This is a genomic window from Bacillus testis (genome assembly GCF_001243895.1).
GTDB lineage: Bacteria > Bacillota > Bacilli > Bacillales > DSM-1321 > Bacillus_AD > Bacillus_AD testis.
In genome coordinates this window covers 1,108,933-1,166,603 of sequence record NZ_LN851186.1, presented here as the reverse complement: position 1 = coordinate 1,166,603, position 57,671 = coordinate 1,108,933, and the positions used below count along the sequence as shown (strand labels likewise).

Here is a 57,671-nt window from a genome sequence, read left to right as displayed (position 1 = left end):
TTCCGGTTGGCGAGGACCAAAAGCAGCACTTGGAATTAACGCGCGACCTGGCACAACGCTTCAATAAAAAATACAACGATATCTTCACGATCCCTGAAGTTCGTATACCTAGAGTGGGGGCCCGAATTATGAGCCTTCAAGATCCGACTAGAAAAATGAGTAAATCTGATCCAAATCCAAAAGGGTTAATTGCTTTACTTGATGAACCGAAGGTGTTGACGAAGAAGATCAAAAGCGCGGTCACAGATTCTGAAGGAATCGTTAAATTTGATCCTGCTAACAAACCTGGAATCAGCAACCTGCTATCCATTTACAGCATTCTTACAGGAATTTCCATCGGGGATCTGGAGAAGAAATACGAGGGCAGAGGTTATGGCGACTTCAAAGGCGAAATGGCTGAAGCAGTTGTAGCTGCCTTACAGCCTCTACAAGAACGCTTCTATGCACTTGTAGACTCACAGGAACTGGATGATATCCTTGACGCTGGGGCTGCCAAAGCGAATGCGGTAGCCAATAAAATGGTGCGCAAAATGGAAAATGCAATGGGACTGGGACGCAAACAAAGAAAAGCGTAAGGACTAGACCATCCAAACGTACAAAAGCCTAAACATCAAAAATGCCATGAAAGGATATGACCTTCATGGCATTTTTTAATAAAGTGAAACGAATGATTGAATTCTTAGTGGCGCTTGATCTACCACTTGCATGTCTTCGGCTTCGTTCTCGTTTGGCAAACGGAGTAGCCCCAGTTAGAATTTGGTATATCTTTAAAGCATAGAGGGCCTGTCTCCCACTTCGATTTCCCAAAGTTTTTCAAAGAAAGGCTGGCCTTTCACCAGACGCTCACATAACGTTTCATGCTTACTGCTCCAACCATCCTTAGCAGCCAGAAATAATTCTGTCCATGCTTCATCAAAATGCAACTGCTGTATGTAACTGTATTTGTCCGGCGACCACTCTGTATACCAGTAGCGGATTTCTGCCGTATTTTTAGATGCGTTCAACTGGTCTAATGCCATAAATAATAATTGCTTCATTTGTCGTTCTTTCCTTGTCAATCCAAACATCATTTCCGGTTCAGGAGAAAGGATATGGTAGCCTTTCTTGCTATGTCCCTTTCCATCGAATGGAAATTCGTTTTCAGGTGCGTTCTCGATCATTTCATAGACAAGTTGTTCCTGCCTAGGAATCAAGCGGCTTTTTCTCATCGGCACTTGATAGCCCATTGTATCAATGGCAAGAATTCCATTGCCGTCAGAAGCAACAAAACAATAGTCCAGTTGAATTCGTTCATGATTTTTCCGGCAAAAAGCTTTTTGATAAATCTCTTCCAACAGTCCTTGCGGCAGCTCACTGAGATCATTCTCCATATAGTGAAAGAGAGCGGAAGATACTCGTAGCAATGGAACCTGGTCGAGCAACTCGATACCATCTTCTTTTCTCCATTCATGAAAGTGGCAGATGTTATAACCATTCTCTTCACCTTCAAACCAATTCACCCATACATCATGCAGATATAACATTTTTCATCCCTCATTTACTGGAAACTATTTGTCCATAAGTATAGTCACCATTCACTGAATTTATTCGCCAGCAGAAAGATTCTTATCGGACCTTCCTGCCGGCTCTAGGCTATTCCGAACGTTTTTCATTTTCGGCTGCCTTTGGAAGTCTCTATTTTTTCAGTAAAATGCTTAATGAACACTTCAGAGGGGAACGAAAGTGTGTCTGCAATAGCTAGCTGTTGATCTTGCGCATAGGTCTGTACCATATAATAACCCATGCTATAGCCAATCATATAAGGATGCCTGTTGTTGCCCAGCAAATACTGATCATGCCTTTTATCTTTTCTTTCTATAGAAATAGCCTCTTTAAAATGATTTTTCCAATATGCCTTCAAGTACGCTTCCGTATAGCGCTTTGTCCAAGGAGCGAGATAAGCCTCCCCCACAAGATTAGAAACAGCATACTCGGCGCATCCTTCCAGGACTGAGGAATCACCCAGGCTGTAATCCTGAACCGCTTTTTTTTGCCGTTGAAGCCTGCAGACATGGTGGTATTCATGGACAAATAAAGCTTCCAATTCCTTTGGCGGCAAATTGGGCGATAAAAATAATAACAGCTTATCGGGAAAGGCCAAACCTGATTTATGATGCCCCGGTGAAAAGAACCCATTGCGTTTATGTGGAAGGATGAACACGGGAATATCGGGCCCTCCCCATTTCTTCCTGTACGAAATGAATAACTTTTCCACTGCCTCCCATGCATTCTCCTTTCCAAGGGCTTTTGCGTCCTTCAAAGCAGCCTCTCCGCGATGATACATTCCATGGGACTGAAAATAGCGCAATAATTCTTTCGGACTTTCTTTCCCTTTGAAATGCGGCTTTAATTGCCTGGCCACTTCAACCGGGTCCTCCGCATGGTCAATTAGCATAGGATAGGTCTCTTCCACCCCCATTTCTCCGCCTCCCTTTCCGTAAACTGTATATTAATATATATATATTCCGAACACGCTTGGAATAGAGCAGTTATTATCTGCAAAACAGAAAAGCAAAAAAAGATAACTCATTACGAGCTATCTTTTTTTGCTGAGATCTATTATTCATATTTTTTGAATGCCAAAGTAGCATTGTGGCCGCCGAATCCAAGTGAATTGGAAATGGCTGCTTTCATCTCTTTTTTACGTGCTGTATTTGGGACATAGTCCAGATCGCATTCAGGATCTGGTGTTTCCAAATTGATTGTTGGCGGCATGATTCCCTCTTTCAGTGCCAATACTGTAAAAATGGCTTCAACGCCTCCGGCAGCCCCCAGTAAATGTCCGGTCATTGACTTAGTAGAGCTGACAGCCAATTTATAGGCATGGTCTCCAAAGACTTGCTTGATGGCAGCTGTTTCATATTTATCATTATAGTCCGTACTAGTACCGTGTGCATTGATGTAATCGATGTCTTCAGGAGATAGGCCTCCATCATCGATTGCCATTTTCATGGCGCGGGCGCCGCCTTCGCCATTCGGTGCAGGTGCGGTTATATGATGTGCATCGCCCGTTGAGCCATATCCCACTACCTCCGCATAAATCTTAGCGCCGCGGGCAAGGGCATGCTCCAATTCTTCCAGAACAACAATACCGGCACCTTCGCCGATTATGAAACCATCACGATTGGCATCGAATGGGCGGCTTGCTGTTTGAGGGTCTTCATTAGTGGACAAAGCTTTATTTGCGCAGAAGCCAGCAACCGACATTTTCGTAATCGGCGCTTCTGCCCCGCCGCTGATCATCGCAACCGCATCTCCGCGTTGAATGACCTTGAACGCATCCCCGATTGAATTCGTTCCGGTAGCACAGGCTGTTACCGTACATGAGTTGACACCCTTAGCGCCCAAGTAGATTGATACTTGGCCCGCTGCCATATCCGGAATCATCATCGGCACGAAGAACGGGCTTACACGGCGGTACCCTCTTTCCAAAAAAGTTTCGTACTGATTTTCAAATGTTTCCATGCCGCCAATACCGGAGCCGATCCATACACCAATGTGGTTTGCATTCTCTTCATTAATTTCCAGTTTGGCATCTTCAACGGCCATTTTAGCCGCCGCGATGGCATAATGTGTAAAACGATCCATCTTCCGGGCATCCTTCTTGTCTATAAACTCCTCAACAGAGAAGTCCTTTACTTCAGCCGCAACTTTAGCCGGGAAGTCATCTTTATTCAACCTTGTCAATGGGCCAATTCCGCTTTTACCCGCCAAAATATGTTCCCATGTTATAGCTGCATCATTACCAAGAGGTGTCACAGCACCTATTCCGGTCACTACTACTCGCCGTTTCATCCAGTGTCATCTCCTTACATCTATTAGGTATATTAATTGCTATCGTTTCATTTGTATTATATCTATCTTTAAACAGAACCCTTCTATTGTATCAAAAAATAGTTCAATGTATGTAACTTATGATTGAAAAGACTTAAACTCCCCAACGTAGGGCAATGCCTCCCCAAGTCAGCCCTCCGCCGAATCCTACCATTACAATCACATCATTATCTTTAATCTTTCCAGCCTCTAATTCCTCTGCCAAAGCAATCGGAATGGATGCTGCAGAATTATTTCCATACTTGCGGATCGTATGGGACATTTTCTCTGGCGGCAGCTCCAAACGCTGTCTGGCAGCTTCCATAATACGCAAGTTTGCCTGATGTGGTATCAGGTAGTCAACATCCGTTTTATCCAATCCTGCCTTTTCCAATACCCGAATGCAAGTATCTCCCATTTGGCGGACCGCAAACTTGAATACCTCGCGTCCATTCATGACAAGCGTACCATTCTCCATGTCTTTATAAAGATGCTTGCCTCCTGAACCATCCGCTCCCAATTCAAATGCCAGCAAGCCTTTGCCATCCGAAACAGGCCCCATCAAGACAGCCCCGGCTCCGTCCCCAAACAGCACTGCCGTATTGCGATCTTCCCAGTTTGTAATTTTGCTGAGCTTCTCAACTCCGACTATCAAGATATGCTTATATGCTTTATTATTGATGAATTGTTGAGCAGTAGCCAATCCATACATAAACCCTGCGCATGCAGCAGAAATGTCCATGGCAGCAGCTTTAGTCGCTCCAAGGCGCTCTTGCAACATGCACGATACAGTCGGGAATGACTGATCCGGTGTGACAGTGGCAACCAAAATTAGGTCGATTTCCTCCGGCTTCACACCCGATTGCTCAATTGCCGCAACAGATGCATGGTATGCCATATCAGATGTGTCTATATCGTCCCCAGCCAATCTTCTCTCTTCAATCCCTGTTCTTGTTCTAATCCACTCATCGGATGTATCCATTATTTTTTCAAGATCTACATTTGTAACGATTCTTTCAGGCAAATATTTGCCTACACCAAGGATTCCTGCATTCATTTAAAACAGCCCCTTTTCTTCACTTCTATTCTTTAATATAAACATATTATTATCAATTATTATGACTTGGTACTAATTTTACCTTAAACAGTAACCTACTTGCAAGAACCATTTTTCCTATACGAAAAGAAAAAAGACCAGAGTTGATTGCCTCCCTGGTCAAGTCATCTTTCTTTGTGCATCTTTTCTGCCCAATTCGTAGGCCTCATTCATGACCTTGGTGAACAAATCCATGAATGCCGGCAGCATGCTCATTGAAAGCTCTATGCCTTCAGTCTTCATACGGGACTTAGCTTCCGGGAAATTTCTGATGGCAATTTGGAAAAACTGGTTTTGTAACGATTGATTCACATCATTACCCCTTTTCCGGCATTTATCCCATTCTAACTGGCGCTAAGACTCCCACTTCAACACGGGAGTGAAGACAAAGAAGTGTAAGTGGGTGATCAAACGCCAGTAAGAATCCGATTGGTTCAACTAATAATCGGTAGGGGATGAATGAAAACCCCCACCGATTAACGTTTCACTTTATCAGTATACAGGTTATGCCATTTGTATGTTGATAAACATATGCTGTTTTGCTCCTATTCAGAACAGTAAGCATTTGGAAAGTGATCACCGCGATTTCACTCGCCAAGAGTACGATTTTGATTAGTTGAAGAGATTTTTCATTTTATCCAATGTGTGGAAGTGGCGATCAAGAAGAGTTAGTCCATCGGCTAAAGAGGTTTGCCGGGGAAGAATATAAATATCCTTGTCTGTTTCACTGCAAAGGCTTGTTTCAGAGGTACCAACAGGATCGCTGGCTTTCAAGAAAATATTTTTTTCATGTTTCAAATAAAGCTTATCCCAACAAGAAAACAGATCCTCTATAAATATGCTGTCCGTTACTGCCTCTTGTGTAATTGCCGTTTTCCGAAGATCGGTTAATAAAGGAGAATCCTGCGGCATCCAAGGCCCATATATAGAGTCTATATAGAAGCACTGCAGAGGAAGCCCTAAGAGATTTTCTTGCAGTTCGGGTGCGTTTGCATGCAGGAACGCCATAAACCGGACATCATCCAGATTCGATAACGGGTGCAGGCAATTTGACAATGCGGTGGCTATTTCATCCCAACGATCAAGTGGATAATCAATAAGTGGAATGAAGACATCAGCAGATCTAATTTCGGAAAATTCCACTTTTTCAAATGGGATGTAATCAAAGTTAGCATTCCTTCCGAGATACATTTCTTTTTCTTCTGCATCTTCCGCATCTAAACCGGGCCATCCCACTCCAATCACCGTCTGGCCCCTTTCTAGGAAAAAGCTGGCCAATTGGTAACCAAAAAAATGCAGCGCACCGAAGACAATCGAGGTTGTCATATCCTATGCCCTCCTATCCGCTCAAAGCTTTTTTAACAGTATATGCACAGAAAAGCATTAAAGGACATTTTCAAATTCCTTATAAAAACGGATGGCTTCACCAGCGATTTTATATCTCTTCTCGGGCAGTAGATAAGAAATGGCAATTGTTTCTCTATTATGGCTTTGTATCTTTTTATACCATTCCATCTTTTCATTTTGGTCATGATCCAGAACATGGATAATCTTAAGGGGAAGCCCGACGCATAATGAAGGCTCCTTTTCCTTATTCAGTGTGGCCTGTATAACAGATTCGTCTGATTTCAAGGTATTTTGCATGGATTTTATAAAAGGCTGGAAATACACTTTTTTATGTTTTTCGTTTTCCAAGCATTGGGAGGCCGATAAACACGGTGTGAGGAATACAGCAGACCTAATATGCCCAGGCAGTTCTTCCATTAATTTTAATGCTACCAGCGCCCCTTTCCCTTCGGCGAACAGATGGATATTTGTGTTTAATATTTCTGTTTTCATAATCATATGGTAAATTGTCTTAGCCAAATGCACGGCTTGATCATCGCCCCAATGTTCTCCGTACAAATTAGAAGAAAAGCAAGTATACCCGCTATCCAAAAACTGATCAAGGATCTGTGCACGGCCAGGATGTTGGAGCCAAAAACTATCTTGATGGTCAACGTAGTGGTGGTGGTCACCGATAATGAAAATAGAAAAGCCGCTTGGTTTTTTCGGATAGTAGATGATATTCCACTGATCGTCATATTCAAAGCTACGCAGCATCTTATGCCCAGTCCTTTCTAATATTTTTATACGTGCAAAGATAATTGAAAATCCACTCTCAATTGGTTATCAGGTCTATTTCTCTGTTAGCCCCAAGAAAGCAGAATACGGACTCTATTCTTTTTTCCTCTCTGCTTCAATTCAAACCTGCTTAACCGATTAAATAAAATGTATGCACAATCAGAAACGAAGCACATTTGATAGAGAGTAGCAAATCGATTTATACATAATATACCATATTTTCCAAAATGGTATATAACAAGCTTGTTTTGCATATAAGATATGCTGTTTCTTCCTCAATCGTTCAAGTTTCTTTTACATTCACCGGCAAATGAAGAATACACATAACAAGAAGGCTTATACTAATGTATCATATGCTTGTTTGAAAATATGTCAGAAAAATGAATACATGACTAAAAAGATTGCGCTAATTTAGGAGCAATTATAAAAAGACATACTTTACAAGCGAAAAATATGGTAATATATTAAGGATTGACGAACATAAGAGGTGATAAAAATGCGCTATATCGTAACCTTCTTTTGGGTGTTCCTTTTAATGCAAATGGTAACTTATGTAGTTAGTTCCATGCTGGGTGTTTCTTTCAGTTTCGAAACGGCATCTTATTTATCGATTCCCGTGACGATCCTTGTTTGCATCGTGCCAGCGCTCATCGGTGACGAGCCAGTTGAAAGCGGACAACATTAATACAGATTACAAAGTGGCTTAATTAGAATTTTGTCGCTGAAAGAGTTAAAAAAAGAGACAGCTTTTGCTGCCTCTTTTTTTTCAGCATATCACTCCATCAGGAGACGGTAACCACCAGCTCGTTATTTTCTACGTCCACTATAGCTGTTTTGTTTTCTGTTACACCACCTGCAATTAGTTGGCGGGCAAGTGCTGTTTCTACGTGTTTCTGTATATACCTTTTTAATGGGCGGGCACCAAATACCGGGTCGTACGCCGCATTTGCGATAAATGTCTTGGCTTGGTCTGTGATAGAGATCGTTATAGCACGCTGGGACAATCGTTGTTGAAGATCCTGGATAAGAATTTCAACAATTTTGGCTACCTGCTCAATACCTAACGGTTTGAATAGGATAATATCATCAATACGGTTCAGGAATTCCGGGCGGAAATGGCCCTTTAATTCATTCATGACAAGCTGGCGGGCCTCGTCAGTGATTTCATTATCTACTGTTCCCTCTATTAAATAAGTCGACCCGATATTCGAAGTCATAATAATGACTGTATTTTTGAAGTCAACCATCCGGCCATGGGAGTCTGTGATACGTCCATCATCCAAAATCTGAAGCAATAGATTGAATACATCACGGTGCGCTTTCTCCACTTCATCTAATAAGATGACAGAGTATGGCTGTCTTCGCACTGCTTCCGTTAATTGGCCCCCTTCTTCAAAACCGACATATCCGGGAGGAGCGCCGATCAAGCGGGAAGTAGAATGCTTCTCCATATATTCGGACATATCGATCCGGATCATGTGATCTTCACTGTCGAATAAGGCTTCGGCAAGCGCTTTGACCAACTCTGTTTTCCCAACGCCTGTAGGCCCCATGAAGATAAAAGAACCAATAGGCTTATTCGGATCCTTAATTCCTGCGCGTGCACGGATCACGGCATCCGATACCAACTGTACCGCTTCATCTTGTCCTACAACGCGTTCATGCAATACATCTTCAAGCCGCAATAGTTTTTCTCGCTCTCCTTCCACCAATCGTGATACAGGAACACCTGTCCATCTCGAAACAATGGAAGAGATTTCTTCTTCAGTCACTTCTTCGCGCAACAGCATATTTTCATTTCCGCCTTGATTCACTTGATTTTCAAGCTCTTTCAACTCTTTTTCCATTTGCGGAATTTTTCCATGGCGAAGCTCGGCCGCTTTATTCAAATCATACTCGTTTTCGGCCTCTTCAAGCTCCCGTTTCATTTTTTCCAATGTCTCGCGCTTTTCTTGGATACGCTCTAAGCCTGACTTCTCAAGCTGCCATTGTGAGCGCATCTTATTCGCTTCATCTTTCAGATTGGCCAGTTCTTCCTGCAATGCTTCCAGCCGTTTTCGGCTAGGTTCGTCCTGTTCTTTTTTCAGGGCAGCTTCTTCGATTTCCAACTGCATCACCTTACGGGTCAACTCATCCAATTCTGAAGGCATGGAGTCGATTTCCGTCCGGATCATCGCGCAAGCTTCATCCACTAAATCAATGGCCTTGTCGGGCAGAAAACGGTCAGTGATATAACGATTGGACAAAGTGGCAGCAGCCACAAGTGCACGGTCATGAATACGCACGCCATGATAGACTTCAAATCGTTCCTTTAAACCGCGCAGGATGGAAATGGTATCTTCCACGTCCGGCTCTTTAACCAGCACTTGTTGAAAGCGTCTTTCTAAAGCAGGATCTTTCTCGATATATTGGCGGTATTCATCCAGCGTAGTGGCGCCAATACAATGCAGTTCACCGCGGGCAAGCATCGGTTTCAGCATATTTCCGGCATCAAGTGCGCCGTCCGTTCTGCCGGCTCCGACAATCGTATGAAGCTCATCAATGAACAACAGGATTTTCCCATCGCTTTTTTTGATTTCGTTCAGGACAGCCTTTAAGCGTTCCTCAAATTCTCCCCGGAATTTCGCTCCGGCTACAAGGGCGCTCATATCCAAAGCAAAAACCGTTTTGTCTTTCAGCCCCTCAGGAACATCTTTTCTGACAATCCGCTGGGCCAGTCCCTCAACGATCGCAGTTTTACCGACTCCAGGTTCTCCGATTAGGACAGGATTATTCTTTGTTTTACGGGATAGGATGCGGATGACATTGCGGATTTCTGAATCCCTTCCGATAACAGGATCCACTTTGCCGTTTCTAACCTCTTCGACCAAATCACGGCCGTATTTTTTTAATGCTTCATACGTGTTTTCCGGGTTTGAACTTGTCACTTTTTGGTTCCCCCTTATCGAATTGATAGTAGCTTCCATTTCTTTTATGGAAATGGGAAACTTCTTTTTTAATAATTTCATTTCTTCTGCCGGGCTGGAGAAAAAAGCAAGCAATAAATGCTCAATTGATAAATATTCGTCCCCAAATTCGCTTACTTTTTCCCATGCATCATTTAGGGCATTCTGCAGTCCCTGGGACATATATAGCTGGATATTGCCGTTTGCAGCAGATACTGTCGGCTGCCGGGCGATATGTTCATTTATGGCTTTGGCAAAGTCTTCTTTATTGATATTCTGATCCTCTAACACACGCTGTAGCATATAATCGTCCTGCTCCAGCATGACAGATAGGAAATGGACTATTTTTAATTCCTGCTGCTGTTGTTTCTGCGCCAGATTTTGTGCACCAATCATTGCCTCCTGCACACGTTCAGTCATTTTATTTACATCCAAAAGTATCTCCTCCTGTCATTCCTTGAAAGGATATTTATTGTCTACAGATTCTTAATGCCGGTTATCATTTCCCTCTTCTCACATCTGTTGAACGGGCGTCTAAGCACCTTTTAGAACAGGGTTCTCTAAAAAAGTTTGACCTTTATTGACCTTAATTTCATTATACAATGTATTGCCTGTATGTAAAGAGCAGCGCACTATAAAAAATGAATATTGCGCCAATATTTTGCGGGGATTATACCCAAGCACTCCTCTCTCAAAGAGCGCTGGGCATAGAAAACATTCATGGTTTACGTTGATACGTCCAATTTCTATTTTCGTTGGTGTTTTCGGGGAAATGGTCACCAGCCTGAAGGTGAATTTTTTTTGGATTCTTCACCATACTGCCTGTTTCGCCGACCTCCACATAATAGCCATTGTTCGGTGCTTTTTGTCCGTGCTTAAAGTGCCGGGTTTGTCCCATATAATTTTCACTCCCTTCCATTAGGGTTAAAAATTATTATTCCCCAAACATAAAAAAACATGGCCGTATAACTTTTTCTTAATTTTTACCTCCTTATAAAATTCATAAACCATCTTTACTTTATATATTAGAATAGTGTTAAATAAAAAGACATAACAGTAGGATTCACAGGAGGACCCGTTTTGGAACAATTTATTGAAATTCTGAAATACCTATTTTTAGGGATTGTTCAAGGATTCACAGAACCAATCCCTGTCTCGTCCAGCGGTCATTTAGTCTTAATCCAGCATTTTTTCGGAATAGAGATTAAAGGAATGAGCTTTGAACTATTGGTTAATTCAGCGTCGCTAATCGCTGTTTTGCTTATTTACCGAAACGATATCGTGCGCCTGATCAATAATGGTATCCAATATGTAACCAAAAAAGAGGAAAGCGCAAAAGCTGATTTTCGTTTTATTATCTACCTGATTATTGCCACGATCCCTGCAGGCGTTGTCGGCGTATTATTCGACGATTATATCGCTGCGTATTTCAAAGGAATACGCACATTGGCAATTGCCCTTCTAGTTACCGCCCTGGCCCTTTGGCTTATTAGAAACCTGAAAGGGCGCAAAAATGATGGGGATCTTACACTTAAAGATGCCGTCATTATTGGCCTATCCCAGGTAATTGCATTAATTCCCGGCATCTCCCGCTCAGGTGCAACCATCGTCGCTGCCATGGCATTAGGGATGAAACAGGAAACGGCCCTGCGTTTTTCATTTCTTTTATTCATCCCCATCTCATTAGGGGGCATGATTCTGTCATTTAGCGACATTCTGGCCGATCCGCAAATCGGTTCACTTGCGATTCCGTACACTCTTGCCTTTTTAGGCTCGCTGGTCGCATCCTATTTCTCGTTGAAATGGTTCATGAATATTATGGCAAAGGGAAATCTCATCTATTTTTCCATCTATTGCTTTATCGTCGGCGTAGCAGTACTTATTTTTGCCTAAGCCGGCATAACGAAAGAAGCACGTATCCCAACTAAGGAAACGTGCTTCTTTTTAATCAGCCAGCAAATCGACCAATATTGCTTTTTGTGCATGCAGGCGATTGCCCGCCTGATGGAAAACGACCGAGTGCTCGCCATCAATCACCGCTGCACTGACTTCCTCTCCCCTGTGCGCAGGAAGACAATGCATGAACAAATAATCCTGCTTGGCATAGGAAGCCAGCTTTTCATTTACCTGAAAACCAATAAAATCCTGCAACCGCTGCTGGTTTTCATGTTCCTGGCCCATGCTCGTCCAGACGTCGCTATAGATAATATCAGCCTCTTCCACCGCCTCAAGAGGATCATTGGTCAAGATAAACTGGCCGCCTGCCTGCTCTGCCATTTCACTGACCCGCCGGGAAATGAGGGGATCAGGTTCATATCCTTTAGGGGTGGCGACAGCCATCTTCATTCCCACTTTCACACAGGCTTCCATTAAAGAATGCGCGACATTGTTGCCGTCCCCTATATAAGCCACCTTCAAGCCCGGCAGTGTTCCTCTCAACTCTTTGATCGTCAATAGGTCAGCCAGAGCCTGGCATGGATGAAAGCTGTCTGTTAGTCCATTAATGACTGGAATGCTCGCATTGTCGGCCAGCTCTTGGATTTTATCGTGGCCAAATGTCCGAATCATCATTCCATCGACATATTCCGATAATACATGCGCACTGTCAGAGATGGTCTCACCCCGGCCAAGCTGTAAATCCTGGCTGCTTAAAAACAATGCATGGCCTCCCAATTGCAGCATCCCAATTTCAAACGAAACGCGTGTACGGGTAGAGGATTTTTCAAAAATCATCGCTAAAGTTTTGTTTTTCAATGGTGCATACTCTTCGCCGCAGCTATGTTTCCTTTTGATAAACTCCGCCAATGCCAGCAGGCTCAGAATCTGTTCACCGCTCACATCCGTCAAAGTCAGAAAATCTTTAGTGCCAAGAATTCGATCTGTTTCTTTTTTGGTTAATGCACTCATATATTCACTACACCTTCCCTTAATTGTTCATGCCATTCCCCCAATGAGACAACGGGAAGAGCATCGCTATGTGCAGCTCCTTCTATATATGCAGCAAATGTTTCAAGGCTGGTAAAGATCATCAATCTGTATTTTGCCGCCTTTAATCGGGCAACCTTCTCATCCTCTTCTAGAGAAAGGATGATTTTCCCTTTCCGCGAACGGAGCCATTCCTCCAAATCCGGAAATGATGCTTGGTTGAGGCCGGCAGCTTCCATACGCACCCGAAAGCTTTCATCCAAATTAACCGACGGTGAAACAAATACCTCCTCCCCATGAGAAGCAACATTTTTTTCAAGGAAAGTAAAGGCCTTAGCCAGCGCTTCCTCTTTAGTCGTTCCGATGGCGATTCCTTCTCCTGTCGATTTCATTTCCGGCCCTAGCTTACTGTCCAGCCCGCTCAATGCGAAAGTCGAAAATACAGGATATTTCACCACATAATAAGGCAGCTCTACAGAAGAATACGGTTTGGCTATCAAATCATCCAGTTTGTATTTCCCAAGCAATAATTTTGTCGCAATTTGTACCATAGGGACATTGCTCACTTTTGAAATAATAGGGATTGTCCGGCTTGCCCGCGGGTTTACTTCGAGAACGTATACCTGGTCTTCCTCAATGACATACTGGATATTCATTAATCCCGAATAATGCAGAGCTTTTACGATTTTCTCCGCATATTCAGCTATTGTCGTTTGAATGGCAGGCGAGAGATTCTGCGCCGGCAAATACGCCATGCTGTCGCCTGAATGGATGCCTGCTCTTTCGATATGCTCGGCAATGAGTGGAATAAAGGAAGCATCCCCGTCAGCCACCAAATCCACTTCCGCTTCGGTACCGGCTATATATGAATCAATTAGAATAGGATAGTTGCTGTTGATGACCCCTGCTTTCAAGCTTTCGAGATCCCCATATATTTTCATTCCGGCTCCGCCGATCACATAGGAAGGGCGCACCAATACCGGAAAGTGCAGTTCTTGTGCATAGTGCAGCAATTCGGCTTTATCGCGGGCAATATACCCTGGAACATGGGGAATATCAAGCGAATCCAGCAAAGAATAGAACCGATCCCGGTCTTCCAATTGGTCGACGACATCAAAGGAAGTGCCCAATAATCGGATTCCTGATTGTTCAAGCTGTCCCGCAAGATTAATGGCTGTTTGCCCTCCGAATTGAACAATAACATCGGTAATATTTTCAGCATCTATCACATTTAGAACGTACTCGAGAGTCAATGGCTCAAAATACAATTTATCGGCAGTGGCAAAATCCGTGCTGACTGTTTCCGGATTATTGTTGATCATAATGCTTTCAATGCCTTCTTCTTGCAACGCCAGTACGCTGTGGACGGAGCAATAGTCAAATTCTATCCCTTGGCCGATTCGGATCGGACCGCTTCCCAGGATTAGGACCTTTTGCTTCGCACTTGGAGATTGTTCATTTTCTCCGCTGTATGAGCTATAAAAATAGCTCGTCTTCGATTCAAACTCGGCTCCGCATGTATCGACCATTTTATAAGAAGCAGTTATCCCCCACTGTTTTCTTTTCTCCCTGATCTCGCTTTGAGCCACATTCCATGCATACGCTAAAAATTGGTCGCCAAATCCCAATTCTTTATACAAGGCCAGTTCATCAGGCCGTACTGATTGAAATGACTGAGCTTCAATTTGTTTTTCTACGGCAACCAGCTGGGCGAAGATATGCAGGAAGAAGTAGTCAATTTGTGTTTCCTGATGAATCGAATCGATTCCCTCCCCGCGGCGAAGCAATTCTAGAATAACGAAAAACCGTTCATCATCCTTTTTGCGTATTTCATTATAAAGGTTTTGCACAGATAGATCTTGTAGCTTCGGAAGTTTCAATCCGACCAATTTCTTTTCCAATGAAGCTGCCGCTTTTTGGATTGCACTTTCCAAGTTTCTGTCAATCGCCATCACTTCACCGGTGGCTTTCATTTGGGTACCCAATTTGCGATCTGCTTCTCCGAATTTGTCAAACGGCCAACGTGGGAACTTCACTACCACATAATCAAGAGCAGGCTCAAAACTGCAATAGGTGCTTTTGGTCACAGGATTAACCAATTCAGACAGAAGATAGCCGACAGAAAGCTTAGCCGCAATTCTGGCGATCGGGTATCCTGTCGCCTTGGAAGCCAAAGCAGAAGACCTGCTCACACGTGGATTCACTTCAATGAGAAAATACTGTTTACTTTTCGGATCAAGCGCAAATTGAATATTGCAACCCCCGATAATCCCCAGGGCAGAAATGATTTTTATGCTGGCACTGCGAAGCATTTGGTATTCTTCATCCGTCAACGTTTGCGACGGTGCTACGACAATTGAATCGCCCGTGTGGATACCAACCGGATCGATGTTTTCCATATTGCAGACAGTTATGCATGTTCCTGATGCATCACGCATTACTTCATATTCGATTTCTTTAAAACCGGCAATACTTCTTTCTACGAGGCATTGAGTAATTGGGCTCTCTTGCAGCCCTCCCCGCACCAATTCCTTATATTGTTTTTCATCAGAGGCAATGCCGCCCCCTGTCCCACCCAATGTATAAGCAGGGCGTATAATAATGGGGAAGCCAATTTCATCGGCAAATTCCATCGCTTCTTCAAGTGAGTGAATGATCTTGCTATCCGGGACCGGTTCATTGATTTGGAGCATCAATTCCCGAAACAGCTCACGGTCCTCCCCTTTCTTTATAGAATCGATCGGTGTTCCCAGTAGTTTTACCTTGTATTGCTCCAATACACCAGCTTCATCCAGTTCATAAGCCAGATTCAGTCCGGTCTGGCCGCCAAGAGTTGCCAATAAGCCGTCCGGCCGTTCCTTCTCGATGATCTTGGTAACAACTTCTTTCGTTAATGGTTCAAAGTAAACGACATCCGCATTTTTTTCATCTGTCATAATGGTTGCAGGGTTATTATTGATCAAGATGACTTTATACCCTTCTTCTTTCAGCGCTAGGCATGCCTGCGTACCGCCGTAATCAAACTCCGCAGCCTGGCCAATGACGATAGGCCCCGATCCGATAACAAGTATGGTTTGTAGTGAATTGTCTTTAGGCATATGCTTTTTCTCTCCCGCTGTTACGTTTCAATGAAACGATAAATTCGTTGAATATAGACGCACTTTCCGCTGGTCCAGGATTTGCTTCCGGATGGAACTGGACTGATATGACAGGCAGATCTTCATGCTCCAGCCCCTCGACAGAACCATCATTTACCTGAATAAAACGAGGCAATAGGCCAGTCGTAACCAGGCTTTCCTCATCAACTACATAGCTGTGGTTCTGCGAAGACATAAAGACGGATCCGCTTTTTTTATCCAATACGGGCTGATTGGCACCTCGATGTCCAAACAACATTTTCTTTGTTTTTCCTCCAAATGCCAAAGCAATCAATTGATGTCCCAGACAAATTCCCAGCGTTGGATAAGCGGTTATAGCCGCTTTGATATTCTCAATCCATGGCAGCATTTCTGTCGGATCTCCGGGCCCATTGGACAACACGATTCCATCCGGTTTAAGCGACTGTATGAAATCAAAAGTAGTATTATAGGGCACGACCGTTACCTTACATTGATGATCAAGCAAAGATTGAAGAATTGATTTTTTAAATCCGAAGTCTACCAAGACAACATGATGTTTTCCTTCCCCATATACCTTAATGTCCTTAGAAGATACCATTGGGACAGGATGCTCATACACATAACCCCCAGCATTCTCAGGAAGTTTATCGGTTGTTGAAATGCTTACAGGCATGGAGCCCTGCTCTCTGATTCGTTTCACGATGGCCCGCGTATCAACATGCCCTATCAATGGAACTTCCCATTTATCCAAATATTCCACAAGTGACTTTTTGGCATCGTAATGTGAATATGCCATATCTCCTCTGTGTACAATCACCGCTTTAACATGCGGTTTTTTACTTTCAAAATCATGTTCATTGATGCCATAATTGCCGATCAAAGGATACGTAAAAACGACGATTTGGTTTTTATAGGAAGGATCCGTCAGAACTTCCTGATAACCGGTCATTCCCGTAAAAAAAACGATTTCACCAGCAACGGTCTCTTCTGGTATGCCAGTCAGCCATTTTCCCGTAAATATTTCTCCGTTCTGCAAATGTATATAGCTGTCCATATTATCCACCCCAATTAATTAACATTCATTTATTCGCATAAATATACTTTTTATTTTAAATTTTTTTAATGTTCAACCTCCATTGAGGCGTTCAGCCATTATTGTAACGGCATATTCCAGCTCGCTCTCAGAGACATTTAGCGGCGGAAGCAACCGGATGACGTTAGGACCAGCATTCAGCACCAATAACCCCTCTTTCTGTAAATCCAAAAGGACATCCTTTACCTCATAGACCATTTCTATGCCGACCATCAAACCCAGCCCTCTGATTTCAATAACATCCCCACACTCTTTCATGGAAGCGTCCAGGGCATTCAGAAGCCATTTTCCCTTTTTCTCTACCTCCATTAAAAAATCGTCCTGCAAAGCTATGTTCAAAACGGATTGAGCTGCAGCTACACTGATTGGATTCCCTCCGAACGTAGAACCGTGGCTGCCTGCACTGAAGTAAGGCGCCAATTCTTTTTTTCCAAGCATCGCCCCGATCGGCAAACCGTTAGCAAGCCCTTTGGCAACGGTAATAATATCAGGGCTTAAATCATAATGCTGAAAAGCGAAAGGCTTGCCAGTTCTCCCAATCCCCGTTTGTACTTCATCAATTATGATTAACGCTCCTACAGCCTTTGCGGCATCTTTGACTGTTTGGATAAACGTGCTGTCGGCACAGTGAATGCCTCCTTCACCCTGGATGATTTCAATCAGGATGGCTGCCGTATCGTTGTCCGCTTTCCGCAGCAAATCCTCGCAATCGTTAAAAGCTACATAGTCAAACGCATCAAGCATCGGTCCATAGCCGGTCCTTACTTTTTCCTGACCTGTCGCTCCCATCGTCGCATAGGTTCTCCCATGAAAGGATTGCAGGCAGGAAAGGATTTTTTTTCGCCCAGTTGCTTTTTTGGCCAGCTTGATGGCCGCTTCATTCGCTTCGGCGCCGCTGTTGCAGAAAAAAGCGCAATCCAAACCAGAATAAAAAGACAATACGTCAGCCAAATTTTCCTGAAGCGGCTGCTGAAACAAATTAGATGTATGCCAGTAAAGGCCCAGTTGATCCTGTATAGCCTGCTCTACTTCCCTGGGGCGATGGCCGAGATTCAACACGCCGATTCCAGCAGTAAAATCCAAATAACGCTTTCCATTATGCCCTGTCAGCCAACTGCCCTGCGCGCGTTCCGGAGTGATATCCCATCTGGCATATGTCTGAAATAAATGACTCATGCTTGAACTCCCGCCTTTCCTGAAAATGTTGTGCCAATCCAACGGCCACCGGAAAAGAAAGGTTCTTTCCCGCTGACAATCCGCACTTTGCCGATGCCTTCCTGCACAACAGCCAAGGCGGTTTTGACCTTTGGAATCATTCCGCCAATGATCACTTGATCGGTTATTAATTGTTCCGCAGCTTCAATCGTCAAAAAATCAACTAACCGATTTTCACGAAGGACACCCTTTACATCAGTGACGAATATGCAGCTTTCCGCATTCATCGCTTTTGCAATTGCTCCTGCCGCCATATCAGCATTGACATTGAGCGTTGTTCCGGACTGTGATAAAGCTAATGGCGTTAAAACGGGTATTAAATCGAGCTGAAGGATGTCTGTGATCATCTTGCAATTGACGGAAGTGATCTCCCCAACTTCGCCGAGCCCATGCTGATCGATATATTTCCCCTCCAGTAAATGGGCATCGCTGCCATGGAGGCCGATTGCACGGAAGCCATGCCGCTGCAGCATCGACACAAGGCGCCTATTTGTCTTTCCCGAGAGGACCAACTCGACAACATTCAGTACCTCGGGTGTTGTTTTTCTTAATCCTCGGTGAAATTCAGATGCAATCTCCATTTTTTCAAGCATCCAGTCGATGTCCGGGCCGCCGCCATGGACGAAGATCAGCCGGTATCCATCATTCTGTAAATCTCGTAGACTGGAAAAAAAGGACTCATGCAGATGGTTAAGGATACTGCCTCCCAATTTAATGAGTAGAATCTTCATTTGCATGCTCCTTCCCTACGTCCGATAACTTCCGTTAATTTTTACATAGTCATAGGTTAAATCGCATCCCCATGCTACGCCACATTCATTCCCTTCCTGGAGGTGGACATAGATGGTGATGGTATCTTTCTGTAGGTATGCCTTGGCATCTTCCTCTGAGAAAGCCACAGGTTTCCCCTGATCCAACATCGTAATGCCTTCAAACGAAATCCCTACATGTTCCGGCTTGAATTGGACGCCGCTGCGACCCATTGCCGCAATGATTCGTCCCCAATTGGCATCACAGCCGTAAATGGCTGTTTTGACCAATGGGGAACCTACCACCGTCTTCGCCATTTTCCGGGCATTTGCCTTTGAGTGCGCGCCTTCGACAATCACTTCGATCAGCTTTGTGGCCCCTTCGCCATCGCGGGCTATTTTCTTTGCCAGTTGTTCGCATACGCGGGAAACAAGATCAACGAAAACTGGCCATTCTTCTTGCTCAGGCGACAGCGGTTCGATTCCGCTCATACCGTTTGCCATGATCAATACCATATCATTGGTTGATGTATCTCCATCCACCGTTATCTGGTTAAATGTATAATCCACCGCTTGGGACAAAGCCAATTGCAAATGTTCGCTGCTCACCGCAGCATCTGTTGTCAAAAAACCCAGCATGGTGGCCATATTAGGATGAATCATGCCCGATCCTTTGGCCGCTCCTCCAACCGTTACAAGACAACCATTGATACAGGCTTGGTAGGCGCAGTGCTTGGTCACAGTATCGGTTGTCAGAATAGCCTGTTCAAAAGCTTCAGCCCCGGCGGGTTCACTGGAGAGATTCAGCTGGCCGATGCCTTTATTCACTTTCTCCATATCCATGTACTCACCTATAACACCTGTGGAAGCGACCGCCACCTGATTCTCTTGTAGCTGAAACTGATCAGCAGCCGTTTTTCGCATTTCATAGGCATCATTCAGGCCTTGTTCGCCTGTACATGCATTTGCGCAGGCACTATTGACGACAACTGCTTGCAATAACCCGCTTGCAGAAAGGCTATCCTTCGTCACTAGAATCGGAGCTGCCTGGACTACGCTTTGCGTATAGACAGCTGCAGCGTTCGCTGTAACATCAGAAACGATTATGCCGATGTCTTTTTTTGCATATCGGAGGCCGGCGTGCACTCCTCCTGCTAAGAAACCTTTGGCGCTCAAAACATTGCCTTCCTTTACTTCTTCAATCTTTATTTTTGTATGCGTGCTGTTCATATCTTCACCAAGCAGGCTTATGGAAATAAAGGCACTTGCATCAATCCGGCGGTTTCATTATATCCGCAGAGAATGTTGGCATTTTGGATGGCCTGGCCTGCTGCCCCTTTCACTAAATTATCGATCACTGACACAATCGTCACTCTGCCGGTTCTATCATTTAGCGACACGGCAATATCACAGTAGTTGGACCCCATTACTTGCTTCGTGCAAGGATATACACCTGGCTGCTGAACACGTACAAAAGGTTGATTGTGATATATGTCTTTGTATAATTGCTGTATATTTTCATTCTTCCAACCATCAGCTAATTGCACATATATTGTGGCCATGATTCCCCTCGTCATTGGAATAAGATGCGTATTGAATTCGATCATACCGATGTCCTGCTGCCATTCTGCCATTTGCTGTTCAATCTCAGGAATATGCTGATGTTGGTGCACTTTATAGATTTTCACATTCTCATTTACTTCACTGAATAAAGAGCCCAAACTCGCTGACCTGCCTGCACCAGAGACGCCACTTTTAGCATCGATCACAATCGAACCGGGAATGCAGGCTTTCTCTTTCAGCAGCGGTGCCAATCCCAATAAAACGGCTGTCGGAAAACACCCTGGATTTGCAATCAAATCCGCTTTCCTGATTTCCTCTGCATTCCATTCCGACAAACCGTATACGGCACGGCTAAGCACTTCCCTATCGGCCGGAGATTTGTTATACCAATTTGCGTATATCTCCGGGGAGCGCAGTCGATGGTCACCGGATAAATCAATGACCTTCAGCCCCGCGTCCAGGAAATCCTTCGCTAGGCCGGATGCAATGCCGGATGGCGTGGCAAGGAAAACAACATCACTTTTTTGGGCAATGGCTTCGACGTCAATATCGCAAAGAACTTGAGAGCAATGGCTCAAATGCGGATTCTCGATATGGATTGGCTGCCCCGCCCTCGATGAAGAATGAAGAGAGGTCACCCTGAAGGAAGGGTGCCTTTCAAGGAGCCTTATTAATTCGATTCCGCTGTAGCCTGAAGCTCCCACAATTGAAACATTCATTTTTATAGCACCGCCTTCATTCTTTTCTTTCCCAAAGAACAGGAAATGGTTAGCCAAGTAAAAAATAGTAGATATTGATGTTTTCCATTATTTATTTACATTATTATATGCATGAATAAAAATAAATGCAAATGAATTTTTATAAATTATTTATTTTTCTAACTTATTATTTTGTTCTGTGCCATTATTGGGTTTTCCAAATATATGCTAGAAAAACCATACTATTATTCTTATATATTCCTTTTTCTTATACAGTCATTATTAATAAAATGACCCTTTAATGACGGGAGGGTTGCATCTGTCACTACCGGTTTCTAGTTGAACTTCCACTGTTCTGGTTGAAGTGTTAGTCACAAAAACAAAAAAAGCGGCCTCTGCATAAGAGACCGAAATTAACTTAAATCAATATAAAACGATGATAGTACCTATTTTATTTCAGTAATAAAAAAGCGGCTTTCCCAAAGGAGGCCGCTTACCATTCTATTCTATTCAATTGATCGTTAATACTTCATATTGGCTTGCCAGCTCAATAAAATGATCCATGCCGCTGACTTTTCCTGCGGCCAATTTATCGGTGACATCATAATAATCCGTACAAGTCTTACATGCAAAGACCGCCACGCCTTTATCCTCCAACTCTTTCAGATGTAAAGAAGCCATCGATTCATCCGTCAGCGCCAATACGCCCGAATTCATACAGAAAATGGCATGAGGCAAGTCTTCTCTTTGCTTTAACAATGTAAAAAATGTTTCTAGAACGGTTTCCCCTAATTCTCCATTGCCTGCACCGAATTTATTGGAGCTTAATAAAATAATTTTATTATTCATGGTTCTTCTCTCCTTTAAAGCATTGGTATCTATACTATACCCTTGGAGCGACCAGCTTTTTCTTAGGAAATGCCCAGCGCAATTTTAGCATAGCGGGAAAGGCGGTCCTTCGTCCAAGGCGGATTCCACACAATATTTACTTCTGTATCCTTTACTTCCGGAATATCTTCCAGGGCAATTTTCACCTGATCGACAATAGTGCCTGCTAACGGGCAGCCCATGGCTGTTAGCGTCATAGTCACTGTTGCTATTCCTTCTTCATCCAAATCTATATCATACACCAATCCAAGGTTGACAATGTCGATTCCCAATTCAGGGTCGATTACTTGCTCTAAAGCCCCCATCAGATTGTCCTTTAAATCTTGATCCATAGCATTCAACTCCTTTTAACCTATTGTATCAAAATACTCATCACTTTTCCCCATGGGCGTTCCAACCCGGGAAAAAAGGTATTAAAGATGATCCGCAAACCACTTAACCGCTGTCACAACACCTGAATTTGGCACCGCGTGCCCGGCTTTTTCATCAAAAATATAGGAAATGGGTACCCCCTTTTCCTCGTATGCTGGTTTTAGTTGCTCGTAAAATGCATACTCCGCCTCATATGGCACCACTTGGTCACGTCCGCCGTGCCAGAACATTAAAGGTCTTTCCTTCCATTGGCCAAGATTTTGCGTGATATCATACTTTTTTAGCATATCCAATTGTTTTGCTACTTGCTCGTCATTCAACCATTCAACGTTCATTTGCTTCATTGCCTGCACTTGTTGCTCGGCAAATTGCATATAGGCCGGATTCCCCATCAAAGAAACGCCTACAGTAATCCAATCATATCTTCCCATAGCCCCTAAAGTAGTGATAGCCCCCATCGAAGTACCCGCAAGGCCAATACGTCCTTCCTGAATTAAAGAACGTATTTCAAGTTCTTCTTTGATGATCTTTACTTCCTCAATGCTATTTAGCACTACTTCCCAAAAATAAGGATAAATATTCATCTTCCGCGATCTTTCTCCATGGTACAGGGCGTCAGGCAAAATGACTCTGTATCCTCTTTCGGCAAGCATATAAGCCATCTGCATATTCCGTTCTTTTATGCTTGTCACCCCGTGCAGGAAAATGACTAGCGGTATCCGCTGGTCAATAAGATCTTGTTTGACCACATGCAATAAAGGTATTGTATGTATGTGCTCTTTATTTATGATTACCAAAATGAAGCCTCCTGCCTACCATTTTCATTCGTATTCTTTCTCCTTTATACTATACCTTATAAGTTCATTGTTGGAAAAAAGATAAGACTTCCTCTACAATCAAAAATAAAATGATTGTAGAGAGAAAAAGGAGATCCCATGAAAGATAAACATTTAATCGCTTTAGACTTAGACGGAACCTTATTGAAAAATGACAAAACGATATCTGCAAAAACCAAATCTGTTCTGCTTGCACTGAAAGAACAAGGCCATGAAATCATGATTGCCACCGGGCGGCCTTACCGTTCCAGTGCGGTTTACTACAAAGAGCTCGGTCTTCACACGCCAATTGTCAATTTCAACGGGGCCTTTGTTCATCATCCTCTTTCTGCAAGCTGGGGAACTTACCATCATCCATTAGATTTGACGGTTGCCAAAGATATTGTCGAGGCTTGCGAGGACTTTCCTTTTCACAATATCATTGCGGAAGTGCAGGATGAAGTGTATTTCCATTACCATGATGAAAAGATGATCGACCTCTTTCAATTCGGCAGTCCTCAGATTACATATGGAGACCTTCGAAACTATCTCCAGGCCTCTCCTACAAGCATGTTGATCCACACAGAGGAGCAGGATGTCGCAGCTATACGCAGGCACCTATCCGATGTCCATGCCGAGGTGATTGACCATCGCCGCTGGGCAGATCCTTTCCATGTGATTGAAATCATTAAAACCGGCATGAATAAAGCCATCGGCATCCAAAAAGTTGCCGACTACCTAGCCATCCCTAAAGAAAGAATTGTTGCTTTTGGAGACGAAGACAATGATCTTGAAATGCTTGAATATGCGGGCACAGGCGTTGCGATGGGCAATGGCATTGAGGGCGTCAAATCCGTCGCTAACCACACAACCCTTACAAACGAAGAAGATGGTATCGGCTTATTCCTTGAAGAAAAATTCAATCTAAAAATGAAGTAAAAAAAACGGCGGGGGATCCATCCCCCAGTGATTCTTGTGAACCAACCCCTGTTCTCACTGGCGCTTGATCTCCTAATTTCCCTTTTTTTGTTTTTACTCTCGCATTGAAACAGGATATTAGACCCAGAAAAAATGCCCGTTATTCTAGTCCATATTCGACCACAGAACATTTCCTGCATGTATTGCAGGCTGGCAGCCCATAATAAGACTGTCGGTTTAAAGCCGGCAATTGCTTAGAATGCGAGGGGTTACTAATGGGTAAAAGCACAAAATCAAAACGTTTTTTCCAGCAAAGTAAAGACGCCGTTTCAAAGCATGATGAAAAATTCCCGTACCGCATGACCTTGGCTGAAGCCGAGGAAAGAAAATCATGCGGCTGCAGTTCGGGACCTGGATGCTGCAGTTAAACTGGCAACGAAGCTCTAACAGGGACTTTCATCCAAATTTCTGCAACAGTGTCCTTTTTCTATAAAGGGATTTTTCAACTATATGAAACCAATCTAAAGCTTCAGCTTTCCCCCACAAAAGAACGGCCAATTAACAGTGCCGTTCTTTTGCTTTTTAATGAGCCAATGGCGTTTGATTTCAAGTGCAGGAAAAATATATAAGATGGATGACAAAAAAGCTGGCATGGGCCCTTTTCCACCGGGATAGGGCCCATCCAGCTTTTTATTAATCTTTCCTGAAGAAACCAACGACATTTGTCGTCTCTACAATATTTACAAAAGCCTGTGGATCGACTTCCTCAATGATTTTTTCCAGATCATATAATTCATAGCGCGTAATGACCATCATCAACATTTCCTTGTCTTCGCCCGTGAATGCGCCTTTGGCAGGCAACATGGTAATGCCCCTCACCAATTTGGCGTGGATAGCTGTCTTTAATTCCAGCGATTTCTTGGTAATGATGAACACCGTCAACTTCTCGTGGCGTGTATGGATGGCATCAACTACGCGTGTGGACGCATATAATGCCACAAGCGTATAAAGGGATTTCTCGGCACCGTACAAACAGCCGGCACACACGATAATCAGTCCGTTCATAGCAAACAAATACGTCCCGATCGGTTTATCCTTCACACGGGATAATAACATGGCCACAATATCCATTCCACCGGTAGAGGCACCGAATTTAAGGGTGAAACCGACCCCTACCGCGCCGATGACCCCGCCAAATACAGCGTTTAATATGATGTCTGGGGACAATTCCTTAACAGGAAGCAATTCCATGAATAAAGTTAAAAGTGCTACACTCAAAAAACTGTATAATGTAAATGACTTACCGACTTTCTTCCAAGCAACAATGGTAATCGGGATATTCAACAAGAATAAAAGTACGCCTGTCGATATCGAAAAAGGGGCATGGAAGAAATCAAGCATTCCTGAAATCAATTGCGCAAGACCTGCAAATCCACTGGAATATACATTGGCAGGAATCAAGAAAAAGTTCAGAGCGATCGCATTTAAGAATGCTCCCAAGATGACAATAGTAATTTTTTTAGCTTCAGCTAGATACAAATCTAAACTCCCTCCAATTAATTCAACAACTATTTTTTCTCACTGTTGATAACTATACTCTTTTTAGCAAATCAGAACACCTTATTTCCCTATTATTGCCCGCAAATGTTACACTGTATAGAGAAATTCTATTTAAATTATATAAGAAGGTGATATGGTGAGTATACATATTATAGCCGATAGTGCATGTGATTTACCTCTATCTTATTTTAGAGAACACGATGTTACTTTTTTCCCATTAAATGTTCATCTTGACGGCAAAGATTATGAAGATGGGTTAACCATTCAAAGCAAAACGGTCTATGATGCAATGAGAAACGGCAAGGCCCCAAAAACATCGCAGGTTTCTCCGGAGTATTTCCTAGAGAAATTCACGGATTTTGCAAAGAAAAAAGAAAAAGGAATTTACATCGCTTTTTCTTCAGCGCTATCGGGCACCTACCAAACGGCAGTCATGATCAGAAATCAGGTAAAAGAACAATACCCTGACTTTGATCTTGAAATAATCGATACAAAATGTGCTTCGGTCGGATACGGGTTGGTCGTACAAAAAGCCGTTGAATTAGCCGAGACTGGAGCCTCTAAAGAAGAGATTATCGAAGACATCGTTTTTAACAGCACACATATGGAACATTTATTCACTGTAGGAAATTTAGAATATCTTGCACGTGGAGGCAGAATATCCAGAACTTCAGCGTTCGTTGGCGGATTATTAAATATTCGCCCACTTTTGCATGTTGAAGATGGTAAACTGATCCCGTTGGAAAAACTTCGTGGGAAGAAAAAATTAGTTAACCGTACATTGGAACTGATGAGAGAAAGAGGCGTCAATCTGGATAAGCAAACCATTGGCATCAGCCATGGCGATGATTTGGAAGCAGCCCTTGAATGGAAGCAAGCGATCCAGGAGGAATTCGGCACCACTTCATTCGAAATCCAAATGGTTAGTGCAACGATCGGAGCCCACTCAGGCCCTGGCACGATCGCCATCTTCTTCCTCAATAAAGAAAAAGGCAAATAATGATGGGAGCGCCCCTGTGGCGCTCTTTTTTCATGCTTGGATTCCCCTTAACCATTTTTTGTATGTTTAACAACAGGAAATGAAAGGTAAACCTAAAGTGTCATAGCAATAAGCATCAGCGAAGTTGCTTATTGTAAATGTGGATAAAGTTGCGCTAAATACTGAAAAGAAATAAAGGAGATGTATACGTATTATGAGCACAAAAAATCCAATACCAAACACTTTACAGCAAAACCGCCAACCAGGGATCCAATCAGAAATGGATCCACTACCCGAAGTTGTCCGCCCCAATTATAAAGGCAGTGACAAATTAAAAGGAAAGACAGCCCTCATCACAGGAGGAGACAGCGGAATCGGCCGTACTGCAGCCGTTTACTTCGCGAAAGAAGGTGCAGATATTTTCTTTACTTATCTTGATGAAGATCAGGATGCACAAGAAACGAAGAAACTAGTGGAACAAGAAGGTGTTCGCTGCGAATGCCTAGCCGGCGATGTCGGTGATGAGTCTTTCTGCCAAAAATCTGTCGATGAAACTATTAAAACATTCGGCAAACTAGATATCTTAGTGAATAACGCCGGCGAACAGCATGTCCAAAAGAACTTTCTGGATATCACATCCGAACAAATGGAAAAAACATTCCGCACCAATTTCTTCGGGTATTTTTATATGGCCAAAGCAGCCCTTCCTCATATGAAAGAAGGAGCCACTATCATCAATACTACATCCGTCACTGCCTATGAAGGCCATCCAGAATTAATCGATTACTCAGCAACAAAAGGTGCGATTGTGGCTTTCACAAGAGCCCTATCAAACAGTATTGCCGGAAAAGGAATCCGCGTCAACGGCGTTGCGCCGGGCCCTATCTGGACTCCGCTTATTCCGTCCACATTCCCTGCTGAACAGGTGAAACAACATGGCGGCAATACACCAATCGGACGAAGAGGACAACCTTCCGAATTAGGCGCTACTTATGTCTATTTGGCAAGCGACGATTCTTCCTATGTCAGCGGACAAATTCTGCATGTTAACGGCGGACAAGTCGTCAACGGTTAAAGGCAAGCAACTGAATACTAAATGAAAGCAAGCCCCATAAAAGGCAATGTAGATATCTGCTTTTTATGGGGCTTTTATCATCTTTCTGCCAGAAGCGTGATCAACATATTATCCTTTCATACTAAAAAAGAACAAGGAAATTAGACAATTAAAATATCCTTGCTCTTTTGGTATGAATTGTAACTTATATGATTCTATTTTATTTTTTCTCCAGATAGACACGGGCTTCATAAGGCGCAAAATGATGATCAATCCTTGCAGCTCCGCCGGCCATGTTATGAAGAACAAGTTCCACGCCAGGCTCTTTCATATCTTCTATATTATAAACCGTTTCCTCGTCGCTGAAATTGCAAAGGATATAAGCTGTTTCACCATCTAATGCCCGCTTATATACAAACATGGATGGATGATCTTCCGCTAATAATTCATAACTGCCATAAATAAAAATATCGTATTTTTTACGCAGCTGGATCATTTTTTTATAGAAATGATAAATTGAATGCTCGTCTGCTTTTTGTGCTTCTACATTGATCTTTTTATAATTTGGATTCACTTTCATCCATGGTGTACCTGAAGTGAAACCTGCATTCGGCTGACTGTTCCATTGCATAGGGGTGCGGGAATTATCGCGCCCGCTTTGCCAAATGATCTCCATGATTTCAAGCGGTTCTCTTCCTTTAGCTGTTTCCAAGGCATATAAGTTTTTCATGCCGATATCGTCATAATCATTGATATTCTCGAATCGTACATTCGTCATTCCAATCTCCTGGCCTTGATAGATGAATGGTGTTCCCTGCATAAAGAAATAGCAGGCAGCAAGCATTTTACTGCTTTCACTCCAATATTCCCCGTCATTTCCCCACACCGAAACACTCCGGGGCTGATCATGATTTTCAAAGAATAACGCGTTCCAACCTACGCCTTCGAGCCCTTTTTGCCACTTGGACAAGGTCTTTTTCAAGGCGACGACATCTACATTTTTGGCAGCTTCTTTTCTCCATAGATCAAGATGTTCAAACTGGAAAATCATATTGAATGCGCCCTGTTCTTCCCCGACCCACTCATTTGCTTGATCAATCCTGACTCCATTCGCTTCGCCAACCGTCATGATATCATAACGGTCAAATGTTTCCTTCTTCATTTCCTGAAGGAATTCATGGATGCCTTCCTGATTGGTATGCATATCAAAAGCGGGAACATATTCCAAATGAGCAGGATTTGGCATATCCGGAAGGCCTGGCCGCTTTTTAATATGGCTGATTGCATCCACACGAAAACCGTCTATTCCTTTATCCAGCCACCAACGTATCATTTCATAGATGGCTTGTCTGACATCTTTGTTTTCCCAATTCAGATCCGGCTGCTTTGCAGCGAATAGGTGCATATAGTACGCTTTCGTCTCCCGATCCCATTCCCAAGCTGAACCAGAGAAGATACTTTCCCAATTATTCGGTTCCCGTCCATTTTTCCCATCTCTCCAAATATACCAGTCCCGTTTTTCCGATTCCCGTGAAGATCGGGATTCAATAAACCATGGATGCTCATCGCTTGTATGATTGATCACCAGGTCAAGAATCACTTTCATCTCTCGTTGATGGCATTCCTCGAGTAATCGGTCAAAATCTTCCATCGTGCCGAATTCAAGCATGATATTTTGATAATCACTGATGTCATATCCATTGTCGGCGTTTGGCGAAGAATAGAAAGGGCAAATCCATAGAACATCGATCCCAAGCTCCTTAAGATAATCGAGCTTAGACAAAATGCCATTCAAATCACCAATGCCATCGCCATTACTGTCCTTGAAACTTCTTGGATATATTTGATAGCATACGGCTTCTTTCCACCATTTTCTTTCCATTTCCTGATTCCTCCGTTGTCCTTTTGTTTGTTGCGAAAAAGGCTTCTTTACCGGATATACTGAAGTCTTTGCTCTACATTTGACCAGCCATCAACGGAAGCAGAAACAAATCAAAAATAGATAGCGCCTATCTATCACAACCGTTACTGATTTCGTTTAGAACGCTTCATCACGAAAAAGATAAAGATGGCAAATGCGACCCAGACAGCAATAATGGCACCGATAAATCCCATATTAATGCCTGTCTTGTCTGTCAGTGCGTAAACTTCTGATTTCTCACGTTCGATGACAATATGGTACTTGCCATTCTTCTCCCTGGCCAAATCCCCTGCCAACAGACCCCTAAGTTCTTTCTTTTTCGCCAATTGTTCGCTTGTCAATGTCACTCTTTTTGTTTTCGAGGAATTATTGACTACAACCACGATCACTTCGTTTTTATATGATCTTTTATAAACGGCCAAGCCGTCTTGATTATAAAGGACAGAAAATGTACCTCTTGTTAAGGCAGGCAATTCCTGTCTTAGTTTTCCAATCTTCGTTAAATGGTCAATAATTTCTTTATCCGCTTTGAATCCCATAAACTGTGCGTTATCCGGATATCGGCCGCCATTCACAGCAATTTCTGAGCCATACAGTATAGAAGGTATGCCCGGAATCGTGTATAGGTACGTTAAAGCCAGGTTCCATGCTGTTGCCGGATTTCTTTTAGATTGCACGATATCTTGGGTAAACCGGGTAGTAAATAGCTCATCAATGAGATTTTCATTCAATCTAGGCTGTTTGAATAATTTCTGGGCAACTTGGACTTCTTGGAGAGGAGACTTTAAACGGTTATCACTTGAAGCAAATGCTTTTCTGATAGCGTTTACAGATGAAACATTTATCATGCCGTCAAAGCCCGCTTGTTGATAGGAAGCTGCTTTTGCCATATCTCCGCTGGCATCCATCCCAACAACATACATATTTTTTTTCGTTTTCTTCATTTCTTGATTGAAGTCTTTCCATAAAGAAGCTGGTACTTCTTCCACAAAAGGAATATAGAATCCATCAATATCCGATTTCTTGATCCACCACTTGGCCACATTAACAAGATATGAATGCACCTCTGGTTTTTCTTGATTCAGCCGCGGCAATCCATCGATCCAACTGGCTTGCACCAGGCTTCCATCTTCACCAATCGCTTTTGGGTCCTTCACAAACCAATCTGCTTTGCCTGGATCCTTCGTCCAAGGATGGTTCCTTCCAACCGAAAGTGTCGGCATCTCAATCATTACTTTTAATTTCTTTTTATGAGCCTCTTTCACTAGTTGCTTGAATTCCTGCAAACTACCATAATGTTGTTCTGTTTTATAGAAATCTTCTATACTGTAGTCATTAAAACGATCCTTCTCCGTTTCAAAAATGGGTGAAAGGGAAATGACTGTAAATCCCATATCTTTTATGTAATCCAACTTCTTCTGTATCCCTGCAAAATCTCCCCCATTAAACTTCCCTTGTTTTGTTACATCCACATTCTTATTATTTTCTAAATTTGCATCATTAAATCGGTCAATCACTATGCGGTAAACGCTCTCATCCTCCCAAATTCGATCTTTCTTTTCCAAAGCATGCACTGGCATGCCACCCATAAAAAGAAAGAGTATAAGTAGCAGAATCATTACCTTTTTGTTCACCTTATTAGCTCCCCCTATCGCTTGTTGTCTACGCTTTTAAGAGTATCGTTTTCAACTGGAAGCGTCAAACAGTAAATCAATATATTGTTCTAAAAGGGGATAGATGGAAGCGAGGAGCGTGTAATAAAGCAAACGATTGCACAACATAATTCAATGATAAAATATATCTGTTGCAACAAACCGATGATTCAATGTGAAAACGGTTGCATTTTACATCATTATACTAGCTTTCCTCTTTTTTTCAATATCTTTTTGTCCGAGCAATACGATTGACAAAAGTTACACATTGAAAAGCCAATCTTGGCATATTAACATGAAGAGATGTGTGTGATTAATTGGCGGGGATTTTCCACCCCCTTAGCAAACGTTGGTTGAACCAACCATCATTCTTATGGGTGCATGATCTCCCGCTTGCACATCATCGCTTTCCATATGAAGCGGGAATATTAACAGGATAAAAATCACAAAATCAAAGTTTATATTACCAAATAAGGAGATCGCATAAATAGTATGAAAAATCCTAAACAATTAACTTTGTTTGCCCTGACATGGCCCTTGTTCGTAGAGCTTTTCCTTCATATGCTTATGGGAAATGCGGATACATTAATGTTGAGCCTCTACTCAGATAATTCAGTGGCCGCTGTTGGCGTCTCCAATCAGATTCTTGCATTGGTCATTGTTATGTTCGGATTTATCGCAACAGGTACAGCCATATTGGTCGCCCAAAATCTCGGGGCTAAAAATCCACTGGCAGCTGCAGAAGTATCCGTCATATCCTTGGCCGCCAATTTTGCATTTGGCCTGATTTTGAGCATCACTGTCTTTTTCTCAAGCAAAACCTTGCTTCATCTCATGGATTTGCCGGCTGAATTGATGGAAGAAGCGCATTCATATCTTAGTATTGTCGGTGGTCTGGCCTTCATACAAGCTGTGATTATGACTGCAGGCGCCATTCTTCGAAGCTATGGCTTTACCAAGGACGCCATGTATGTAACGATTGCCATGAATGCCCTAAATATTATCGGCAATTATTTGTTTATCTTTGGTCCTTTCGGCATACCGGTGTTGGGTGTGAAAGGTGTAGCCATCTCTACCAGCATCAGCAGGGTGCTCGGCCTTATTGCCATTCTCATCCTTTTGGTCAAGAGGGTGCCGAATAAACTTGACTTTCTGGGCGTATTCCGAATGCCGTATCAGCATTTAAAAAACCTGCTGGCGATTGGGATTCCTTCAGCAGGCGAGCAATTATCATATAATGGTTCGCAAATGATGATTACTTACTTCATTACAATGATGGGCACTGAAGCCCTTACAACAAGAGTATATACAACCAACCTGATGATGTTCATTTATCTATTTGCTATTGCCATTTCCCAGGGCACGCAAATTATGGTCGGACACCAAATCGGAGCCAGAAAATATGAAGAAGCTTATGCACGCTGTTTAAAAAGCTTGCGCATGGCAATCTTAATTTCTTTCCTTTGCGCTCTCACATTCTCTATTTTCAGCAAACCGTTGCTGTCCATTTTTACAGACAATCAAAATATCCTAATAGCCGGAAGCTTATTGATCTGGTTGACAATTATTCTGGAACCGGGCAGGGCGTTTAATATCGTCATTATTAACTCATTACGCGCCACCGGTGATGTCAGATACCCTGTTATAGTAGGCATTCTCTCCATGTGGGGCGTCAGCGTCACCCTGTCATATATCCTTGGTATCAAACTTGCCTGGGGATTATTCGGTGTATGGATTGCTTTCATTGTTGATGAATGGCTTCGTGGATTATTGATGCTTCATCGTTGGAAATCAAGGGCTTGGATGAAAAAAGGCTTTACCTCCAGTGAAGAATTCGCAGAGAACAAAGCATCCTGATAGAACCCCGTACCATTGTTGTACGGGGTTCTTTTTTCACAAAGCTATTAGATTTTTATGATCGAGCCATCCTTTAGATAGCCTCGATTACATTCACATTGTAGCGTTCAAACCACATATCCAACTGTGCCAAGTGAGCCAGCAGTTGCGGTCCTGACATTAATTGGCCGTACCACGGTACCTGAAATGAGGATCCCTTTGATTCGATCAATTGCTGAAGCTGTTCTTTTTTGAAGAATTCATGCAAAACGCTGCTTTTTTTGGAGACACGGTCCTGAAGAAGACTAGTTACTTTATCGCGGTAAATCGGATGATGGGTTTTGGGGTACGGGCTTTTCTTTCGGTACAGGATCTCTTCGGGCAAAATGCCTTCCATCGCTTTTCGCAATATTCCTTTTTCACAATTTCCCGTCATTTTCATCTCCCAGGGAATATTCCAAACATATTCAACGAGAGTATGATCGGCAAACGGCACCCTTACTTCTAAAGAAGCCGCCATGCTCATTCTGTCTTTACGCTCGAGCAAATTGATCATGAAATAGTGCAAATTACTGTAAAATAACTGCCGCCTGCGTGATTCCTCGGCATTTTCGCCTGTCAATAGCGGCGTCTCCTTCATGGTTTGCCTATATTTTTCCGCTACATACTCTTCAACCTTCAATCTCTCACGCCATTGATCCTTTAGAAATAAGGATCTCTCCGAGGTTGAACGGATCCAAGGAAACCCTTCACTTTTTGTTGAAGGGTCATGAAACCATGGGTATCCGCCAAATATCTCGTCTGCACACTCGCCAGACAAACTAACTGTAAAGCGCTCTTTTACACGTTCACAAAACCATAACAGCGATGAATCAATATCCGCCATGCCCGGCAAGTCCTTGGCGGCCATTGCCTGTTCAAGCCCCTCTACCAGCATTTCCTGTGAGATGACACAACGATGGTGCTCCGTATCATGCGCTTTAGATACCATCTCTATCCACGGTGCGTCATTACTGGGTTGAAAATGATTGTCTTGAAAGTATAATTCATTGTCCTGGTAATCAATTGAATACGTATGGAGGGCAGGAAGATTCTCTTTTTTATAATGGCGTGAAGCTATGGCAGTGATCACGCTGGAATCAATCCCTCCTGACAAGAATGTACATAAAGGGACATCTGACACAAGCTGGCGGACGATGGCATCTTCGACCAGATACCGCACCTTTTCCGTTGTTTGCTCTAAGCTATCTGTATGCTCACCACTTTTTACATCCCAATATCGCCATATTTTCATCCCTGTGCGGGAAAGGCGCATTGCATGGGCCGGGCGCAGTTCGTTGATTCCTCTAAAGACACCAGATCCCGGAGAATGGGAGGGACCCAATCCGAACAACTCGCATAGCCCTTCCCGATCCAACTCGGCAGATATTTCCGGATGTGCAAGGATCGCTTTGATCTCAGAAGCAAATAACATTCCTTTGCCTTGTTCCTTATAAAAAAGGGGTTTAACGCCAAGTCTGTCGCGCGCCATGAAAAGTTCTTCCCGCTGGTGGTCCCAAACAGCAAATGCAAAGATGCCATTTATCCGTTCAACGACATTTTCTTTCCATTCTATATAAGAAGTTAGCAGAACTTCAGTGTCAGAATGACCTTTAAACGAATATCCTTTTAATAACAAGTATTTCCGCACATCTTCGGTATTGTACAGCTCACCGTTATAACAAAGTGTATATGTCCCTGTTTCATGTTCAATAGTCATTGGCTGTTTGCCGCCTTCAGGATCGACCACCGTCAGTCTCTTATGGGCAAAACAAGCATGCCGATCACTCCAGACAGCACTTTCATCAGGCCCGCGCAACTGCAGTGTATCTCCCATAGCTGCTACAACCGCTTCTTCATCTGCCATATGACGTGAAAAATCGATCCAACCAGTGATTCCACACATAATGATCACCCTTTCTTGTCTGTACTCCCCACCAATCACTGGTATTTCATCTGTACCCCATTTCCATATGTATTCGGAATGTACAGAAAGATTAACGCAGCTTTTATTTATTTTCAGACGTGTAATAGCCTATGCAGAAGGGCAAGATGTGTTAATGTCCCAGGAAAAAATCTTTTAACAGAGAGACCTGCATAAATTCCCGCCTATTTTGTTTGACACTTTATAAAAAAGTAGGTGAGCCATTTTCTTCAGTCGGAGGGTACAAAATGAATAAGCAACAAAGAACAGAGCTGATAAAGAATCAATCAAGATCCTTTACGGCAGGCGTCGTTGAATGTATAAATGACCAATGGATATTTTTCAGTGATGAAACGGACGAAGCATATCCACTTGAGGAATTCCTCCATAGCGAAATCGAAATCAACCGGAACAACAGGTGGCGAAAGGGCATCTTAACGGATGTGGCAGTCGTTAGTATCAAAAAGGAACTGATCTTCCTCAGCCACCAGGAAAAAGTGCGAATAAAAAAACAATTATTATACTCGTTCGAGCGTTTACTAGAGGAAATCAACGACGACTCCTTCTTCCAATTCATCATGACACTCAATTCCATGTCGTTTTCCATTTATGATTGCATTTATGGATATAACCAATTGACATTCATACGGGATAAAAGCAGCTGCAGCGGCGTCAACTTCTTCACATTCGATAACGGCCAATGCGTCTGCTCCGTCCAGCACCATTTCGTATATAGCACAAAAGAACACGACCGATTCGAATTCACCCAAAACACAGGCAAACGAATAGTAATAGAAAAATTCTCCCCTAACTAACGAAAAGCGGAAGTGACCGTTTAGGGACGTACAAACTGGAGGGATTTTCTTGAGATAAAGGAAACACGGTGAGGCACGAACCGATGTTGACTTATCGTAGAGAAAAGCCCGAAGTTTGCTAGTCCCTGGTCACTGCAGCTGGACAACGAAAAGCGGAGAACACCCGTTTAGCGGCGTAGGGACTGGAGCCCTTTCTCTTTGAGATAAAGGAAACACGGTGAGGTACGAACCGATGTTGACTTATCGTAGAAGAAAAGGGTGAAGTCCCCTAGCCGCTGGGTGTTCGGAGCTAGACACCACGAAAAGCGGAAACGGTCGTTTAGCGCCGTACAAACTGGAGGGATTTTCTTGAGATAAAGGAAACACAGCGAACGTAGTGAGTTGATGTTGACTTATCGTAGGGAAAAGGGTGAAGTTTGCTAGGCGCTGGAGGTCTGGAGCTAGACACAACGAAAAGCGGAGAACACCCGTTTAGCAGCGTAGGGACTGGAGCCCTTCTCTTTAAGATAAAGAAAACAAGGTGAGGCACGAACCGATGTGTCTAGCTTCACCGGTCACCCCCTCGAGCCATAAGCCCCTCTCTTTCGGAAACGAAAACCATGTTTCCGAAAGAGAGGGTTCTTATGCTTGTCGGGGATAAGTCTTTAGATTGCTTAGAGAATTCTTCTTTAAAACCGTTCTAAAGGCTTTTTATGTTATACAACTAACTTAGCATAATGGTAAAACAAGGAAAAAAATATATTAAAATCAGCCATTATGGGTTAAAACGAATAATGTTGATCCAAAGATGTATATGTTTTTTGGGAAAGGAGATTAACATATGAGGTTAATGATTCCCCCTTTAATAGCCTATATCATTGTTTGTGTAATAGCAGTCTTCATTCCTGCTTCTGAAGGTTATCATACTATTCTATGGAAATTAACGATTGGACAAATTTATGCCCTGCCAACTTTATTAATTGTTACCCTGGCTTCATATTATGTGAATAAGAGAAAATCGCATTGTTAAAAATGGTAGACACTTTTTTAGTAATTTTGATAAGCTAACGTCGGAATGGACTGTAATCGCAGTTCATTTTTCACTTCCACCGAACTATAAGGATCACTACATTGTTTTAAATTCTATGAAAACAGCCTTTTAAATACCCAATTAAACATTCAATTTCTTTTCAAATTCTTCAACGGTCAATGGCTTATCAATATAATAGCCCTGAGCAAAATGGCAATCCATCTCTTTAAGAAGGGATAGCTGCTTTTCTGTTTCCACTCCTTCAGCCACCACGCGGAGCGATAACCCTCTCCCCATCATGATAATCGCCTTTACAATTGCCATATCCTCGGAATCTTCTTTCAGATTGTTGATAAAGGACTGGTCAATTTTCAAATAATCAATCGGCAGATTTTTGAGATAGCTCAAAGATGAATAACCCGTTCCAAAGTCGTCAATAGATACTTTCACACCCATTTGGCGCAGTTTTTCCATAATGCCTATGCTGTACTCCATGTTTTCTAGCATACTATTTTCTGTCAATTCCAAATGCAGCAGTTGGGGAGGCAACCCGCTTTCCCTGAGGGCATCTTTGACAATTTCATAAAAAAGGGGCTGCTGGAATTGTAGTGGGGACACATTCACCGATATAACTAGTTCGCCAAATCCTGCATCCAGCCATTCTTTATTTTGTTTGCACGCTTTTTTCAAAACCCAGGTGCCAATTTCAACTATCAAGCCTGTTTCCTCCGCTAAAGGAATGAAGTCGGCAGGAGATATGATTCCCTGTTCAGGATGATTCCACCTGATCAACGCTTCACTTCCATATATGCGGCCCGCCTTCACATCTACTAAGGGCTGATAGCATAAATGGAATTCCTCGTTCATAACTGCCTTGCGTAAGCTGCCTTCAAGCTTTAATCTCTCTATTGCTTGTTTATTCATTTCATTGCAATAGAACATATAAGAATTGCCGCCCTGGTTTTTCAGTTTATTCAAAGCAATATCCGCATTTTTCAACAATTCACCTTCTGAAACTCCATCATTTGGAAACATGCTAACCCCAATGCTTGCAGACATAAAAAACTCCTTATCATTAAAAACAATCGGTTCCCCAATTGCATTGGCAATCTTTTTAATGACCTTATTCACATTCTTTATGCAGACATCTCCATGAAGAAGCAAGGAAAAGGCATCCCCCGCAAACCGGCCCATGAACCCATCCGCAGGAATGACCCTCTGCATTCTTAAAGCAATCTCCTTTAAAATCAGATCGCCAGCATGATGCCCTAAGCTATCATTCACTATTTGGAAGCGATCGATATCAATCAGTAAAACAGCCATCTCTCTTTTTTCCTTTTTGCTGCGCTGAATCATTTTATGCATAACTTGGCTGAATTTCACACGATTGGGCAAATTCGTTTGCGCATCATAGTAAGATAGTTGTGAAAGCTGCTCCCCCACCCGCTTTTGTTCAGTGATATTCCTGCCGATGCCGACGATTCCCTCCACTTCTCCCTCTATGACAATAGGCAGTTCCTTTATAGAATAATACTGTTTTTTTCCTTTTTCTCTTTCATATGAAGTTTCGTATGTCTGGATATGGCCCTGCATCGCTTTCAAGAATCGTTTCTTAAAGCGCCATACATCCTTTTGATTTACATATTTCAAGCTATCCTGGCCGATCAATTGGCGTTCTTCCAAACCGGTCGACTCTAGAAAATGGGCGTTTACTTCTGTAAATTTCCCCTCTTTATCAATCACATAGATTAAATCTAAGCTGTGGTCAAACAGCGCTTTGTATATTTTGATCATTTTTTCTGTTTGTTGCGGTTTCTGCTGTTTACTAGTCTTGGCTGCAAACTCCGAGATATTCATTTCTGTATCTATCTGTACCGTAAAAGAAAGCCTGATTGCTTCTTTAAGCGGCTTGCCTTGTGATGCTGAACCATATGGCGTGCAGCCTACCAATGTTGCCTGGGGCAAGTGCCGATAGCATACGTCTATAATGCTTCTGAGTATATCGTATTCATCTTCCTCAGCGAATACCTCAACAAGTAGATTGCGAAACTCATATAACTTTTTTTGGTTGATGTATTGAATGAGGTCAGGAATCCCTGAAAAAACATAATTAATTTTATCCATAATCAATTATCTCCGCTAGTTCATTATTGACGTATATTCTATTATTAAAATACCATAAAAAAGCATATTTTTTGAATAAATAGAAAAAACCACCATATTTTCTGGCGGTTTTTTCATAAAATATTCAGATTTATCTTTGCAAAATTTCTTATGCGAGGAAATTAATTCCCAATGGAAGCCTAAATCCTAAAGCAAGCACCGCTAAAAATGCAATGATAAAGATAACGGTCATTGCAGTGATGCCCTTGCCTTTGCCCAAACGCACCAATATCATCTCAATCAGACCGATTACGATGATTCCGAGAATCATTTTCCCATATATCTCACCTGTCAGCGTTCCTTCTTTAGAAATCAACAATCCTCCGGAAAGAATGATCAATATGTATAACACGCGAACGATCATATGTGTAATCTTAAACCCTTTATTGTTCCCTTTTTTTAGCAGGACAATTGCGACAATCATCAAGATAATAGCCAATGCCCAAGTTGTTATATGAAAATCCGTTCCCATAGTAATCCCCCCTTTTCACAAGTTAATCACATCATAACATAGATAAATTTCCCATACTATCAATACACTACCATATTTTTCGAAAATCCGGCAAACTCTCTGCTGTTCCGCCGGTCTTCCAATTTGCTTCATGTATTCTATTCCAAGTGGCGCTAAAACCCCCACTGCTCAAAACTCCACTTTATTGGCCAACGTTCCCAATCCCTCAACCGTTATTTCAATCTCATCGCCGGAGTTTAGGAATCTTGGAGGTTTGAATCCCTTGCCTACCCCCGCCGGAGTGCCTGTGGCAATGATATCGCCAGGCTCCAACGTCATTCCCTTGGACAGAGTTTCAATCATTTCAGGAATGGAAAATATAAATTGTCCGGTATTGCCGTTTTGTCTCAATTCACCATTTACCTTCGTCTGAACCTGAAGCTTCAAAGGATGTTGGATACTTGATTTATGGACAATATACGGTCCCATCGGGCAGCTGCCATCCAGGCTTTTACCGATGAAGAATTGCTTATGTCGTGCCTGCAGATCACGGGCTGTCACATCATTTATAATTGTGTAACCAAAAATATAGTCTTCTGCCGCTTCCCTCTTTACCCCTTTCGCTGTTTTGCCAATTACAACAGCCACTTCTCCCTCGTAATCCAGCTGCTCTGTCACACTAGCATGATTAGGAATTGCTTCCCCAGTGCCTATAACGGTTGTAGGCGCTTTGGTGAAGAGCATAATATGTTCAGGAATATCCGCCTCGCTGCCCATCTCAATCGCATGGTCTTTATAATTTTTACCTACGCAAAAAATATTTTTCCGCGGCCGGGGAATCGGCGCTTCAAAAACAACTTCTTCTTTATCCAAAAATAAATGCGGTTTGCCTTCCGCATAAGACTGCAACTCTTTTATTCTCTCTATTTCTGCTTTTCCTCCGTCAATGATCGCCAGCATCGAAGATGGAAAAGCGTGGTCTTCTCCATACTTTTCTTTGTTGGCACGAGCTAAATGCAATAGTTTTTCTGTTCGGTCTTCACAGATGACAAATGAAACGCCGTCTTTTTTTACAGTTGCTAATTTCATCCGTACTTCCTCCCTTTGTCTGATTTACATGAATAATAGATAATCCGAAAAGCTCTTTTAATAGGTTTGCCTTTACTAATATAATAGCCTGACTATTGAAAAAAACAATTCCCTTCACTTTCTAAGTAAAGGCTTTTTACCGTAGGTTCCCCAACGCCACACATATTCAACAGGCCCCATCCTATATTTTGACGTCCAGTATTTGCTTACCGCCGCTTGCAGGCCGTAAAAGGCGATTACTATCCCTACACCCTCCGTATAAGAAATCTTGCCGTATAAACCGAGCCCATACGAGTAAAATAAAAAACTCGCAAAAACAGATTGCAGAAGATAATTGCTGATAGATAGCCGCCCTGTGTAGGAAAACGGATGCAATACTCTTTTAGCTTGATCATTTTGCAGCAACAAAACGATCAAAGCAAGATAGAACAAGCCCACCAAAGGCCCTCCTATAAAATCTTGGATCATATAAGCTGTATAAGATTTCTTCCACACATAAGGCAGGCATTTGAGGCTAAATCCCCCGATCAATCCAACTACCAGCAAGCGGGCAAACAACTTCTTATTCGTATGGGCTTCCGCAAGCCAGCGTTTCTTGGCGAAGCCTGCGCCGATCAGCATCAAAGGCAGTATATTCAGAATCAATATCCAATAACTGCCGACATTGTTGCTTAGACTCCAGTCATGTACCCGTTGACGGAAAATCTCCTTAAAGGTTCCGCTACTGTAATGGGCTTGTGCCTGCAGTGCTTCTGTTTGATGATCCATAAGGTTGAATAAATCCGGTTGAATCCAAATTTCAGAAAGCGCAGTCAGGCCAATAAACACTCCCCAGAAGGCTATATACATGATACACCCTGTTCGCAACAGTGTCCGGGCACTTCGGCCATAGAATAAGAGAAGGAAAAATCCGCAAATGCTGTACGTAATCAGTATATCGCCATACCAAACCAAGAAAGCATGAATCAAACCGATGATCAATAAAAGTAGCATTCTCCTCAAAAAAACAAGATGAAAAAGCTGTCCCTTCTTCATACTACGTTCGGCAATAAGCACTGCCCCATAACCAAACAGAAAGGAAAATAGCGGATAAAAACTGGCTTGGGCAAAAATATCTACGGCTGTATTGACTATCCGGTCATTGGCTGATTGCCAGAAATGCTGCGGATCTATATATAGAATAGGGGTGAAGAAATAAGGGATATTGACAAAGAATATCCCTAAAATGGCAAATCCCCTCAGTATATCCAAGGCGATGATCCGATTTCCACCGTTTGAACCAAAACTGGAATCCATGTGATACCCCGTTATCTTTTTTCTTTTTTTAAAGTGAAACATTAATCGGTGAGGGTTTTCTTTCGTCCCCTTGAACCAATCGAATTCTAACTGGCGCTTGATTTCCACTTACTTTCTTTTTCCTCACTCCCTTGTTGCAGATGTATAAGCCGCTCATTGCCAAAAACAATCTGCTGCCCGATTCAGTTAACGAAGCGGCCGGATTTCCCTTTTTCGCTCCAGTAACCGTTCCTTAGCTGGACTTTTTGTATTTTTCCGGAAGCGGTCTTAGGGAGTTCATCAACGAATGTTACACCGGTTATAGCCTTGAAATGGGCAAGTGATTCCCTCGAAAAGGAAATCAGTTCTTCAGCAGTCACCGTCAATCCTGGACGCACGACTACATAAGCATGCGGTGTCTCTCCCCATTTTTCATGGGGAGCGGCAATGACGGCTGCTTCCAGTACTGCCGGGTGATTATACAGATTCCCTTCCACCTCAATGGATGAAATATTCTCCCCTCCCGAAATAATAACATCCTTCTTGCGATCAACAATATCCACATTGCCATACTGATCGACAGTAGCCATATCTCCTGTGTGCAGCCATCCATTCCGGATAGCGGCCATGGTGGCTTCTTCATTTTTCCAATAGCCTTTCATCACTCCATGGCTCCTGGTCAAAACTTCGCCAATTTCAAGTCCGTCACGCGCCACTTCTCGGCCTTCCTCATTTACGACCATTACTTTGCTACCGCACATCGGGCGCCCGGCTTTCGCCTTCATTCGGTATTTTTCCTCCGCCGGCAAATGCTGCAATTCAGCTGGAATGATGGACGCCAGGCTTAAAGGAGCAGACTCAGTCATCCCGTATACTTGGATGAACTCCCATCCCAATTCACTTTCTGCTTTGGCAATGAATGCAGCCGGAGGAGCCGAACCAGCAATCACAAGCCGAAGAGGATGGTGGGACGCCGGCTGTTCACGTTCAGCATACTGAAGGATGGAATTCAGGACAGTAGGCGCCATATGGATGACCGTCACATCATGTTTATGGATAAGTTGGAAAATGGCTTCAGGTGTAGGTTTCTTGAGGAATATTTGTGTTGATCCATTTAAGGTGTAGTAAAAAGGAGCGCCCCATCCGTTCACATGAAACATCGGCAAAACATGCAAATAAGTGTCTGCGTCGGATACCCGCAAATGATGCATGGTCGAAAAAGCATGCAAATAATTATTGCGGTGCGTCAACATGACACCTTTAGGGTCTCCGGTCGTCCCACTCGTGTAAAGCAGGGAGCAAACATCATCTTCCGAAAGCTCTTCCCTTCTGAAGGCTTCACGGGACTGGGCGGCGAGCCATTGCTCGTAATCCATTTCCGGGCAGGATTCTTCCTTATAATGCACGATAATATGCTCCACACTCTGCAGTTGGTCTTTAATCGGCTCGATAAGCGGATATAAATCTTGGTCGACCAATAGTATTTTCGATTCACTGTGATTAAGGATAAACAGATAATCTTCCGGCTTTAGCCGGGTATTGAGCGGAACCATGATTGCCCCCAGCTGGAAAACGCCGTAAAATCCCTCAAGCATTTCTACTGTATTCGGCGCGAGATAGGCGATCCTGTCCCCTTTTTTGGCGCCAAGCCCGCGCAATCCATGAGAAAGCGCATTTACCCGTTCGTTTAATTGGGCATATGTAAATACACGGTCATCACAGTAAATAGCCTTTTTATCTCCAAACAGAGTTACTGCCCGATCTAAAAAATCCGTTAACACTAATGGTACATTCATAGATTCCCCACCTTATATAAAATAAATTCTGAATATTTTATATTTTAACATACTGATTCAATCTGCTACAGACTCTTTTTACAAAGTGAAACGTTGATTGGCACTCGGTTCATCCCCAAACTATCAGTAGTTGGACAATCGGATTCTTACTGGCGCTTGGTCTCCCACTTACACTTCTTCGTTTTCACTCCCATATTGAGCACCATTCAGAAGAAGAATAAAAAGAGGGATAGCCATAAAAAAAGCCTGCCATAACCTTGGTCTAGGTTCCAGCAGACTCTTAAAAACCACTTACCGGCACATACTGTGGTTGTCCTTCTTCACTAATCCTGCCATACATCACCAATACAAGAAGTAAACGTTGTTGTAGGCTTAGGTATAGAGATCATAACTGTTATCCCTAACAACCACCATCTCCTTGTGTACCATTAGAAAACGTATATCCTTTCAGAACTGTAGTCATAAGGCGAATTATTTTATCAGCAAATCCTTAGTCGCTGCTGAAATGAAAAACGGTTTCTGCCTTATAAGAATTCCCCTCAGTCAAGACAATCGATTGAAAATGCGGATGGTGCACGGCGTCTGGATACCCTTGGGTTTCCAGGCATATAGCCATATGCTTATGCCCCTTTTGACCGTTAACCACTGTCTCGTCGGTTAAAGAGTTGGCTGTATAGACAACGACTGCCGGCTGATCCGTTTCGACTCTCATTTTCCGTCCACTGGCAGGTTCATACAAAACAATCTCTTTATTAAAATGACTGTTTAGTATAAATGGATGATCGTAGCCTCCAGCTATACAGAGCTGAGGATTGTCCTCTTTTATTCCATCCTGTATGCGGCGCTTTTCCCGGAAATCGAAAGGAGTACCTTCCACGTCCAACAAACGGCCCGTAGGCAATAGTTCATGATCCAGTTCAAGAAATTGATCGCTGTCAATCTTTAAAAAATGTGTTCCTACATCTGATTTGGCATCACCGCTTAAATTAAAATAGGAATGATTGGTCAGATTTAGGATGGTCGTTTGATCAGAGACACCCTCGTATATGATTCTAAATTGGTTTTGCTCATTAAGCGCATAGATCACCTTTACATCGACCTTTCCCGGGTAGCCTTCTTCACCATCAGGGCTGATACGTGAAAAAACAATTCTTTCTTCGCCATCTGTTTCCTCTGTCTCAGCATCCCACACCCTGGTGATAAAACCGGTCGGCCCTCCATGCAGATGATGGTGATTATCATTTTGGGCCAATTCGTAATCGATTCCTTCCAACTTGAAATTTCCGTTTTTAATCCTGCCTGCAACCCTTCCTGCCACACCGCCTAAATAAGGCGTATTTCTTTCCACGTAGTCCTCGATATCATCAAAGCCAAGCACAATATTTTCTGCAACACCATTGCGGTCAGGTATAAGCATTCTGGTAATAATGCAGCCATAATTGATGCATGATACTTGGATACCATTCCTATTGGCCAATGTATATTGATAAATATTTTCTTGATTCACTTTTCCATACAACACTTTTGTTATAGACATGTTTTCTCCTTTCTTTTTTATGGGGGAATCTCTGGCAAAGAAGAGGAGATCCGCTTTTTTTAATAGATGAACCCCGTTTATCGTTTACGGAAGCTTTGAAGCGCTGCATTCAACTCTTTTGTTTGTTGATAGACTTGCTTATATATAGGGAATAACTGTTTGTATTTCTCCACATTTTCCGGGATCGGTTGATATTGCGTTCCAGATGAGCAAAATACCTCAGCGCACTCTTCCAACGATTCAAACCACTTGCACCCATATGCGGCAATCATCGCAGCTCCCACAGCAGGCCCTTGTTCGCTCGATAACTTCACGATTGTCGCATTAAAAATATCGGCTTGTATCTGCAGCCAAGCTTTATTTTTTGCCCCGCCCCCGATTGAAACGACCGTGTCGATCTTCTTGCCGTTTTCCCGAAAGATCTCTATAGATTCATTGAGTGAAAAGGTGATTCCTTCAATAACGGAACGGATAAAATCAATCCGTTTATGCGAACTGTCCATGCCTATAAAACTGGCACGAATCACAGAATCCGCATGAGGTGTTCTTTCTCCCGCCAAATAAGGCGTGAAAAGAAGGCCATTGGCTCCTACCGGAACATTTTCCACACCGGCAAGCAACGAATCAAAGTCTTCATCACCAGCGAATGTATTCTTAAACCACTGCAAACTATGCCCTGCAGACAGTGTAACACCCATGGTATAATAAGCATTCTGCTGGGCATGGTTGAAGTAATGGACCTTTCCTTCAAAGTCAAGGCTGTTGCTGTCTTCATAAGAAAGAACAACTCCCGATGTGCCTATGCTGCAAAGTGTTTTTCCTTCTTGGAGGATATTGGAGCCTAAAGCGCCGCAAGCATTGTCCGCTCCTCCGGCAAACACCTTGACTCCTTCGCTCAGCCCCGTTGCCTCTGCAAATTCTTTCGTGATTGCCCCTGCACATTCATGCGATTCAATCAAAGGCGGACACAGCGAGATATCGATGCCAACAGCATCACAAATCTCTTGGCTCCATTCTTTTTTGCGGATATCCAACAGCAATGTTCCGGCTGCATCTGAATATTCACTGTATATATGCCCGGTCATTCTAAAACTGACATAATCTTTAGGAAGCAGGAAAGTCGCCGCTTTCTGGAAGATGTCAGGTTCATATTGCTTGACCCATAGCAATTTGGGTAATGTAAACCCTTCAAGGGCAGGATTCTTCGTGATTTCCAGCAATTTGTCTTTGCCGACTAATTCATATATTTGTTTGCATTGTTCAGTTGTCCGGGTATCATTCCATAAAATGGCATTCCTTAATACTTGGCGTTCTTCATCCAATAAGACAAGTCCGTGCATTTGTCCCGAAAAACTAATCCCTTCTATGGAAGCGGATTCAGAAATGCCACTCACCAATTCTTTGATCGCCATAGTAGTCTGGGTAAACCAATCTTCTGGATTCTGCTCGCTATAACCGGACTTTTCCTGAATAAGCGGATAAGGCTTTGTGATTTCTTGGCATAGTTCCCCAAGCTGATTCATCAAGACAACTTTTACAGCACTTGTACCTATATCTACTCCGATGACATGCTTCAATATTTACCCACCCTTTCAACAGTAGAGAAAATGTGCTGGTTCCATTAAATGAATCCAGCACATTCCCATAAAGTGTAACTTTAATCAATCAATAATCAACCAGCATCCTTCTTTACTTGCTGCCGTTCACATCTAATAAATACTGATTCACAATAGCTTTTAATTGCTCTTGTCTGCCAGATTCATTTTTAATATCGTCTAATCCAAGGGCGTATGTTTCCAATTTGCGCAAATCGGTTTTGCCTTCAACGATTTCAAGGCCAATTCCTTCTTTATATGAACTGTAGCGTTGATCGATGAAATCCTCAAGAACCTTATCGTCAAGCAATTTTTGCGCCACTTTAGCGCCTACGGCAAAACTATCCATTCCAGCGATGTGGGCATAGAACAAATCTTCCGGTTCAAAAGATCCACGGCGAACTTTCGCGTCAAAGTTAAGCCCACCAGCTCCAAGCCCTCCATTTTTAAGGATTTCATACATAGCCAATGTAGTGGAATATAAATCGGTCGGGAACTCATCTGTATCCCATCCTAGCAATGGATCTCCCTGGTTCGCATCGACGGAACCAAGCATTCCATTGATTCGGGCTACGCATAATTCATGTTCAAATGTGTGGCCTGCAAGCGTTGCGTGGTTTGCTTCAATATTGAATTTAAAATGGTCTGCCAAATCGTATTTTTGCAGGAATGCCAGGCCTGTCGCTACATCAAAATCATATTGGTGTTTTGTAGGCTCCTTAGGTTTAGGCTCTATTAAGAATTGGGCATTGAAATGTATCTCTTTTGCATAATCAATAGCCATATGGAAGAGGCGTGCCAGATTATCTTGTTCCAATTTCATATCCGTATTTAATAATGTTTCATAGCCTTCTCGGCCACCCCAGAATACGTAATTTTCTGCGCCCAGTTCTTTGCCGACTTCCAATCCCTTTTTCACTTTTGCTGCCGCATAAGCGAAAACATCCGCATTCGGAGCAGTGGCAGCGCCGTGCAACCAGCGAGGGTTTGAGAACATATTGGCTGTATTCCAAAGTAGCTTTGTTTTACTTGTCTTCAAGTAATCTTTTATCATGGAAACGATTACATCTAAGTTTTTATTAGTTTCAGCTAGGCTGCTTCCTTCAGGGGCAACATCCACATCATGAAAACAAAAGTAAGGTACATTCATTTTTTCAAAAAACTCAAAAGATGCTTCAACACGGGCTTTTGCAAGATCCATTCCTGAAAAATGATTATATGGGCGAACCATCGTTCCTTGGCCGAATGGATCTGTTCCCTCAGCGGTAAAAGTATGCCAGTAGGAAACCGCAAAACGCAACAACTCTTCCATTGTTTGTCCGTTAATTACTTCTTCTGGATTATAATATTTAAATGCAAGCGGATTTTGAGAATGTGATCCTTCATATTTGATTTGGTCGATATTTTTGAAATAGCTCATAATGTCCTCCTATTGTAGAAATCGTTTTCAAATCTTTCTAAATTAGATTCTAGCACTTCTTACTTAGTTTGTATAATGAATTAACTAAGTTTTTTTATTAACTAGTTTCGTATATAAAAAGCGAAAAGTAACGCATGCAATGTTACGCAATATCCTTCTTCCACACAGATTCCATTTCCTCCAGGCTTTTTCCTTTCGTTTCAGGAACCATTTTCCATACAAAAATAGCAGAGAGCACGCTCATTACTCCATAAAATACATAGGTTAATCCACTGCTGTATTCCATCATTGCAGGATAAGTAGAAGAAATGAAATAGTTGGCCGCCCATTGGGCAGCTACTGCAATTGCTACAGCTTGGCCCCGTATTTTATTTGGGAAAATTTCCGAAATTAACACCCAGCAAATTGGTCCCCAAGACATCATAAAGGAAGCCGTAAATATGATCATGAATAATAGTGTGCCAATACCAATCGAATTGACAAAAGCCATGCTGCCTATTCCGAACATCCCAATGGCCATACCGATTGAGCCGACGATCAATAGTGGTTTTCTACCCCATTTATCAACTGTCATAATGGCCACAACAGTAAAGACTACATTCACAATACCCATGACAATTGTCTGCAAGAAGGATGCATCCTTTGCGGCACCCATACTTTCAAAGATACGGGGAGCGTAATAAAGAACCACATTGATTCCAACAAATTGCTGAAACACCGATAATAATATGCCAACAACTATAACAACTTTGCCATACGAAAATAATTTGCCGGTAGAAACGGTTAACGTTTGCTTAATTTCCTTCAATATCTTGTTGGCTTCGGCAGAACCATTGATTTTCCCTAAGATGGATAAAGCCTTGCCGTCTTGATTTTTTTGCACAAGATAACGGGGTGTTTCTGGTACAAAGAGCAATAATAATCCAAATAAAAGAGCCGGAATCGCTCCTGAAGCAAACATATATCTCCAGCCTATATCATTGATCCACTCCACCGATTGCCCATGGGCGATCGAGTAGTTAACAAAGTAAACCACAAGCATCCCCAGAATAATCGCAAATTGGTTAAAGGAAACCAGTTTACCACGTATATCAGACGGCGCAATTTCGCCAATATAAATCGGCACGATGGCTGAAGCGAGTCCGACACCGATTCCCCCAATAATCCGATAAAAGTTGAACATAAGTAATAAAGCAATCGTCGGATGCCCTTTTTCAAAAAATAAAAACTCTGGATATGCTGAACCCAAAGCTGAGACAATAAAAAGGGCCGCCGCAATGATTAGAGATTGCTTTCGCCCAAGCTTTGTGGCGAATATTCCTGAAATGATCCCTCCGATAATGCATCCGATTAAAGCACTGGATGTTGTCATCCCATGAATAAAGGAGCTTAAATCTAAAGGTTTTATAAAATATGCTTCCAACGATTTTTCGGCCCCAGAAATGACAGCCGTATCGTATCCAAAGAGTAATCCTCCTAATGTGGCTACTAAAGTAATGGTCATGAGATAGAATACATTTCTCTTAGCATTCATAATAGTGAAGTCAGCTTTCGCAGTATATATGAATAAACGAAAACCTGCTTCTCTCCCCTCCCCTATTTTATTGATCCTTACTCCATGAATCTCATGTGGTTCTGGCCGTTATGCTGATCCATTTCCCATCCCCTTAAAAAGCAATGATATGCGCCTTTCTATGAAAACGTTTCCAAAAAGGCTTGTTTTTATTTTATAAAAAGATACTTAGTTTGTCCAGTGAATATACAAAGTTTCTCTAATCCTTTTTAATATGGTATAAATAAGGAGGAAGAAAGATCTCTGAATAACGAAGAAAGGGATGAAGCTTAAAAGGATGAAATGGAATCAACAAAAAATAAAGATAAAAAACAAACAAAAAATTCTTCATACAGTCATTAACCAAGCCCCTATATCAAGAGCTGATCTTGCCACGCAGCTAGGATTGACAAAAGGGACGGTTTCAACATTAGTCGGCGAATTGATTGAAGAAAAGATTTGTTTGGAATCCGGCCCGGGAGAATCAAGCGGTGGACGAAGACCTGTCATTCTCCTTTTCAACGAAAAAGCCGGTTATTCTGTCGGCATTGATTTAGGCGTTAATTACATATTGGGCATTCTGACTGACTTAAAGGGCCAGATCATCCAAGAACAGAAAGAAGAAATGGATACCCGCAATGAAGACGAATGTGTAGAAGCAATCATCAACATGATTCACTCCCTCATCAGCTCAGCCCCTCAAAGCCCCTACGGCATCGTCGGGATTGGCATCGGCATTCCAGGTATTCTCAACAAAGAAGAAACCATCATTCTTGCGCCAAACCTAGGTTGGGAAAATAGCAATATAAAAGATCGCATCCAAGAAGCATTCCAAGTACCAGTCCTTCTGGAAAATGAAGCAAATGCAGGCGCATATGGCGAAAAGAAATACGGAGCAGGAAAAAATTATACCAATGTCGTTTATGTCAGTGCCGGTGTTGGCATTGGCGGGGGCATTATTTTCGACAATGAGCTATATCGCGGCAGCCGAGGGTTTTCAGGCGAGATCGGCCACATGACGATCGAACTGAACGGGAAACCCTGCCGCTGCGGGAATAATGGCTGCTGGGAGCTGTATGCCTCAGAAAAAGCCTTATTAAACCAGGCTCAAGCAATATTAGGCGCAAATGAGAAAGTAAATCTTGACTATTTAGTGAAAATCGCCGAAGAAAACGAGCAAATAAAACATGTATTCACCACCTTAGGTAAATATCTTGGTATCGGTATACTTAATATCATCAATACATTCAATCCGGAAGAAGTTATTATCGGCAATCAATTGGCTAGCGCAAAAAAATGGTTGATCGGCCCTATCAATGACTACATAGAAACGCATAATATAAAGTTTGATGAAGGCCATATAAAAATAACATTCGCAGAACTTGGCTTCCACTCCGCCGCACGCGGTGTTTCAGCCCAGACAATCGACCATTTCTTAAAATCCCGGGAGCAGATAGCTTTAGTCTGATCAACAAGAATCAAACCACCTATTATGAAAGTCTCCAGCAATCAGCAGCATTCACCGTTGCTGATTGCAATCAAAACCTCTCTTCATTGCACCCAGGCATGCAAATGATCCCTCATCGTCCTAAATTCGGCAATCACAAAGCCCAAGTCCCCGGCATAGCATAGTAAAGAATACACCAAGGCGGAGGTGATTGAATGCCTGCATTTGTCGGAGCAATCCAGTTGATCAATATAGGGACCAGCGGAGTGTTCCATGTTGGGGATGTTTATAAAATAGCGCCGATTTCCACCTCTAAAACCTACGCAGGGGCAGGTTCATTCAATACAGGCGAACGTATCTCCGTATCCAATAACAGAAGCCGCCAGACCACTAGCGATAATGAAAACATCGATCAACCTATTCTGTTCAATCTATAAGGGCGGGAGCAGGAGGATATACAATGAATTATTATATTACCCAAACCATCCAGATCCACAGCATCCGCATCGGCAGCATTACAAACTCTTCTATTTTTCAGATTGGCAGTGCCGGTATTATCAAATCTCTCAGTACTCTGTCCAATACAGGCCAATTTACAGAAGAAGCACCGGCCCTTCCAAGTGATGGAGCTGTTACCAAAAGGAGCGAACAGTAGGCATTCACCCAATTATGCCTTTTGCATAGACTGTGCTTAAGCATATACCACTCCAAGAGGAGATGTTATCGATGAATGATCTATACTCGTATGCGGCCGAAATGAAAAAATACTTAGAGAACCAGGCAAATAGAATCCAGGCATTAGAAGCTGAATTAAAAAAATTGAAAGATTTGCAGCAAAGATCCAATGCCCCCGCTCCCATCCATATTGATAAGATTGAATATAAATTCGACCAGCTCAAAATCGAAAAGCTGGACGGCACATTGAATATTGGCATCAACCCTTATGATCTCCAGCATGAAATAGAAGAAATAAGCGCCAATGGGAAGCCTTTCCCTGTGCCCTATTCGCCACAATTGCGCGAAAAACTCACCGAAGAAATAGCCGGAGAAATCACTGTTTTTATAGAAAACGAACTACCTTCTATCATCTCATCTACAGAACTCGAAATGGGCCGCAGCTTCCACGGAGAATATAATCAATTCATTCAAGACGATTTGCTCAAACAGCTGAATAGCCGTATATCCTATTATCTGAACCACTCTTCTCCGCAGATGCTGGATAGCCAAAGGGAAGATTATAAGGAGCGGATCATTGAACAGATAAAAAGCGATATCGAGCAGGCAGTACGCGTATTTTTAATGAATATCCATGAAGGCACGAAAGGAATGGTCTAGATGGAATACCAAGTTACAAACGAAAACCTTTGCGTAAGCAAGGTTAAAGTGATTGCGGTTGCCAGCTCCTCGTTGCTGTTGGTCGGAGATGCCCAAACGATACAGCTTTCTTCCGCTTTTGATACTCCGCCAGAATCGCTCATCATCGGGCCGTTGGTTCCTTTAGCGCCAAAGGCATAGGCCAATATGCTAAGCCGTTCCAGCCATGTCAGGCAACTCAAAATTGTCAATATCGGCCTTAGCTCCATTATGCAAATCGGCGATACCAGCTATATCGACGCCTCGTCCCAAGCATTAGCTGTTCAACAGGATACTAGTTACCTGGAGGATGACCCTGATCAATTCGAAAACTATTCGGTTTTCCGTTACCGGTCCCCACTTCCTGTCATTTTCGAACCCATCCATATGATCACCAATAATAAATGCCTACGCATTAACGTCGATTTGCTGCAAGTGGTAGGGATGGCTTCCTGCTCGATTGTTCATGTAGGAAACGTCCGCCATGCACGAACCGCTACACGGATTCTGAATATCCGAAGGTTGCCGCCATCCTATAATCCGGTTGAACAGCAAGGCTAAAAGGAGATGATTATGCATGCCGGCTATAGTGGGCCCCATTCAAGTAGGATCGGTGACAGGAGGCAGCATCCAATTCGGCGATGCGTTTGTCTACTCCCCGAAATCCTCCAGTAAAACAGCCGCTGGTTCCGGCACCACCAATACAGGTGTCTTTATTATTACGAATAGTGGGCTAAGCGCCACTAATGTACTAGATGCTAACGTTGTCGATCAGCCTATTGTTGGCAATAATTAAAAGGAGCTACCCATGCGGATGCTCCTTTTGCCATTTGTTCGACTCTTGATAAGAGAGACAGTTATAAGAAAAGGCATAAAAAAAAGGGATGACCAGGCCCTAATAAGCCCAGCCATTCCCTGACTGTCTATATTGCTTTCTCATTGTCGCTAAGACTCCCGCTTAGAATGAGATTCAAGATCAAGCAATGTAAGTGGAAGGATCAATCTCAACTAATGATTTTGTGGGAATATATGAAATACTCCTATCAATCAAAGTTCCACTTTATAGTTCCAACAAATGGCCGCCGTCATCAAAAAAGTACAGATAACGGCTGCTCAGCGAGATGCCGAGGATTTCTTCGACAGCCCGTGAATAAAGTTGTATCTGAACAGCATATCGTTTCTCAAGGATGGGCTTTGCCTGCTCGAATCCTCCCGGGAAACGATCCTTGATCCGGTCTGTCTTATAATCCAGCAGAACCGTTCCCTCGGCATCGGTAAACAGGCAATCAATGATTCCCTGCACCATAACAAGCTCGTCAGGGCCATCCCAATCACTGTACGCTTCATGGGCAGGGATCATCAAACTGAATGGCACCTCTCGCTCAATATGGTCGCTGTTCTTCATCCGTTTCGCCACATCCGTCTGGAAAAAGCGGGCAATTTCAGCCACCCGTATTCCTTCCGCCTGTTCAGCAGTCATATATTCACGCTGGACAAGATCGAGAATAAGAGTAGAAATGCTTTCTTCAGTTACTTCTTTTCTTACATCCACTTGCTGCATAACCAAATGGGTAAAGGTTCCGCGTTCAGCGGCTGTCATTTTCTTCGCTTGCATGAAGGCAGGACGCTCATAAATCTTCTTCCGCGGTTTCACTACCTGTAAGGCATTTCCCCTTTCCTGGATTTCAACTTGCCGTTTCAGCTCTGTGACTGTTTGTTTTGATAAGTTGACCACTGCTGACTCACGTTCATATTTCCATGCCAATTGTTTGGCGATCTCCTCGCTGTATGGGGAGTCGACTGGCACTGGCTGGAATGTTTGAATGTATGCCATTGCGTCTTGCTCTACAGCCTCTTCCTCATCTGCCTTCCGAAGGCCGGCAGCGTCTACCAGACTCATTTTCCAGCAAGATGGATGTTCGATAATGTCAGCCGGTACATGGCGTTCAGCGCCGCCCCCGTAAAAATCGCTGTTTTGCTGATGGCGGGCAAGAGCGGGGCCGATCCAGTCGCTGTAGCTTTTCGCCGATGCACGCAGATAGTCCATCAGCTGCCATTCTCCATGGCTCTGTGCATTCCGCCAATTCTTCAAGGTTTTATCTCTGTCCTTCAAGCTGCCGACTAGGATCAATTTTTCTTTTGCCCTCGTCAAAGCGACATACAGGACGCGCATTTCCTCTGCTATCAATTCCAATTGCTTCTTCCGTTTAAAAGCGATTTGCGGCAATGACGGATAAGTGATACGTAGCTCAGGGTTGGTGTACTTGCACGCAAAGCCATATTCCTTATCCAAGAGATAGCTTTTCCGCAAATCCATCATATTGAACTGCCTTGAGATGCCGGCAACAAACACAACCGGAAATTCAAGCCCTTTGCTGGAATGGATCGTCATAATACGGACAACATCTTCTTGCTCGCTTAATGCTCGCGCTGCCCCTAAATCTCCGCCCCGGTCTTGCATACGTTCAATGAAGCGCAAGAAACGGAACAACCCGCGGAAGGAACTTTCTTCATACTGGCGTGCCCTGTCGAAAAGGGCGCGAAGATTGGCTTGCCGCTGTTTCCCGCCTGGCATGCCCCCGACGTAGTCATAATACTTCGTATCTCTGTACAGCTGCCAGATCAGATCTGATAGAGAATGCTGCCTTGCCATTTCGCGCCAATCGTTCAACTGGTTGTAGAAGTGGTGGACCTTACCGTAAAAGTCTTTATGGTTTTCTTGATCCCCTTGTTTGCAGAAAGCTTGGAGAGCCTCAAAATAAGAATCCCCTTTACCGCAAACGCGCACCTTGGCCATCTGTTCCTCATCCAGTCCGACAATCGGTGATCTCAGTACAGATGCAAGGGGAATATCCTGAAGCGGGTTATCGATGACTTTCAAAAGCGACATCATGATGGCTACTTCTGTCGCTTCAAAATAACCGGATGACAGGTTGCCGTATACAGGTATACCTTGCTTCTTGAACTCTTCCATAACTTCTGGGGCCCATGTCATCGACCTCATCAAAATAACAATATCGCGATAAGTAATCACCCGTTCCATTCCTGTTTTCGGATCCGTGATTTTTCTCTTTTCATGAATCATCTCTTTAATAGAGCGGGCAAGCAACCTCGCTTCCAACTGGGCTTTGGCAAGCTCTTCTTCGTCCTCCCCAGAATTAGGCGATCCATTAGTGCCTGCGGCTGCACCGTCTTGGTCGATATACATTACTTCAATCGGATAGGTTTCCCCTGTCGGATAAGGAGCCCCTAGCTTTAATTCAGCATCCTCATCATAGATGATCTCACCGACTCGCACACCCATCAGCTGTTTAAAGAGATAGTTTGTGCCATCCAGCACTTCCTTCCGGCTTCGGAAATTCCGGTTCAGATCAATGCGAAGGCCTCCCCCCGAGCCATCGTGGCGATAGCTGGTATGCTTCGCAAGGAACAGATTGGGCTCAGCCAACCGGAATCGATAGATCGACTGCTTCACGTCCCCAACCATGAAACGATTGCCCTCGCCGCCATTTTTGCTTACGAGGTTAAGAATAGTTTCCTGCACTAGGTTTACATCCTGGTATTCATCCACAAGCACTTCCTGGAATTGCTTCTGATAGGCAAGGGCCACATGTGATGGCACCAATGTTCCGGTTTCGTCTTCTGCCGTCAAGATACGCAGACAATAATGTTCAAGGTCTGAGAAATCGACCAATCCCTTTTCCCGTTTCTCGGCTGCATATTTTGCCTTGAAAGCTTTCACTAATTCCGAAAGCATCGATACATAGCCCCTCAGTTCCTTCATATCGTGAAGATAGCTTTCCGGATTGCGGACAAATAATTCTTTCTTCAGACCTTCGATTGCATCCTTGGCCTGCTTTCTTAAATCCTTTGACTGCTCTGTCAATTCAGGGTTGTATTCATCCCCTTTCACAGATTTCATGGTAGAAAACTTGATCGCCGACATAGCTTCATAGAGCGCATTCCAAGATTGCCGGGAGGCTTGTTCTAACGTCTCCAAGAGAGCCAGATCCTTGATGAAGGTTTCCGCCCTTGGCGCCGGGCCGTCCGGCAATTTTGTCAGTTCCATCGCTCTCTCCAGACAATCCCGGGCTTGCGCCAACTGCAGATTGATATAAAACTGCAAAGCTGGGAAAAACGGCAAATCATCGACGTTTGTCCCATCCTGCACTTCATACATATCCACCATGCCGTCAAGCCAATCATTCGGATAAGGATGGGAGCTTGAGAAATCATCCAGTGTACGAATGATATTCTGCAGCTCAATATCATTCCGGTCACTGCTGAAAGCATCTACCAGCCTGAAGAAAGCTTCATTGTTTTCGATGGCATACTGCTCTTCCAGCAAGTCATCCAATACTTCATCCTTCAGCAGCTCCGCTTCCGTACTGTCTGCAATCCGGAAGCCCGGATCAATATCAATTTCGTAGTAATAGGTACGGATGACATCCAAACAAAATGAATGCAATGTCGATATAGAAGCCTTGTTTAATAGACTGAGCTGTCTGCGCAGATGTTGCGATTCATGATGTTTCTTAATTTCTTTATCAAGCGCCTCCGCAATCCGGTGCCTCATTTCTGCCGCTGCTGCATTCGTAAAGGTCACTACCAACAATTCATCGACATTTATTTCCTTTGAAATAATCTTATTGATAATACGGTTGACAAGGACAGCCGTCTTTCCCGAACCGGCCGCCGCTGCCACCAATATATCCTGCCCTTCAGCCCAAATGGCTTTCCATTGATTTTCTGTCCAGGTTTGTTCAGGCGGCATAGCAGGGATTTGGCTTTTATTCATGCTTGTCCTCCTCATCTTTGATACACTGCATTAC

Annotated in this window: 51 protein-coding genes (2 of these 51 only partly in view); 17 read left to right on the top strand and 34 right to left on the bottom strand. The window is 43.1% G+C overall.

All coding sequences use genetic code 11. The features are described 5' to 3' along the window. Positions 1–575, top strand: the 3' portion of a protein-coding gene (gene trpS / locus BN1765_RS06310; protein WP_050614313.1) for a tryptophan--tRNA ligase. 421 nt of this gene lie to the left of the window's left edge; only the last 575 of its 996 coding nucleotides appear in the window; its start codon lies off the left edge, out of view; its stop codon occupies positions 573–575. A gap of 192 nt (positions 576–767) precedes the next feature. On the opposite strand, the gene BN1765_RS06305 is transcribed toward trpS, so the two are convergent. From BN1765_RS06305 to BN1765_RS06275, 7 genes are all read right to left on the bottom strand, one after another. Next, positions 768–1,523 (bottom strand): YjbA family protein, encoded by a 756-nt coding sequence (locus BN1765_RS06305; RefSeq protein WP_050614312.1) that lies wholly within the window; start codon positions 1,521–1,523, stop codon positions 768–770. Positions 1,524–1,648: 125 nt separating this feature from the next. Further along, positions 1,649–2,458, bottom strand: coding sequence for a DUF2268 domain-containing putative Zn-dependent protease (locus BN1765_RS06300; protein WP_050614311.1), 810 nt, complete (start codon positions 2,456–2,458; stop codon positions 1,649–1,651). A 140-nt stretch (positions 2,459–2,598) separates the two neighbouring features. Continuing rightward, entirely contained in the window at positions 2,599–3,834 is a 1,236-nt protein-coding gene (fabF, locus tag BN1765_RS06295; RefSeq protein WP_050614310.1) for a beta-ketoacyl-ACP synthase II, read from the bottom strand. A gap of 133 nt (positions 3,835–3,967) precedes the next feature. Continuing rightward, positions 3,968–4,909 carry a beta-ketoacyl-ACP synthase III gene (locus BN1765_RS06290; RefSeq protein ID WP_050614309.1) on the bottom strand — a complete coding sequence of 314 codons (942 nt, stop codon included), beginning with the start codon at positions 4,907–4,909 and terminating at the stop codon, positions 3,968–3,970. A 159-nt stretch (positions 4,910–5,068) separates the two neighbouring features. Then, on the bottom strand, positions 5,069–5,260 hold the full coding sequence (locus tag BN1765_RS06285; protein ID WP_050614308.1) for a ComZ family protein: 192 nt from the start codon (positions 5,258–5,260) through the stop codon (positions 5,069–5,071). 300 nt (positions 5,261–5,560) lie between these two features. Continuing rightward, positions 5,561–6,274, bottom strand: a complete 714-nt coding sequence (locus BN1765_RS06280; protein ID WP_050614307.1) for a hypothetical protein — start codon at positions 6,272–6,274, stop codon at positions 5,561–5,563. Between the two features lie 57 nt (positions 6,275–6,331). Then, a complete protein-coding gene (locus tag BN1765_RS06275; protein WP_050614306.1) occupies positions 6,332–7,051 on the bottom strand; it encodes a hypothetical protein in 720 nt (239 codons plus the stop codon). Between the two features lie 517 nt (positions 7,052–7,568). On the opposite strand from BN1765_RS06275, the gene BN1765_RS06270 reads away from it, so the two are divergent. After that, positions 7,569–7,757, top strand: coding sequence for a YjzD family protein (locus tag BN1765_RS06270; protein WP_050614305.1), 189 nt, complete (start codon positions 7,569–7,571; stop codon positions 7,755–7,757). A 97-nt stretch (positions 7,758–7,854) separates the two neighbouring features. On the opposite strand, the gene clpB is transcribed toward BN1765_RS06270, so the two are convergent. After that, positions 7,855–10,452 (bottom strand): ATP-dependent chaperone ClpB, encoded by a 2,598-nt coding sequence (gene clpB / locus BN1765_RS06265; protein ID WP_050614304.1) that lies wholly within the window; start codon positions 10,450–10,452, stop codon positions 7,855–7,857. 283 nt (positions 10,453–10,735) lie between these two features. Next, complete coding sequence (locus tag BN1765_RS06260; RefSeq protein WP_050614303.1) at positions 10,736–10,915, bottom strand: YjzC family protein; 180 nt, start codon at positions 10,913–10,915, stop codon at positions 10,736–10,738. Positions 10,916–11,097: 182 nt separating this feature from the next. On the opposite strand from BN1765_RS06260, the gene BN1765_RS06255 reads away from it, so the two are divergent. Beyond that, positions 11,098–11,910, top strand: a complete 813-nt coding sequence (locus BN1765_RS06255) for an undecaprenyl-diphosphate phosphatase (protein ID WP_050614302.1) — start codon at positions 11,098–11,100, stop codon at positions 11,908–11,910. Between the two features lie 51 nt (positions 11,911–11,961). Here the strand turns inward: BN1765_RS06255 and argF are convergent, their stop codons facing one another. The 10 genes from argF to BN1765_RS06205 all read right to left on the bottom strand — a co-directional run bounded on the left by argF (position 11,962) and on the right by BN1765_RS06205 (position 23,436). Continuing rightward, the gene (gene argF, locus BN1765_RS06250; protein WP_050614301.1) at positions 11,962–12,924 is read right to left on the bottom strand and encodes an ornithine carbamoyltransferase; all 963 of its coding nucleotides are present in this window, start codon (positions 12,922–12,924) and stop codon (positions 11,962–11,964) included. After that, positions 12,921–16,040: a carbamoyl phosphate synthase large subunit gene (locus BN1765_RS06245; protein ID WP_050614300.1), complete on the bottom strand. Its 3,120-nt coding sequence runs from the start codon at positions 16,038–16,040 to the stop codon at positions 12,921–12,923. Before BN1765_RS06245 ends, argF begins: the two co-directional genes overlap by 4 nt. Next, positions 16,033–17,115: a carbamoyl phosphate synthase small subunit gene (locus tag BN1765_RS06240; protein ID WP_050614299.1), complete on the bottom strand. Its 1,083-nt coding sequence runs from the start codon at positions 17,113–17,115 to the stop codon at positions 16,033–16,035. The genes BN1765_RS06245 and BN1765_RS06240 overlap by 8 nt, the downstream gene beginning before the upstream one ends. A 72-nt stretch (positions 17,116–17,187) precedes the next feature. Continuing rightward, positions 17,188–18,330 (bottom strand): acetylornithine transaminase, encoded by a 1,143-nt coding sequence (locus BN1765_RS06235; protein WP_050614298.1) that lies wholly within the window; start codon positions 18,328–18,330, stop codon positions 17,188–17,190. After that, on the bottom strand, positions 18,327–19,100 hold the full coding sequence (gene argB / locus BN1765_RS06230; RefSeq protein WP_050614297.1) for an acetylglutamate kinase: 774 nt from the start codon (positions 19,098–19,100) through the stop codon (positions 18,327–18,329). The genes BN1765_RS06235 and argB overlap by 4 nt, the downstream gene beginning before the upstream one ends. Positions 19,101–19,115: 15 nt before the next feature. After that, entirely contained in the window at positions 19,116–20,348 is a 1,233-nt protein-coding gene (gene argJ / locus BN1765_RS06225) for a bifunctional ornithine acetyltransferase/N-acetylglutamate synthase (protein WP_050614296.1), read from the bottom strand. Between the two features lie 17 nt (positions 20,349–20,365). Further along, positions 20,366–21,400 (bottom strand): N-acetyl-gamma-glutamyl-phosphate reductase, encoded by a 1,035-nt coding sequence (gene argC / locus BN1765_RS06220; RefSeq protein ID WP_050614295.1) that lies wholly within the window; start codon positions 21,398–21,400, stop codon positions 20,366–20,368. A 489-nt stretch (positions 21,401–21,889) separates the two neighbouring features. Then, positions 21,890–22,228: a DsrE family protein gene (locus BN1765_RS06215; protein WP_050614294.1), complete on the bottom strand. Its 339-nt coding sequence runs from the start codon at positions 22,226–22,228 to the stop codon at positions 21,890–21,892. A gap of 62 nt (positions 22,229–22,290) precedes the next feature. Further along, a complete protein-coding gene (locus BN1765_RS06210) occupies positions 22,291–22,599 on the bottom strand; it encodes a metal-sulfur cluster assembly factor (protein ID WP_050614293.1) in 309 nt (102 codons plus the stop codon). Positions 22,600–22,680: 81 nt separating this feature from the next. Then, positions 22,681–23,436 carry an alpha/beta fold hydrolase gene (locus BN1765_RS06205; protein WP_050614292.1) on the bottom strand — a complete coding sequence of 252 codons (756 nt, stop codon included), beginning with the start codon at positions 23,434–23,436 and terminating at the stop codon, positions 22,681–22,683. A 138-nt stretch (positions 23,437–23,574) separates the two neighbouring features. Between BN1765_RS06205 and BN1765_RS06200 the strand changes: the two genes are divergently transcribed. Together BN1765_RS06200 and BN1765_RS20235 are read left to right on the top strand one after the other, a co-directional pair. Continuing rightward, complete coding sequence (locus BN1765_RS06200) at positions 23,575–24,393, top strand: Cof-type HAD-IIB family hydrolase (protein WP_050614291.1); 819 nt, start codon at positions 23,575–23,577, stop codon at positions 24,391–24,393. A gap of 254 nt (positions 24,394–24,647) precedes the next feature. Continuing rightward, complete coding sequence (locus BN1765_RS20235) at positions 24,648–24,800, top strand: hypothetical protein (protein ID WP_187119427.1); 153 nt, start codon at positions 24,648–24,650, stop codon at positions 24,798–24,800. 265 nt (positions 24,801–25,065) lie between these two features. On the opposite strand, the gene BN1765_RS06190 is transcribed toward BN1765_RS20235, so the two are convergent. Next, positions 25,066–25,911 (bottom strand): YitT family protein, encoded by an 846-nt coding sequence (locus BN1765_RS06190; protein ID WP_050614289.1) that lies wholly within the window; start codon positions 25,909–25,911, stop codon positions 25,066–25,068. Between the two features lie 157 nt (positions 25,912–26,068). Here BN1765_RS06190 and BN1765_RS06185 point away from each other — a divergent pair, with 157 nt between their 5' ends. Together BN1765_RS06185 and BN1765_RS06180 are read left to right on the top strand one after the other, a co-directional pair. Continuing rightward, entirely contained in the window at positions 26,069–26,932 is an 864-nt protein-coding gene (locus BN1765_RS06185; protein ID WP_050616690.1) for a DegV family protein, read from the top strand. 193 nt (positions 26,933–27,125) lie between these two features. Beyond that, positions 27,126–27,986 (top strand): SDR family oxidoreductase, encoded by an 861-nt coding sequence (locus BN1765_RS06180; protein ID WP_050614288.1) that lies wholly within the window; start codon positions 27,126–27,128, stop codon positions 27,984–27,986. 199 nt (positions 27,987–28,185) lie between these two features. On the opposite strand, the gene BN1765_RS06175 is transcribed toward BN1765_RS06180, so the two are convergent. Beyond that, positions 28,186–29,847 (bottom strand): glycoside hydrolase family 13 protein, encoded by a 1,662-nt coding sequence (locus BN1765_RS06175; RefSeq protein ID WP_050614287.1) that lies wholly within the window; start codon positions 29,845–29,847, stop codon positions 28,186–28,188. A gap of 143 nt (positions 29,848–29,990) precedes the next feature. Further along, positions 29,991–31,520 carry an alpha-amylase family glycosyl hydrolase gene (locus BN1765_RS06170; RefSeq protein ID WP_050614286.1) on the bottom strand — a complete coding sequence of 510 codons (1,530 nt, stop codon included), beginning with the start codon at positions 31,518–31,520 and terminating at the stop codon, positions 29,991–29,993. 510 nt (positions 31,521–32,030) lie between these two features. On the opposite strand from BN1765_RS06170, the gene BN1765_RS06165 reads away from it, so the two are divergent. After that, entirely contained in the window at positions 32,031–33,395 is a 1,365-nt protein-coding gene (locus BN1765_RS06165; protein ID WP_050614285.1) for an MATE family efflux transporter, read from the top strand. 73 nt (positions 33,396–33,468) lie between these two features. Here the strand turns inward: BN1765_RS06165 and asnB are convergent, their stop codons facing one another. Continuing rightward, positions 33,469–35,319 carry an asparagine synthase (glutamine-hydrolyzing) gene (gene asnB / locus BN1765_RS06160; protein WP_050614284.1) on the bottom strand — a complete coding sequence of 617 codons (1,851 nt, stop codon included), beginning with the start codon at positions 35,317–35,319 and terminating at the stop codon, positions 33,469–33,471. Between the two features lie 266 nt (positions 35,320–35,585). On the opposite strand from asnB, the gene BN1765_RS06155 reads away from it, so the two are divergent. Then, the gene (locus tag BN1765_RS06155) at positions 35,586–36,152 is read left to right on the top strand and encodes a DUF2777 domain-containing protein (RefSeq protein WP_050614283.1); all 567 of its coding nucleotides are present in this window, start codon (positions 35,586–35,588) and stop codon (positions 36,150–36,152) included. An 820-nt stretch (positions 36,153–36,972) separates the two neighbouring features. Next, entirely contained in the window at positions 36,973–37,161 is a 189-nt protein-coding gene (locus BN1765_RS06150) for a DUF4017 family protein (RefSeq protein ID WP_050614282.1), read from the top strand. A 141-nt stretch (positions 37,162–37,302) separates the two neighbouring features. On the opposite strand, the gene BN1765_RS06145 is transcribed toward BN1765_RS06150, so the two are convergent. From BN1765_RS06145 to xylE, 9 genes are all read right to left on the bottom strand, one after another. Continuing rightward, positions 37,303–39,285, bottom strand: coding sequence for a sensor domain-containing protein (locus tag BN1765_RS06145; RefSeq protein ID WP_050614281.1), 1,983 nt, complete (start codon positions 39,283–39,285; stop codon positions 37,303–37,305). A 148-nt stretch (positions 39,286–39,433) separates the two neighbouring features. Further along, positions 39,434–39,796, bottom strand: coding sequence for a DUF1516 family protein (locus BN1765_RS06140; protein ID WP_050614280.1), 363 nt, complete (start codon positions 39,794–39,796; stop codon positions 39,434–39,436). Between the two features lie 168 nt (positions 39,797–39,964). Next, positions 39,965–40,864, bottom strand: a complete 900-nt coding sequence (locus BN1765_RS06135) for a fumarylacetoacetate hydrolase family protein (RefSeq protein ID WP_050614279.1) — start codon at positions 40,862–40,864, stop codon at positions 39,965–39,967. A 114-nt stretch (positions 40,865–40,978) separates the two neighbouring features. Further along, positions 40,979–42,160, bottom strand: coding sequence for a DUF418 domain-containing protein (locus BN1765_RS06130; RefSeq protein WP_050616689.1), 1,182 nt, complete (start codon positions 42,158–42,160; stop codon positions 40,979–40,981). Between the two features lie 182 nt (positions 42,161–42,342). Then, positions 42,343–43,935, bottom strand: a complete 1,593-nt coding sequence (locus tag BN1765_RS06125; protein ID WP_050614278.1) for a long-chain-fatty-acid--CoA ligase — start codon at positions 43,933–43,935, stop codon at positions 42,343–42,345. A gap of 490 nt (positions 43,936–44,425) precedes the next feature. Continuing rightward, on the bottom strand, positions 44,426–45,472 hold the full coding sequence (locus BN1765_RS06120) for an aldose epimerase family protein (RefSeq protein ID WP_050614277.1): 1,047 nt from the start codon (positions 45,470–45,472) through the stop codon (positions 44,426–44,428). Between the two features lie 77 nt (positions 45,473–45,549). Further along, positions 45,550–47,049 (bottom strand): xylulokinase, encoded by a 1,500-nt coding sequence (xylB, locus tag BN1765_RS06115; RefSeq protein WP_050614276.1) that lies wholly within the window; start codon positions 47,047–47,049, stop codon positions 45,550–45,552. Between the two features lie 112 nt (positions 47,050–47,161). Next, on the bottom strand, positions 47,162–48,487 hold the full coding sequence (xylA, locus tag BN1765_RS06110; RefSeq protein ID WP_050614275.1) for a xylose isomerase: 1,326 nt from the start codon (positions 48,485–48,487) through the stop codon (positions 47,162–47,164). A gap of 142 nt (positions 48,488–48,629) precedes the next feature. Further along, positions 48,630–50,021: a D-xylose transporter XylE gene (xylE, locus tag BN1765_RS06105; protein WP_050614274.1), complete on the bottom strand. Its 1,392-nt coding sequence runs from the start codon at positions 50,019–50,021 to the stop codon at positions 48,630–48,632. Between the two features lie 316 nt (positions 50,022–50,337). On the opposite strand from xylE, the gene BN1765_RS06100 reads away from it, so the two are divergent. From BN1765_RS06100 to BN1765_RS06070, 7 genes are all read left to right on the top strand, one after another. Continuing rightward, the gene (locus BN1765_RS06100) at positions 50,338–51,507 is read left to right on the top strand and encodes an ROK family transcriptional regulator (protein WP_050616688.1); all 1,170 of its coding nucleotides are present in this window, start codon (positions 50,338–50,340) and stop codon (positions 51,505–51,507) included. A gap of 194 nt (positions 51,508–51,701) precedes the next feature. Further along, positions 51,702–51,923, top strand: a complete 222-nt coding sequence (locus tag BN1765_RS06095; protein WP_050614273.1) for a spore germination protein — start codon at positions 51,702–51,704, stop codon at positions 51,921–51,923. A 23-nt stretch (positions 51,924–51,946) separates the two neighbouring features. Further along, positions 51,947–52,141, top strand: a complete 195-nt coding sequence (locus BN1765_RS06090; protein ID WP_050614272.1) for a spore germination protein GerPB — start codon at positions 51,947–51,949, stop codon at positions 52,139–52,141. A gap of 71 nt (positions 52,142–52,212) precedes the next feature. After that, entirely contained in the window at positions 52,213–52,821 is a 609-nt protein-coding gene (gene gerPC / locus BN1765_RS06085; protein WP_050614271.1) for a spore germination protein GerPC, read from the top strand. Continuing rightward, entirely contained in the window at positions 52,822–53,001 is a 180-nt protein-coding gene (locus tag BN1765_RS06080) for a hypothetical protein (protein ID WP_050614270.1), read from the top strand. A gap of 6 nt (positions 53,002–53,007) precedes the next feature. Then, entirely contained in the window at positions 53,008–53,400 is a 393-nt protein-coding gene (locus BN1765_RS06075; RefSeq protein ID WP_050614269.1) for a spore germination protein GerPE, read from the top strand. Positions 53,401–53,416: 16 nt separating this feature from the next. Next, positions 53,417–53,635 carry a spore germination protein gene (locus tag BN1765_RS06070; RefSeq protein ID WP_050614268.1) on the top strand — a complete coding sequence of 73 codons (219 nt, stop codon included), beginning with the start codon at positions 53,417–53,419 and terminating at the stop codon, positions 53,633–53,635. 264 nt (positions 53,636–53,899) lie between these two features. Here BN1765_RS06070 and addA read toward each other — a convergent pair whose 3' ends face one another. Further along, positions 53,900–57,637 (bottom strand): helicase-exonuclease AddAB subunit AddA, encoded by a 3,738-nt coding sequence (addA, locus tag BN1765_RS06065; RefSeq protein WP_050614267.1) that lies wholly within the window; start codon positions 57,635–57,637, stop codon positions 53,900–53,902. After that, on the bottom strand, positions 57,630–57,671 hold the end of the coding sequence (addB, locus tag BN1765_RS06060; RefSeq protein WP_050614266.1) for a helicase-exonuclease AddAB subunit AddB. 3,468 nt of this gene lie beyond the right edge of the window; only the last 42 of its 3,510 coding nucleotides appear in the window; its start codon lies beyond the right edge, outside the window — the gene reads right to left on this strand; the stop codon is at positions 57,630–57,632. The genes addA and addB overlap by 8 nt, the downstream gene beginning before the upstream one ends.

What these genes read in the sequence shown, in the direction of transcription:
- BN1765_RS06305 (WP_050614312.1), bottom strand. Translation starts at nt 1,523, where the DNA reads ATGTTATATCTGCATGATGTATGGGTGAATTGGTTTGAAGGTGAAGAG.
- BN1765_RS06300 (WP_050614311.1), bottom strand. Translation starts at nt 2,458, where the DNA reads ATGGGGGTGGAAGAGACCTATCCTATGCTAATTGACCATGCGGAGGAC.
- fabF (WP_050614310.1), bottom strand. Translation starts at nt 3,834, where the DNA reads ATGAAACGGCGAGTAGTAGTGACCGGAATAGGTGCTGTGACACCTCTT.
- BN1765_RS06290 (WP_050614309.1), bottom strand. Translation starts at nt 4,909, where the DNA reads ATGAATGCAGGAATCCTTGGTGTAGGCAAATATTTGCCTGAAAGAATC.
- BN1765_RS06280 (WP_050614307.1), bottom strand. Translation starts at nt 6,274, where the DNA reads ATGACAACCTCGATTGTCTTCGGTGCGCTGCATTTTTTTGGTTACCAA.
- BN1765_RS06275 (WP_050614306.1), bottom strand. Translation starts at nt 7,051, where the DNA reads ATGCTGCGTAGCTTTGAATATGACGATCAGTGGAATATCATCTACTAT.
- BN1765_RS06270 (WP_050614305.1), top strand. Translation starts at nt 7,569, where the DNA reads ATGCGCTATATCGTAACCTTCTTTTGGGTGTTCCTTTTAATGCAAATG.
- BN1765_RS06260 (WP_050614303.1), bottom strand. Translation starts at nt 10,915, where the DNA reads ATGGGACAAACCCGGCACTTTAAGCACGGACAAAAAGCACCGAACAAT.
- argF (WP_050614301.1), bottom strand. Translation starts at nt 12,924, where the DNA reads ATGAGTGCATTAACCAAAAAAGAAACAGATCGAATTCTTGGCACTAAA.
- BN1765_RS06245 (WP_050614300.1), bottom strand. Translation starts at nt 16,040, where the DNA reads ATGCCTAAAGACAATTCACTACAAACCATACTTGTTATCGGATCGGGG.
- BN1765_RS06240 (WP_050614299.1), bottom strand. Translation starts at nt 17,115, where the DNA reads ATGGACAGCTATATACATTTGCAGAACGGAGAAATATTTACGGGAAAA.
- BN1765_RS06235 (WP_050614298.1), bottom strand. Translation starts at nt 18,330, where the DNA reads ATGAGTCATTTATTTCAGACATATGCCAGATGGGATATCACTCCGGAA.
- argB (WP_050614297.1), bottom strand. Translation starts at nt 19,100, where the DNA reads ATGAAGATTCTACTCATTAAATTGGGAGGCAGTATCCTTAACCATCTG.
- argJ (WP_050614296.1), bottom strand. Translation starts at nt 20,348, where the DNA reads ATGAACAGCACGCATACAAAAATAAAGATTGAAGAAGTAAAGGAAGGC.
- argC (WP_050614295.1), bottom strand. Translation starts at nt 21,400, where the DNA reads ATGAATGTTTCAATTGTGGGAGCTTCAGGCTACAGCGGAATCGAATTA.
- BN1765_RS06215 (WP_050614294.1), bottom strand. Translation starts at nt 22,228, where the DNA reads ATGAATAATAAAATTATTTTATTAAGCTCCAATAAATTCGGTGCAGGC.
- BN1765_RS06210 (WP_050614293.1), bottom strand. Translation starts at nt 22,599, where the DNA reads ATGGATCAAGATTTAAAGGACAATCTGATGGGGGCTTTAGAGCAAGTA.
- BN1765_RS06200 (WP_050614291.1), top strand. Translation starts at nt 23,575, where the DNA reads ATGAAAGATAAACATTTAATCGCTTTAGACTTAGACGGAACCTTATTG.
- BN1765_RS20235 (WP_187119427.1), top strand. Translation starts at nt 24,648, where the DNA reads ATGGGTAAAAGCACAAAATCAAAACGTTTTTTCCAGCAAAGTAAAGAC.
- BN1765_RS06180 (WP_050614288.1), top strand. Translation starts at nt 27,126, where the DNA reads ATGAGCACAAAAAATCCAATACCAAACACTTTACAGCAAAACCGCCAA.
- BN1765_RS06175 (WP_050614287.1), bottom strand. Translation starts at nt 29,847, where the DNA reads ATGGAAAGAAAATGGTGGAAAGAAGCCGTATGCTATCAAATATATCCA.
- BN1765_RS06165 (WP_050614285.1), top strand. Translation starts at nt 32,031, where the DNA reads ATGAAAAATCCTAAACAATTAACTTTGTTTGCCCTGACATGGCCCTTG.
- asnB (WP_050614284.1), bottom strand. Translation starts at nt 35,319, where the DNA reads ATGTGTGGAATCACTGGTTGGATCGATTTTTCACGTCATATGGCAGAT.
- BN1765_RS06155 (WP_050614283.1), top strand. Translation starts at nt 35,586, where the DNA reads ATGAATAAGCAACAAAGAACAGAGCTGATAAAGAATCAATCAAGATCC.
- BN1765_RS06150 (WP_050614282.1), top strand. Translation starts at nt 36,973, where the DNA reads ATGAGGTTAATGATTCCCCCTTTAATAGCCTATATCATTGTTTGTGTA.
- BN1765_RS06145 (WP_050614281.1), bottom strand. Translation starts at nt 39,285, where the DNA reads ATGGATAAAATTAATTATGTTTTTTCAGGGATTCCTGACCTCATTCAA.
- BN1765_RS06140 (WP_050614280.1), bottom strand. Translation starts at nt 39,796, where the DNA reads ATGGGAACGGATTTTCATATAACAACTTGGGCATTGGCTATTATCTTG.
- BN1765_RS06135 (WP_050614279.1), bottom strand. Translation starts at nt 40,864, where the DNA reads ATGAAATTAGCAACTGTAAAAAAAGACGGCGTTTCATTTGTCATCTGT.
- BN1765_RS06130 (WP_050616689.1), bottom strand. Translation starts at nt 42,160, where the DNA reads ATGGATTCCAGTTTTGGTTCAAACGGTGGAAATCGGATCATCGCCTTG.
- BN1765_RS06125 (WP_050614278.1), bottom strand. Translation starts at nt 43,935, where the DNA reads ATGAATGTACCATTAGTGTTAACGGATTTTTTAGATCGGGCAGTAACT.
- BN1765_RS06120 (WP_050614277.1), bottom strand. Translation starts at nt 45,472, where the DNA reads ATGTCTATAACAAAAGTGTTGTATGGAAAAGTGAATCAAGAAAATATT.
- xylA (WP_050614275.1), bottom strand. Translation starts at nt 48,487, where the DNA reads ATGAGCTATTTCAAAAATATCGACCAAATCAAATATGAAGGATCACAT.
- xylE (WP_050614274.1), bottom strand. Translation starts at nt 50,021, where the DNA reads ATGAATGCTAAGAGAAATGTATTCTATCTCATGACCATTACTTTAGTA.
- BN1765_RS06100 (WP_050616688.1), top strand. Translation starts at nt 50,338, where the DNA reads ATGAAATGGAATCAACAAAAAATAAAGATAAAAAACAAACAAAAAATT.
- BN1765_RS06095 (WP_050614273.1), top strand. Translation starts at nt 51,702, where the DNA reads ATGCCTGCATTTGTCGGAGCAATCCAGTTGATCAATATAGGGACCAGC.
- BN1765_RS06090 (WP_050614272.1), top strand. Translation starts at nt 51,947, where the DNA reads ATGAATTATTATATTACCCAAACCATCCAGATCCACAGCATCCGCATC.
- gerPC (WP_050614271.1), top strand. Translation starts at nt 52,213, where the DNA reads ATGAATGATCTATACTCGTATGCGGCCGAAATGAAAAAATACTTAGAG.
- BN1765_RS06080 (WP_050614270.1), top strand. Translation starts at nt 52,822, where the DNA reads ATGGAATACCAAGTTACAAACGAAAACCTTTGCGTAAGCAAGGTTAAA.
- BN1765_RS06075 (WP_050614269.1), top strand. Translation starts at nt 53,008, where the DNA reads ATGCTAAGCCGTTCCAGCCATGTCAGGCAACTCAAAATTGTCAATATC.
- BN1765_RS06070 (WP_050614268.1), top strand. Translation starts at nt 53,417, where the DNA reads ATGCCGGCTATAGTGGGCCCCATTCAAGTAGGATCGGTGACAGGAGGC.
- addA (WP_050614267.1), bottom strand. Translation starts at nt 57,637, where the DNA reads ATGAATAAAAGCCAAATCCCTGCTATGCCGCCTGAACAAACCTGGACA.